Genomic DNA, 57,671 nt, shown 5'->3' on the forward strand with positions numbered 1-57,671 from the left:
TGAGCAACTCGGTTGTGGCGCTTACGTGGCTGAATTGCGACGTACCCAGGCTGGGCCTTTCACGCTTGCACAGACCGTCACTCTGGAAGAGCTTGAAGCGGTACATGCCGAAGGCGGCAACGAAGCGGTCGACCGCTTCCTGATGCCATCGGACAGCGGCCTGCTGGATTGGCCACTGTTGCATTTCTCGGAGCACAGCGCGTTCTACTGGCTTAACGGCCAACCGGTACGCGCCCCGGATGCGCCGAAATTCGGCATGGTACGGGTACAGGATCACAACGGTCGCTTCATCGGTATCGGTGAAGTGAGCGAAGACGGGCGCATCGCGCCACGTCGACTGATTCGGTCAGAATGACCGAAACCAGCCTGTGTAACAGCAGGCCGGCGAGTGTGGCTGTTAACAGGCACGGTCACTACTCATTTATAGATACAGGGATTTGTCCCTGGCCTGTTGAAGCTGTTTCTTTGAAACAGTTTCCTGATAAAAGGATTGCCTCATGGCTCTCGACGTTCAAGAAAAAGCTCAAATCGTAGCTGACTACCAGCAAGCTGTTGGTGACACTGGTTCGCCAGAAGTGCAAGTTGCACTGCTGACCCACAACATCAACAAACTGCAAGGTCACTTCAAGGCCAACGGTAAAGATCACCACTCCCGTCGTGGTCTGATCCGTATGGTAAACCAGCGTCGTAAGCTGCTGGACTACCTGAAAGGCAAGGACGTGAGCCGTTACAGCGCTCTGATCGCTCGCCTGGGTCTGCGTCGCTAATAAGCGATTGCGCTAGAGGTTGGTTGTCTGTCGTGCGTCAGTGGGTTTCCCGCTGGCGCATGGCAGGCTCCCAGCCTCAAGTTTTATCTGGATATACGTTTTACCCTGGACAGGCGTTGGGCCGATTCCCGACATTGCCCAAGAATTTCGCAAGAAGACAAGTTCCCCAAGAGCCACAAAAGAAGGTAGGACACCGTGAACCCGGTAATCAAAAAATTCCAGTTCGGTCAGTCGACCGTTACCCTCGAGACTGGCCGTATCGCCCGTCAAGCCTCTGGCGCAGTATTGGTCACCGTTGACGACGACGTCAGCGTATTGGTGACCGTCGTTGGTGCCAAACAAGCCGATCCAGGCAAGGGCTTCTTCCCTCTGTCCGTTCACTACCAGGAAAAGACTTACGCTGCCGGTAAGATCCCTGGCGGTTTCTTCAAGCGTGAAGGCCGTCCTTCCGAGAAAGAAACCCTGACTTCCCGACTGATCGATCGTCCGATCCGTCCGCTGTTCCCAGAAGGCTTCATGAACGAAGTGCAGGTTGTCTGCACCGTCGTTTCCACCAGCAAGAAGACCGATCCGGACATCGCTGCGATGATCGGTACCTCGGCTGCCCTGGCCATCTCCGGCATTCCTTTCGATGGCCCGATCGGCGCTGCCCGCGTTGCGTTCCACGAAAGCACCGGCTACCTGCTGAACCCGACTTACGAACAACTGAAAGCTTCGAGCCTGGACATGGTCGTTGCCGGTACTTCGGAAGCCGTTCTGATGGTTGAATCGGAAGCCAAAGAGCTGACCGAAGACCAGATGCTGGGTGCGGTACTGTTTGCTCACGACGAGTTCCAGGTGGTGATCAACGCCGTTAAAGAACTGGCCGCCGAAGCTGCCAAGCCGACCTGGACCTGGGCTCCACAGCCAGAAGCCACTGCTCTGCTGGGCGCTATCCGTGCCGAGTTCGGCGATGCGATTTCCCAGGCTTACACCATCACCGTCAAAGCCGACCGTTATGCACGTCTGGGCGAGCTGAAAGACCAGGTGGTTGCCAACCTGTCCGGTGAAGAAGGTCAGCCGACTTCCGCTGAAGTCAAAGCGGCTTTCGGTGAAATCGAATACCGCACCGTTCGTGAAAACATCGTTAACGGCAAGCCACGTATCGACGGTCGCGACACCAAGACCGTACGTCCGCTGAACATCGAAGTCGGTGTTCTGCCCAAGACCCACGGTTCGGCACTGTTCACCCGTGGCGAAACCCAGGCCCTGGTAGTCGCGACTCTGGGTACTGCCCGTGACGCACAGCTGCTGGACACCCTGGAAGGCGAGAAAAAAGACCCGTTCATGCTGCACTACAACTTCCCTCCGTTCTCGGTAGGTGAGTGTGGTCGCATGGGTGGCGCTGGTCGTCGCGAAATCGGTCACGGCCGTCTGGCCCGTCGTTCGGTTCAGGCCATGCTGCCTGCTGCCGACGTGTTCCCGTACACCATTCGTGTGGTTTCGGAAATCACCGAGTCCAACGGTTCGAGCTCCATGGCTTCGGTCTGCGGCGCTTCCCTGGCGCTGATGGATGCCGGCGTTCCGATGAAGGCACCGGTTGCCGGTATCGCCATGGGTCTGGTTAAAGAAGGCGAGAAATTCGCCGTCCTGACCGACATCCTGGGTGACGAAGATCACCTCGGCGACATGGACTTCAAAGTAGCTGGTACCGCCAAAGGTGTTACCGCGCTGCAGATGGACATCAAGATCAAGGGCATCACCGAAGAAATCATGGAAATCGCTCTGGGCCAAGCCCTGGAAGCGCGCCTGAACATCCTCGGTCAGATGAACCAGATCATTGGCCAGTCGCGTACCGAGCTGTCGGAAAACGCTCCGACCATGATCGCGATGAAAATCGACACCGACAAAATCCGTGATGTCATCGGTAAAGGCGGCGCGACCATTCGTGCGATCTGTGAAGAAACCAAGGCTTCGATCGACATCGAAGACGACGGTTCGATCAAGATCTTCGGCGAAACCAAGGAAGCGGCTGAAGCGGCACGTCAGCGCGTTCTGGGCATCACCGCAGAAGCCGAGATCGGCAAGATCTACGTTGGTAAGGTTGAGCGCATCGTCGACTTCGGCGCATTCGTCAACATCCTGCCGGGCAAGGACGGTCTGGTTCACATCTCGATGCTGAGCGATGCTCGCGTTGAGAAAGTGACCGACATCCTGAAAGAAGGCCAGGAAGTGGAAGTACTGGTACTGGACGTGGACAACCGCGGCCGTATCAAGCTGTCCATCAAAGACGTAGCAGCTGCCAAGGCTTCGGGCGTTTAATCACTCCCGCGCCTGACCGCTTCAACGTTATAAAAAATGCCCCGCCGTGAAAACGGCGGGGCATTTTTTTGTGTGCAGTAAAGATCAAAAGATCGCAGCCTTCGGCAGCTCCTACACGGGGCTCATGTAGGAGCTGCCGAAGGCTGCGATCTTTTGATTTTGCGGTGCGCCAAGTTGCCGGACCCCGAAGCCAGTGCTAGGTTTAGCCCACCGCCCGTGTAGCTCAGCCGGTAGAGCAGCGCACTCGTAACGCGCAGGTCGCAGGTTCGATTCCTGTCTCGGGCACCACTTTCCTCGCTTATTTCACCTTCCTGCTCAGATCCTCGACGGTGCGCTTGAGTTGATCCATCGCGCGATCCTGATCGCTGATCTCTCGTTTGAGACTGGAGATTTCGCTGTTGCTCGAGTTTGAGCTGGAGCCGCTGTTGCGCTTTAGCTCTTCCACTTGCTTGCCAAGGTTGTTCAGATCGCGTTCCTGTTCATTGATCGTGCGCTTGAGATCGTCAATCTCCTTGTTGCTGGAGTTTGAGCTGGAACCACTGCTGCGCTTGAGTTCTTCGATCTGACGGGCCTGCTCGCCGAGGGTGCGCTTCTGGCTTTCCAGTTCGGTGGCATTGGCTTTCACGGTTTTTTGCAGGCTTTCCAGATCATCGATGCTGACGCTGGTTCTGACGAGTGTGTCCTTACCGAATGAATTGTGGAGGGCGGAGATTTTGTCGGAGTACAACGCAGGGTCAGAGGTGACTTCGACAGCCGCTTGAGCAGCGCTGGCCAATGTCAGGCTGCCGAGCAGCAGGGTAGCGGTCGTAAGCTGGGTAGACAAAAGCTTCGAAAAACTGCGCATCACTGGGGTTCCTTGTGAAGTGCCGATATGGCACATCGCTATGAGTTGGGATTTCGACTTATGTTCCCAAGGCCTCCTGCACCTTATGCACTCGGCTTTTTATGGGATAGATGTAAAGACCCGTGTAAAACATCGACAAAACGTCCTATATTCGTTGTCTGCATGAGCATCGCCCAGCAGTTTTCAGATGATCCCGAATGGTTCTGAAGGCCAGACAAACCGGGCTTCAAACGGTTTTTTGCGTCAGAGAGATCCTTGATGATCCAGATCCATCTTCCATTCCCCAGATCAGCGAGAACGCCATGACCGTTAAAGAATTGACCCAAGAAGCCAGACACGAAGAAGCCCTGAAAAAGTACGCGCTAGACGCGCACGAGTTGATGGAAGAGATCAAGGACTTGCCCGCCGACGATCAGAAAGACCAGATCCAGTGGGCGTTCGAGGATGAGGCGGAAGCTCAGGGCTTGCAGCCGTGGGAGCTGACGCTCAAATACACCACAACCCCGGAAGAGTTCGAGGCCGCGCGCCTGGCGCTGCACAAGGAGGCGGCGGAGGTATTGGGTGTCGAGTGGGAAGAGTACTGCGAGATGAATAATCTGGTGGTCTAAAAAAAATGCCAGCCTTCATCAGGCTGGCATTTTTTATTATCAAAGCCGTGATCAGAGACTCAGTCGCATCGACAGGTCCACAGCCTTCACATCCTTGGTCATCGCACCAATCGAAATATAATCCACCCCGGTTTCGGCGATTGGCAGCAACGTGCTTTCGTTGATACCGCCGCTGGCCTCCAGTTTTGCCTTGCCGGCGTTCAAGCGCACGGCTTCGCGCATGTCATCCAGGCTCAGTTCATCGAGCATGATGATGTCGGCACCCGCCGCCAGTGCTTCCTTCAGCTCCGCCAGGCTTTCCACTTCGATCTCCACCGGTTTGCCCGGGGCGATCTTGTGCGCGGCGTTGATTGCTTCAGGAATGCCACCGCAGGCGGCGATATGGTTTTCCTTGATCAGGAAGGCGTCATACAGGCCGATGCGGTGGTTATGGCAGCCGCCGCAGGTCACGGCGTATTTCTGGGCCAGGCGCAGCCCCGGCAAGGTTTTGCGGGTGTCGAGCAACTTCACCTGGGTCTCGGCGACGAAATCGGCCAGGTACTGCGCGCGAGTGGCCACGCCAGACAGCAATTGCAGGAAATTAAGAGCACTGCGCTCACCCGTCAGCAGCGAGCGCGCCGGGCCTTCGAGATGGAATAGCACCTGATTGGGTTTCACCCGTTCGCCGTCGGCTACCTGCCAGTGCACCGCAACCCGCGGATCCAGCTGCCGAAACACGGCATCCACCCACGCGGTGCCAGCAATGACAGCCGCATCGCGGGTGATGATGGTGGCTTTGGCCAGGCGTTCGGCCGGGATCAGTTGCGCGGTGATGTCGCCGCTGCCGATGTCCTCGAGCAACGCACGGCGCACGTTGGCTTCGATTTCGGCGGTCAAATCGGCGAGACGTAGATTCGGCATAACGGGCTCCACAAACAAAGTGGTCCGATTATAGGGCCATGGTGCGAGGCAACCCAAGGCATCAACGGCCATTCCATCGTTCGCGAACCTGCATGTGGTCGATTCACTCGAGCAATCGGTGTTAAGCAAGGGTCTCTCTCATAACGTCTATTTCTTGGGGAAGGGCAGAGTCTGCTGGCACAAAGAAGGTCTTTTGCAGATAATCCGCCTTGCATTTGACGTCATAGCTTTGACGTAACTTTGGATTCCCGATTATTGAATGACAACGGGTGGTGACGGTCCCCGTTGAGCGTCGGCTATGTGGCCTGCGTACTCGATCTTTCTTACCGAACCGAAGAATCACCATTTCAGGAGGCTTGGATGCACAACGACGGGAATGTAGTGCCTTTGCACAAGGCCGCTACCGACCAGGCGGCTCACTCGCCGCTCGCCCGCCTGCCCGTGATTCTGCTTCAGGTTCGCGACAAGGCCGCTCAACAGCTCAAGCAGGGTTTGCAGGAGCTGTTCGATAACGCCGACGACACCCTGTTCGAAATGGCCGATCGCGCCCGAAACGACGTCGAACAAAACATCTTCTTCGAAGCCATGCGCGATTTGCGCCTCAAGCGCAAAAGCATCGAACGCGGTTTTCTCGAGCAATTGTTCGAGGCTTTCGTCAGCCTCACGCAGCAGGACACTTCTCAGGCTGCCTTGCCCCGGGCCTTGGCTTTCGATACCTCGGTGCCGCTATCCCATGACGACATGGAGCGTAATGTGGCGGTGGAGGTCATGGTCGGCAAAGTGCTGAACCGCGACGGTTTCGCCCTCGACCAACTCACGGCCCGACTCAGCACGCTGTTGGGCAAGACGCTGGTCGAACAGCACAATCCCATGGGGCCGACACTGCTCTGCGAGTATTTCTTGCAGGCCGGGCGCAACCTGGGCATGGAGATCAAGGTCAAGCTGATCATCCTCAAGTTGTTTGAACGCTATGTGCTCAGCAACGCTGATCAGCTCTACGCCGAAGCCAATCAACTGCTGATCGCCACCGGCGTGTTGCCGGACCTCAAACCCGCACCGACACGGCGTGCCACCGATCGGGCGGTGGCGAGTGTTCATTGCGACTCCGCGCAGGCTGGGGGGCGGTTTGGCAATCCTCAGGTTGACGATGGAGTGCAGGAAGTCTTCGCCGCTTTGCAGGAGTTGCTGTCCCACGTGCGTGGCAGCGTTGCGCCGACCCTTGAAGCCAGTGCCCAGACCCAGCCCATTTCCACCCGCGACCTGCTGCGCCTGCTCTCGCACTTGCAGCAATACGTACCGGCACTGGCGGTTCAGGACGACTTCGATCTGCGTAACCAGCTCGAACTACTGCTGACCCGGGTCAGCGTCAAGAGTGGTAAGTCGCGTGTAGTCGCAGTGGCCGACGAAGACGTGATCAATCTGATCGCCATGCTCTTCGAATGCATCCTCGATGACCGCAACCTGCCGGACTCTCTCAAGGCGCTGATCGGCCGTTTGCAGATCCCGATGCTGAAAGTCGCGGTGCTCGACAAGAGCTTTTTCAGCCGCAGCAGCCATCCCGCCCGGCGCTTGCTCAACGAAATCGCCGCTGCGGCCATGGGCTGGGGCGAGTGCGATGACCATGAGCGCGACAGTCTGTACCTGCGCATCGAGCAGGTGGTGCAGCGCTTGTTGAACGACTTTGTCGATGACCCGGCGATCTTTTCCGAGCTGCTGGCGGATTTTCTCGCTTTCACCAGTGACGAGCGCCGCCGCAGCGAATTACTCGAGCAGCGCACCCGAGACGCCGAAGAAGGTCGTGCCAGGACCGAACTGGCGCGTCAGCGCGTCGAGCAGGTGCTGAACCAGGCGTTGGTGGGCAAGGTGCTCCCGCACAGCGTGGTGGCGTTTGTCCGAGAGGCCTGGAGCAAAGTGCTGTTGCTGACCTGCCTCAAGCACGGTGATCAGTCCGCCGAATGGCACGCCGACGTGCAGACCATGACGCAATTGATCTGGAGCGTGCAGCGCCATGACGAGCCCGACGCGAGCCTGCGCTTGTTGTCGCTGGTGCCGGGGTTGCTCAAGTCGTTGCGCGATGGCTTGAACAGCTCGGCATTCGACCCGTTCGCCACCAGTGAGTTTTTCAGCGAGCTGGAAGCCGTGCACGTTCAACTGTTCGAACGTCCGGGTCAGAAAAGTACGCCTGGCGGGCCGATGATGGTTCAAGTGCAGCAGGAAATCGTGCTTCGCACCGCTGATGAAGGCCCGGTCGAGACAGCCTCGGTGCGTTTGCCGGAGGACGATGTCGCCTTGCTTCAGGTCGATCAGCTGCACCCGGGTTGCTGGGTCGAGTTTCAGGAAGACGAGGAAAACACCCTGCGCTGTAAGCTGGCGGCGATCATTGAAGTTACCGGCAAGTACATCTTCGTCGACCGTACCGGGATGAAAGTGCTGGAACACAGCCGTACCGGTCTCACCCTGGAATTCCGACGTGGCGCGGTGCGAACGCTGGACGGCACCTTGCTGTTCGACCGGGCGCTGGAATCGGTGCTCGGCAACCTGCGGCGTCTCAATCGCGGCAAGTGATCGCGCGCCGAGGGTCTATCGCGGCATACTGGGCGCCAACACAGTCGTCGTTGAAGGAGCCTGTATGCAGTTGGACCCCGCGAGCGGTTGGTGTCAGGGCGTGCGCATATGCCCCTCGCCCAACTTCAATGCGCGCCCCGAGGGCGAAATTTCCCTGTTGGTGATCCACAACATCAGTCTGCCGCCAGCGCAGTTTCTGACTGGCAAGGTGCAGGAATTTTTTCAGAATCGTCTGGATGTCACGGAACATCCCTACTTTGCAGGAATCGTCGACCTGCGGGTGTCTGCGCACTTTCTGATTGAACGTGACGGCGCCGTCACTCAGTTTGTCTCTTGTCTTGAGCGCGCCTGGCATGCCGGCGTCTCGTGTTTCGAAGGACGGGAAACCTGTAACGATTTTTCCGTGGGCATCGAGCTTGAAGGCACGGATGATCTACCGTTCACCGACGCCCAGTATCAAGCGTTGACGGCCCTGACCCGACAGCTGCAAAACGCTTTCACGGGCATCACCGCGCAGCGTATCTGCGGGCATAGCGACATTGCACCCGGGCGCAAGACTGATCCGGGACCGGCGTTCGACTGGGCACGCTATCACGCGGCTCTGGCAAAAGCCGCTCTGGAAAAGAAGGAGTAACAATGAGTTTTCTGGTGCTGCTGTTGGCGGTGTGGATCGAGAAGTTCTCGGCCTTGCGCCATCGGGTTCAACGTGATGGCGGTTGGGTGCGCGAGCTGAACAAGCTTGAAGCCAGCCCACGCATGACCCACCGTCCGTGGCTGATTCTGGTGGTGCTGGTGTTGTTGCCGGTGGCGTTGCTGGGTTTGCTGTTGGTGGTGCTGGACCCGGTGGCCTACGGCTTGATGGCGTTGCCGGTGCACCTGCTGGTGGTGATTTACAGTCTGGGTCGTGGTGATCTGCTGGCCGGCCTGGGGTCGTTTCGCGATGCCTGGCGCCGGGAAGACCTGCAAGCCGCCGCCCATGTGGCCAAACGCGACCTGAATATTTGCGCCGACAGCGGCGAGCAACTGCTGGAGCGCGTCGAAGGGCATCTGCTGTGGCAGGCGTATCAGAGCTTTTTCGCGGTGATCTTCTGGTACTTCCTGCTGGGCCCGGTTGCAGCCTTGAGCTATCGATTGCTGGCGCTGGCTGAAGAGCACGGGCAGACCCTGTCCGTGGTCGAGCGCGCCGCACAGCTGCGTCACGCGTTTGATTGGGTGCCGGTGCGGTTGCTGGCTGCGAGCTTTGCACTGGTCGGCAACTTTGTCGCGGTCAGCCGGGTGATGCTGCATGAACTGCTGAACTGGAACATCAGCGCCGCCCAGTTGATCGAGAAGGTCGGACTGGTGGCCGGCGAAATTCCGGCGCCGGTGGTCGGGCCGGATGGCATCAACAGCCTGGACCGGATCTGGGAACTGCTGCTGCGCGCGGCAGTGCTTTGGTATGCCGGGTTTGCGTTGTGGACTGTTTTGTCGTAACCACGATACATCTGAAGTGAACGTCATTGTGGCGAGGGGGCTTGCCCCCGTTGGGTCGCGAAGCGGCCCCCCAGCGTCCGCTCAGACAGATCGATTTGCCTGGATTTACGACTGCTTCGCAGCCGAACGGGGGCAAGCCCCCTCGCCACAGGGATATCACTTGCCTGAAGCATCTTCTGCCTGAAGAAAAGGCACCCCGTCGTTAACCTTAAGTTACAAAACCCTCTGCCGATTTAGGCTATACAGAGATAGCGCCGATAGTGGCTATCTGCTGTCTCTGCGCGCCTGCCATAAAAATAAGAATTCAAAGGGAGACTTCACAGTGAAGAGCTTGCTCTATCCCGCCGTCGCGCTGATGAACCGCCTGAGCTTCGGCATGAAGTTCAGCCTGATCAGCGTGCTGTTCCTGGTGCCGATGCTGGTGACCAACTTCTATCTGGTGCGCGACTCCTATCGCGAGTTCCAGGGCACCCAGGTAGAACTGCAGAGCCTTGACCTGCTGGGCAGCGGCCTGAGCCTGCGCCGAGACCTGGAAACCCTGAACAACCTGGTGCAGATCAACGTCACCCTTGGCCAGTCCGGTAAGGCCGGTCATGTCGAATCGAATATCAGTGCTCTGGAGCAACGCGTTCTGACCCGTTTGCAAGGGCTGGCGGCGATGACCACTGACCCGGAACAAATCACCTTTTTCGATGGCAAGCGCGATGAAATGATCGCCGCGTTCAAGGCTCAGCAAGCGGAAACCTCCCTGCAAAGCAAAAGTGCGCTGATCGGCAAGTTGCTCGGCAACGCGCAGATTTTCAGCCAGATCATTGCCAGTCAGGCCGGCCTGAGCCGCGACAGCCAGAGCGACATGCGGCAGCTGAGCGAGCTCATTACCAACGTCACGCCGGCCGTCACCCAGACGCTCGGCGAAGGCCGGGCGATGGGTTCTTACTCGTTGGGGCAGGGCTTTCTCAATTCGGCGTCGAGCACCCGTTTCGATGAGTTGCTGGCGCAGATCGAAAAGCTTCAGGCCGAATACGGTCTGAAATTGCAGGATGCTCTGGGCTCCAGTAAAGCGGCGCACGAAACCCTGACCGCTCAGGCTGAAAGCAGCAAGGCCTCTCTGAAAAAGGCCAGTGAGCTGTTCGAAGAACAGGTGGTGATGGCTGACACCCTCGATGCACCGTGGCAGGCCTTTTACGATCAGGTCACGGGCCTGATCGACCAGACTTACCAACTCAACGAAGCCACCCTGAAGTTTCTCGGTACCCAGTTGCAGCAGCGGCTGGAGCAGCACCGCACCCACATGATCTTGCAGGTGGTGGCATTGGCGGTGGTGTTTGTGTTGATTTTTTACCTCTATGGCGGTTTCTACGCTTCGACCCGCACCACCCTCAAGCGTCTTGGCGCGGTGATGGATAAGGTGGCGGCCGGTGACATGACTGTCACCTTCAGCGCCAACAGCCGCGATGAACTGGGCGAGTTGGGCGAGGTGTTCACCGCCACCGTGAAGAAAATCCATGACCTGATCGAGCGGGTGGGCCAGACCGTCAGTGAGGTCGAGCGCCAGGCCAGCCAGGTCGAAAACGTGTCTGCCCAGAGCAACCAGGCGGTGGCGGGGCAGCGCACGCAGATCGAGCAGGTCGCCACGGCGATGAACCAGATGTCAGCCACGTCCCTGGAGGTGGCGCGCAGCGCCGCCGCGGCCGTCAGCAGCGCCCACAGCGTCAACGACGAGACCATCAGCGGTCGCGGACTGGTGGAGTCCCAGCAGGGCAGCATCGCTGCACTGGCCAGTGAGATCGATCAGTCGGTGCGGGTGATCAATCAATTGGCCAGTGACAGCCAATCCATCAGTGGTGTGCTGGAAGTGATCAAAAGCATTGCTGAACAGACCAACCTGCTGGCCCTCAACGCCGCCATCGAAGCCGCGCGCGCGGGCGAGCAGGGCCGTGGTTTTGCGGTGGTGGCGGACGAGGTCCGGACCCTGGCCAAACGCACGCAGCAATCGACCGAAGAAATCGAGCAGATGATCGCCAAACTGCACAGTGGTGTCGGTGCGGCGGTCAAGGCGATGGGCTCCAGCCATCAGATGGCCAACGGCACGGTCGGGCAGTCGGAAAAGGTCCAGCAGGCGCTGGAAAATATCCTCGGCGCCGTCGGCATGATCGTCGACCAGAATCAGCAGATCGCCGCCGCGGTAGAACAACAGACCGCCGTGGCCCACGACATCGACCAGAACATCGTCGAGATCAACCGCGCCGGCGAGCGCACCGCCGAAGGCGCGCACCAAACCGAAAATGCCAGCCGAGCGTTGTCGGCGCAGGTGGTGGAGCTCAAGCAATTGATCAGCGCGTTCCGGGTTTGATGTGGCGAGGGGGCTTGCCCCCGTTGGGTCGCGAAGCGGCCCCCCGGCGCCCAGTTTACGACTGCTTCGCAGCCGAACGGGGGCAAGCCCCCTCGCCACAGGCAAGCCCCCTCACCACACAAGCCCGCTCCCACAGGGGATGTGTGCGGCGACTGATTACCAGTTGAACAGCTCACAGGCATTGGCGGTGCTGGCGGCAGCCAGTTGTTCGGGGCTGATCGCCATGATGGCGGCCAGTGCCTCGCAGATCGCCGGCAAATGGGCCGGGCTGTTGCGTCGGCCGGGGAACATGGCGGGGGCCATGTCTGGTGAGTCGGTTTCCAGTACCACCGATTCAAGGGGCAAACCGGCGAGCACACGGTGCATGCGCAGGGCTTGCGGCCAGGTCGCGGCGCCGCCGAGGCCGAGCTTGAAACCGAGCTTGATGTATTCGCGAGCCTCTTCCTGGCTACCGGCGAAGGCATGAATGATTCCCGCGCGTTTCAAGCGAAACCGTTTGAGCGTGGCAATCACCGCCGCGTGGCTGCGTCGCACGTGAATCAACGCCGGCAGATTGAAGTCCGCCGCCAGTTGCAGTTGGGCGTCGAACAGCGCTTGCTGGCGTTCACGGTCGAGGGTTTCGATGAAGTAATCCAGACCGATCTCGCCCACCGCGCATAGCTGTCGATGGCCCGCCAGGCGCGTTAGCCAGTCACCGAGTTCGGTCAAATCCTCAGGGCGATGGTCATCCAGATACACTGGGTGCAAACCCAACGCCGCGTGCAAATCAGGATCGCTTTGCACCAGGTCCCAGACCCGCTGCCAATTGGCCTGATAAACCCCCAACACCACCATCCGCCGCACGCCCAGGGCGCGGCTCTCGGCCAGCAGCGCCTGACGATCCCCGTCGAAGTCCGGAAAGTCCAGATGAGTGTGGGTGTCGATCAGCTCCACGGTTCAGTCCTGACGAATACGCTGCTTGAAGGTCCGCGCGATGGCCTGCACGCCGGGTTGGTAATCGGCCTGTTCGATGGCTGCCAATGCCAGTTCCAGGGCCTTGTCGGCGATCAGCTGATGCTGCTGGGACATGGCGTTGACCGGCAGCGGCAGGAAGTCCAGCAACTGGGTGTCACCAAAGGTGCCCAGGCGCAGCGGGCGGGATTTGAGCGGGAAGTCGTGCAAGGCATCGAACACGCCCTGAAGCAGCACGTAGGAGGTGGTCACCAGAGCATCCGGTAAATGCCCCAGACGTTGAAGCAATTCTTCCATCAATTGTTTGCCGCACTCGCGGCTGAACGACTCGCCGTGTTCGATCAGCACCTCGCCTTTGAAGCCGTTCAGCGCTTCCTTGAAACCCGCCGCCCGCTCCTGGCTGATGCTCAGCTCGGGGCGTGCTCCGATCAACGCGATCTGCTTGGGCAGCGGGTCCAGCAAGCTGCGGGTCAAGTGCTGGCTGGCTTCGCGGTCGTCGCTGATCACCGAGCAGAAGTGCTCAGGTTCCATCACCCGGTCGATGGCGATGATCGGAATACCTTTGGCCTGCAACTGGCGATAGCTGTCGTCGCCGGCGGGCAGGCAACTGGCGACAATCAACGCATCGCAGCGGCGGGCGCGGAACAGTTGCAGCAATTGCCGTTCGCTGTCCGGCGCATCGTCGGAGCTGGCGATCAGCAGTTGATAGCCGCGAGCCCGGGCGCCTTGTTCCAGCAGTTTGGCGATTCGTGCGTAACTGGGGTTTTCCAGGTCCGGCAGAATGAACCCCAAAGTGCGGGTGTGCCGACTGCGCAGTCCGGCGGCCTGGGGATTGGGCGTGAAGCCATGCTGTTCGACCACCGCCCGCACGCGCTCGACGGTGGCGCTGCTGATGCGTTGCTGTTCGGCCTTGCCGTTTATGACATAACTGGCGGTGGTCACGGAGACACCGGCCAATTGTGCAATATCACTGAGTTTCAACCCGGGTTTTCCTTTTTTGTTCGAGTTTGCCCGACATTTTCGCCAATCCTACCCGATTCGGGCAGGCGACCATTGTCGCAGCACATCCGACAATTGGACTTCAAGGATGAGACATTATCGAGTAACGTGCCTAACATTCTAGATTAAACGTTTCAGCAGGCGTATTTTCTACGTTATAGGTCGCTTTGGTCGGTTCTGCCGCGAAACCGCCAAAACTGCCCCTGAAAAGGTGTTCTCAAGCGCCTAAGCTGAATCAATCAAAACAATACCTGGCGTCAAACGGCGCCAAAAAGGAGAAAGCATGCTCGAGCTCACCATAGAGCAGATATCCATGGGCCAATCGGCTGTGGATAAAGCCACCGCCTTGCAATTGCTCGCTGACCGACTCGTGACCGATGGCCTGGTGGCCGACGGCTACCTCGCGGGCTTGCAAGCCCGGGAAGCCCAGGGCTCGACCTTTCTCGGTCAAGGTATTGCCATCCCCCACGGCACCCCGGAAACACGCGATCTGGTGTTTTCCACCGGCGTGCGGCTGATGCAGTTTCCTGACGGTGTGGACTGGGGCGATGGCCAGATCGTTTATCTGGCGATCGGTATCGCCGCCAAATCCGATGAACACTTGCGCCTGCTGCAACTGCTGACCCGCGCTCTTGGCGAGACCGATCTGGGCCAGGCCCTGCGCCGTGCCAGTTCCGCCGAAGCCTTGCTGAAACTGCTGCAAGGTGCGCCGCAAGAGTTGGCGCTGGACGCACAGATGATCGGGCTCGGAGTCTCTGCCGATGACTTCGAAGAACTGGTCTGGCGCGGTGCCCGTTTGCTGCGTCAGGCCGATTGCGTGAGCAACGGTTTTGCCGGCGTCTTGCAGCAGGTCGACGCGCTGCCGCTGGGCGATGGCCTGTGGTGGCTGCACAGCGAACAAACAGTGAAGCGTCCGGGCCTGGCCTTCGTCACCCCGGACAAGCCCATGCGCTACCTCGGTCAGCCGTTGAGCGGGCTGTTTTGTCTGGCCAGCCTCGGTGAAGCCCATCAGGCGCTGCTCGAACGCCTTTGCGCGCTGCTGATCGAAGGCCGTGGTCATGAATTGGGCCGTGCCACCAGCAGCCGCGCGGTGCTGGAAGTCCTCGGCGGGGAAGTGCCGGCGGATTGGCCGAGCGCACGCATTGCCCTGGCCAACGCCCACGGTCTGCATGCGCGCCCGGCGAAGATCCTCGCGCAACTGGCGAAAAGTTTTGAAGGCGAAATCCGCGTGCGCATCGTCGACGGTCACGACAGCGCGGTTTCGGTGAAAAGTTTGAGCAAACTGCTCAGCCTCGGTGCCCGTCGCGGTCAGGTGCTGGAATTCATTGCCGAACCAAGCATCTCCGCCGACGCCTTGCCTGCCTTGCTGGCGGCCATCGAAGAAGGCCTCGGTGAAGAAGTCGAGCCACTGCCCGTGGTGAGCCAACAGCGCGAAGTGATCGCCGATATCGCCGAAGTGCTGCTCGCGCCAAAGTCCGGCAGCCTGGTTCAGGCGATTGCCGCCGCTCCGGGGATCGCCATCGGCCCGGCGCATATTCAAGTGCTGCAAGTCATCGATTACCCGCTGCGCGGTGAGTCTGCTGCCATCGAGCGCGAACGTCTCAAGCAAGCGCTGGCGGATGTGCGTCGCGACATCGAAGGCCTGATCGAGCGCAGCAAGGCCAAAGCGATTCGCGAGATTTTCATCACCCATCAGGAAATGCTCGACGACCCGGAACTGACCGACGAAGTCGACACCCGCCTCAAGCAAGGCGAAAGCGCCGAAGCAGCGTGGATGGCGGTGATCGAAGCCGCCGCCAAACAACAGGAATCGCTGCAAGACGCCTTGCTCGCCGAACGTGCCGCTGACCTACGTGACATTGGCCGTCGGGTGCTGGCGCAATTGAGTGGCGTCGAAACACCGGCCGAACCTGCGCAGCCGTACATTCTGGTGATGGACGAAGTCGGCCCGTCGGATGTGGCACGTCTTGATCCGACGCGCGTCGCTGGCATCCTCACCGCTCGCGGTGGTGCCACGGCCCACAGCGCGATCGTCGCCCGGGCCTTGGGTATTCCGGCGCTGGTGGGCGCAGGCGCCGCCGTGTTGCTGCTGAAACCGGGCACGCCGCTGTTGATCGATGGCCAACGTGGTCGCCTGCACGTGGACGCCGATGCCGCGACCTTGCAGCGCGCCACCGAAGAGCGTGATACCCGCGAACTACGCCTGAAAGCCGCCGCCGAGCAACGCCATCAACCGGCGCTGACCACCGACGGCCACCCCGTGGAAGTGTTCGCCAACATCGGTGAGAGCGCCGGCGTCACCAGCGCGGTGGAGCAAGGCGCCGAAGGCATTGGCCTGCTGCGCACCGAACTGATTTTCATGGCCCACTCGCAAGCGCCGGACGAGGCGACTCAGGAAGTCGAATATCGTCGCGTCCTCGATGGCCTGGCCGGCCGGCCGCTGGTGGTGCGCACCCTCGACGTCGGTGGTGACAAACCGCTGCCGTACTGGCCGATCGCGAAAGAAGAAAACCCGTTCCTCGGGGTGCGTGGCATTCGCCTGACTCTGCAACGTCCGCAGGTCATGGAAGCGCAGTTGCGCGCCTTGCTGCGTGCGGCCGACAACCGCCCCTTGCGGATCATGTTCCCGATGGTCGGTAGCGTCGATGAGTGGCGTCAGGCGCGGGACATGACCGAACGCCTGCGCCTGGAAATTCCGGTGGCCGATTTGCAGCTGGGGATCATGATCGAAGTGCCGTCGGCCGCTTTGCTGGCGCCGGTGCTGGCCAAAGAGGTGGACTTCTTCAGCGTCGGCACTAACGACCTGACGCAATACACCCTGGCCATCGACCGTGGTCATCCGACTTTGTCGGCCCAGGCTGACGGCTTGCATCCGGCGGTGCTGCAACTGATCGACATCACCGTGCGTGCGGCTCATGCTCATGGCAAGTGGGTTGGCGTGTGCGGTGAACTGGCGGCCGATCCGCTGGCGGTACCGGTGCTGGTGGGCCTGGGTGTGGATGAGTTGAGCGTGTCGGGCCGCAGCATTGCCGAGGTCAAGGCGCGCATTCGTGAACTCAGCCTGACCCAGACTCAAACCCTTGCCCAACAGGCCCTGGCCGTGGGCAGCGCGAACGAAGTCCGCGCATTAGTGGAGGCCCTGTAATGGCCAAGATCTTAACCCTGACCCTTAACCCGGCGCTGGACCTCACCGTTCAGTTGCCGATTCTTGTGCCCGGTCAGGTCAATCGCAGCGACGAAATGCACACCCACGCCGCCGGCAAAGGGGTGAACGTGGCGCAGGTGCTGGCCGACCTCGGGCATCAGCTGACCGTCAGCGGTTTTCTCGGGGAAGACAACCTTCAGGCGTTCGAAACCCTGTTTGCCAAACGCGGTTTTACCGACGCGTTTGTCCGCGTTCCCGGCGAGACCCGCAGCAACATCAAACTGGCGGAAAGCGACGGGCGCATCACCGACGTCAACGGTCCGGGGCCGAGGGTCAGTGAAGCGGCGCAGCAAGCCTTGCTCGATCGTCTTGACCAGATTGCTCCCGGGCATGACGCGGTCGTCGTGGCCGGCAGTTTGCCCCGTGGCGTGAACCCTCAGTGGTTGCGGGAGCTGATCCATCGCTTGAAAAACCGCGGCTTGAAGGTTGCGCTCGACACCAGCGGTGAAGCCTTGCGCGCAGGTCTGGCGGCCGGCCCGTGGCTGATCAAACCCAACACCGAAGAACTGGCCGAAGCGCTGGATTGCGAGGTGGTTTCCGTGGGCGCCCAAGCCGAGGCGGCGAGCCGTTTGCATGCTCATGGCATCGAGCACGTGGTGATTTCCCACGGTGCCGACGGGGTGAACTGGTTCAGTGTCGGCTCGGCCATGCACGCCACGCCGCCCAAGGTCAGCGTGGTCAGCACCGTCGGTGCGGGGGATTCGTTGCTGGCGGGCATGCTCCACGGTTTGCTCAGCGCTGATACGCCCGAACAAACCTTGCGCACCGCCACCGCGATTGCCGCCATGGCCGTCACCCAGATCGGTTTTGGTATTGGCGACGCCGCGCAACTGGCGCAGCTCGAACAGGGCGTGCGCCTGCGCCCCCTGACAGAACAATAAGAGGGTTTGCAATGAAATTAGCCATTGTTACGGCCTGCCCGAACGGCATGGTCACCAGTGTGCTGTGTGCTCGTCTGCTCGATGCAGCCGCCCAGCGTCAGGGCTGGAGCACCAGTGTCGAAGTCGTTGACGCAGCCCATCCGGAACGCCAACTGTCGGCCGCGATCATCGAAGCCGCCGAGTGGGTGTTGCTGGTCACCAGCGCGCCTGTGGATATGTCGCGGTTCGTCGGCAAACGGGTATTCCAGAGCACTCCGGCCCAGGCCCTGCAAGATGTCGAAGCGGTGCTGCGGCGTGGGGTGGAGGAAGCCGAGGTTTATGTCGCGCCCGAAGCCGCGGCCGAGCCTGCTGCGGTCGCTAAAAGTGCGCCGCGCCTGGTGGCCGTCACTGCGTGCCCGACCGGCGTCGCCCACACCTTCATGGCCGCCGAAGCCTTGCAACAAACAGCCAAGCGTCTGGGCTACGACCTGCAAGTGGAAACCCAGGGCTCGGTCGGCGCACGCAACCCACTCAGCGCAGCGGCGATTGCCGATGCCGACGTGGTGCTGCTGGCAGCAGACATCGAAGTCGCCACCGAGCGGTTCGCCGGCAAGAAAATCTACCGCTGTGGTACCGGTATTGCCCTGAAACAGGCCGAAGCAACGCTGAACAAAGCCCTGGCCGAAGGCAAGCAGGAAAGCGCTTCGACCGGCGCCAAAGGCTCGGCCAAACAAGAGAAGACCGGCATCTACAAACACCTGCTGACCGGTGTGTCGTACATGTTGCCGATGGTGGTGGCGGGCGGTCTGATGATCGCCTTGTCCTTCGTGTTCGGCATCACCGCGTTCAAGGAGGAAGGCACGCTCGCGGCTGCGCTGATGCAGATCGGCGGCGAGACCGCGTTCAAACTGATGGTGCCGCTGCTGGCGGGGTACATCGCCTACTCGATCGCCGACCGCCCGGGCCTGGCGCCGGGGATGATCGGTGGTTTGCTGGCGAGCACCCTGGGCGCCGGTTTCATCGGCGGGATCATTGCCGGTTTCATCGCCGGCTATGCGGCCCAGGCGATCAATCGTTATGCGCGTTTACCGCAGAGCCTTGAGGCGCTGAAACCGATCCTGATCATCCCGTTGCTGGCGAGCCTGTTCACCGGTCTGGTGATGATCTACGTGGTCGGCAAACCGGTGGCCGGGATGCTCGCGGGGCTCACGCACTTCCTCGACAGCATGGGCACCACCAACGCCATCCTGCTGGGTGTGCTGCTGGGTGGCATGATGTGCGTCGACCTCGGCGGGCCGATCAACAAGGCGGCTTACGCATTTTCGGTAGGGCTGCTGGCGTCACAAAGTTATGCACCGATGGCCGCGACCATGGCTGCCGGCATGGTGCCGCCGATTGGCCTGGGCATCGCCACGTTCATTGCCCGACGCAAGTTCGCCCAGACTGAACGCGAGGCCGGTAAAGCGGCGCTGGTGCTCGGGTTGTGCTTTATCTCCGAAGGGGCGATTCCGTTTGCCGCCAAAGACCCGCTGCGGGTGATTCCGGCGAGCATCGCCGGCGGCGCGCTGACCGGCGCGTTGTCGATGTACTTCGGCTGCAAACTCATGGCGCCACACGGCGGCTTGTTCGTGATGCTGATTCCGAATGCGATCAACCATACGCTGTTGTATCTGCTGGCGATCGTGGCCGGGAGTCTGCTGACGGCGGTGACGTATTCGGTGCTCAAACGGCCTGAAACGGTGGAGTTGGCGCTGGAGCCGGCCAAGGCTTAAAAGCAAAAATCGCAGCCTTTGGCAGCTCCTGCCCGGGATGGTGTTCAACCGTGATATTGCGGTGTACATCGAATCTGTAGGAACTGCCGAAAGGCTGCGATCTTTTTTCCTGTCACCTCGATATCGAGCCAGGTCGGCGGCTTTCCTCTTGGGCATGACTTCAGTTTTTGGGTTCAGTCTCTAAATCCCGGCAGGCCCTGAGCTACACGCCATTTCTTCACTGTTTGTGCGATCCCTTCAGCTGATTCATCAGAACCTTTTTCGGGGTAGAAAATTAGATCCGACCCAGCGGGATGTTCACTCATATCTTCAAAATGGAATACCAGCCTGTCTATTTCCTTCTCCGTTCCATCATGGCTGATGATGCTCTGCAACAAGGCCACGAACTCACTCTCTGTGTAGTCGCTGAATTTGCTTTTCATAGTTTCTGCTTATCTTCCTTGTGGATTTCAATGTGTCGTTTTGGCGTCATTACACAAAGGTTGTCTACATCAAAAACAGCGCCGCCATGCTGGATATGTTCAATGTGATGTAGTTCGTAGCGAGCATTTCCTCCATTGCGTTCAGTTTTCGGTGCAAATGGCGAGTTACCACTCAGTAAGAAGCTTTGGTTACTGGCTTTGAACTGGCTAAGTAGCTCGGGATCATGTCCTACGGTAGTCCAAAACGTTGCCCTGAAAGCGTCGAAGTCCCTAAACGTTTGTCCTCTTAACTGATCCGCAATCCGTGTTGGAATGGGGGCGCCTAACCCGGTGCCAGCCCCAGCAAGCCAGATTCCCGACACATCCTCGCCCACCCCCGTAACCCCACCGGGTTCAAACCGGGCATTGAGCACGATGTAGATCGGCTCAAGCCCCGCATCCGCAGGGAACCAGATGATCGCGTCCTGATACTCGGGTGGATGCTCCGGGTTCACCAGGGCCTTGTTGGCCTGCTCGGTGGGCGGATACACCCATATCGTCGGCAGGGGCGGGGCGCCTTCGAGGGCCGGGATGCGCGGTACGTCGTCGGGATTCGCTGCGGGCGTCCAGATCAGGCCGATGCCGTTGCCGAGGTCGGCGACGAATGTTTCGCCCTCCCGGGTGGTCTTGATGACCGGGACAAGTTCCCAGTCTTTTTTCCCGCCGGTGTAGAAGCCGTAAGCGTTGACGGAGCCGTCCGGCAAGGTCTTCACGTTGATGCGCACCCGGGTTCGACCGGTATCCAGCTCTGCGTATTGTTCTGTTTTGTAGAAGGCACTGTCGGGGGCAAGCTGGGTGTTTGGCATCAGGAGTGCCACGGTCCCGACTGCTGCACTGGTTGCAACAGCTGTTGAGCCTGTCAGCAGACCGAGGGCAAGCGAACCGCCGAGACGCTGGGCCAGGGCGTTGCCCGTGGCCGAGCCAGCCACCCATTTGAGCGGTATGCCTTCGGTGGTAATCGCCGCACCAGTGCCGAGTACGGCCCAGGCCCCGTAGTTGGCCAGTCTCTCGACCGGGACAAACCCGGCGGGGTTGTGGTGATTGATGACGCCGTCAGGGAGGTTGCAGCTCTTGGCGAACACGCAACCCTTAAGCTGCGAATCGGGCTGTGTGTTGAGTGCGTCCTGTTGTTTTTGATGCATCTCCCAGCGTGCGTTGGCGTCCAGTTCATTTTTTAGGTTGATGGCGGCTACCGCTGCACCGGCGTCCTGGAAGGCTTGTAGCTGCTCCTTGGTGGGTTGTTGCCTTGGGATGGGCAGAAAGTCCGGGGTGTCCGGGAAACCGAGCTTTTTCATCAGCGCTTCTTGTTCGTCTGGGTTCGCCTTGAACCTACTGAAAGGCTCAGGGGCTGGCGTTAGGACGTTTCCCAAAAGCGGTGCTGAAATTTCCTATTTCATGTTGTTGCAGGGGGAAGAAGGGCCATTGCTCGGGGTCAGCTGTGGCCCGGTAAATGGCGCCGGGAGCCGCGATCTTTTGCATCAAAATGGGGGTGTCCTGAGGGCTACACGATCTTGCGTCGTTGCCTACACCTGCGCCAGAATCCGCCGGCTTGTGCGCCTTGGACGCCCTCGGTAACTTGATTCCCGTCACTGATTCCCAGTGATCGGGTTTAGTAGCCCGGAAGGTTACGACGGTTGCATAAGTATCATCTTGTCAGGTGTTCGCCTGCACTTGATGGTGGCTGTGCGCATGGCGCCCTTGGGCGCGCCGGTTTCGTTTCCTTCCCGGTCTACTAACTTGCGCACAGCCGCCACCCCCTTCGTTTAGTAGCGAGACGGTTGCGGCTCTACTACTGAAGGAAACACATATGTTCAAGGCAACACCCAACCCGTCGGACACCGATCCGGCATCCTCATCTGAAAACATCGACCCAAAAAAACTGCACGAAGCTATCGAGCGTGCCCTCGTTCATTACCTCAAATCGCCCGTCCTCCAGGACACCCCACGCAAACCCAGTACCCTGTACGTCATTGCCCCCGAGATCGATAGCGAAACCCTGCTGGCCAACGCCTGTGAGTCACTGGCCTCGGCGAGCGTGATGCTCAGTGATTTCGCGGGGTTGATGGAGGGAACACATCGCAACACCCTGTTGGGGGATTCAACAAGTGGTCATGCTCGGTGAGCTGGCGGTGAATCGGGCGCTGGATAACCTCGATCCGCCCGGCTAGATCGCCAAACCCTGTGGGAGCGGGCTTGCTCGCGAAGGCGGTGTTTCAGGCAACGATGATGTCGACTGGCACGACCTCTTCGCGAGCAAGCCCGCTCCCACAGGGATCTGCTGCATCGGCAGATTTTTGTGTCATACCTGATTCACACGGCCATGCTTAAGTTTTCCTTTTTCAGGGAGAACACCATGAGCGAATTCGACCTCGGCCGCCGTCGTGTCATGCAAGCCGTTGGCGCCGGGCTGTTGCTGCCAGGCCTGGCCCCGGCGGTGATCGCTTCGGTCAAGGATCGGCCGCAACTCACCGATGGCGTGCAGTCCGGCGATCTATTGGGCGACCGGGCGATGATCTGGAGCCGTAGCGACCGTGCGGCGCGGATGGTGGTGGAGTGGGACACGCGCAGCCTGTTCAGCAACCCTCGTCGATTCGTCTCGCCATTGGCCGATGCCCGCACCGACTTCACCGCCCGGGTCGAACTCACTGGCCTGCCCGTCGATCAGGCGATTTTCTACCGCGTGACTTTCGAAGACGCCCAGAGCGGAGTCGCCAGTGAACCCTGGTTCGGTCATCTGCGCAGTGTGCCAACCGCTCGGCGGGATATTCGGTTCGTCTGGAGTGGCGACACGGTCGGCCAGGGCTTTGGCATCAACCCGGACATCGGTGGCATGCGCATCTACGAAGCCATGCGTATGCGCCTGCCGGACTTTTTTATCCACAGCGGCGACACCATCTACGCCGACGGCCCGGTGCCAGCGCAACTGACCACCGAAAGTGGTCGGGTATGGCGCAATCTCACCAGCGAAGCCAAGAGCAAAGTCGCCGAAACCATCGACGAGTATCGCGGCAATTACCGCTACAACCTGATGGACGAAAACCTCCGCCGCTTCAACGCCGAGGTCCCGCAAATCTGGCAGTGGGACGACCACGAAGTGGTGAACAACTGGTCGCCGGGCAAGCAACTGGATGAGCGCTACAAGAGCAAAGATGTCCACAGCCTGATGGGCCGCGCGCGGCAGGCCTGGCTGGAATACGCACCGATGCGCCTGCAGAGCGCCGACGGTGGTGGACGAATTTATCGCAAGCTGAGTTATGGGCCGCTGCTGGATGTGTTCGTGCTCGACATGCGCAGTTATCGCGGCGCCAATGATGACAACCTGGGTGCCGCCAAACCGTTTCTCGGCCGAGAACAATTGGACTGGCTCAAGCGTGAATTGAAAGGCTCCCAGGCCCAATGGAAAGTCATCGCCGCCGACATGCCCATCGGTCTCGGCGTGCCGGACGGTGAAGTCAGTCCCGGCGTGGCGCGTTGGGAAGCGGTGGCCAACGGTGATCCGGGCCCGGCTCAGGGCCGTGAAGTGGAAATTGCTGAATTGCTCGGTTTTCTGCGGGCGCAGCAGGTGCGCAATTTCGTCTGGCTGACGGCGGATGTGCATTACTGCGCGGCGCACCATTACCACCCGGACCGCGCGGCGTTTCAGGACTTCGAACCGTTCTGGGAGTTTGTTGCGGGGCCGCTGAATGCGGGGAGTTTCGGGCCTAATACGCTGGATAAAACCTTCGGTCCCGAAGTGGTGTTCGAGAAAGCACCACCGGCGCAGAACACCTCACCGTTTGCCGGGTTTCAGTTTTTTGGCGAGGTGAATATCGATGGGCAGAGCGGGGAGCTGAGTGTGGTGTTGCGGGATCTGGATGGGGTGGAGGTGTTTGAGCGCAAGTTGCAGCCGGTGTGAGGCTGGCAACTATCGTTTGAGCGGACACCGGACGAATAGATGTGGGAGCGACCTGTGGCGAGGGGGCTTGCCCCCGTTTGAGTGCGTAGCACTCACACGATCTTTGGTACATCAGAGATTTTGGGGCCGCTTCGCAGCCCAACGGGGGCAAGCCCCCTCGCCACAGGTCGCTCCCACAGGGATCAAGGGTGTCAGTAGACGTCGCGGCGGTAGCGGCCTTGTTCGATCAGGCGGTCGACTTCTTCAATGCCCAGCAATTCGTTGAGCACGTGATCCACCCCTGAAGCCATCCCCTGCAAGCTGCCGCAGATGTAAATCACGGCGCCATCGGCCAGCCATTTTTTCAGCTCACCGGCAGACTCGCGCAGGCGATCCTGCACATAGATCTTCTCGGCCTGATCCCGGGAAAATGCCAGGTCCAGTCGTTCCAGATCCCCGGCAGTCAACCATTCCTCAAGCTCTGCGCGACACAAGTAATCGTGCTCGCGATTACGCTCGCCGAACAGCAGCCAGTGACGCTGCTGCCCGTCGGCTATCCGCGCCTTGAGCAAACTGCGCAACCCGGCCAGCCCGGTGCCGTTGCCCAGCAGGATCATCGGCACCGGTTCGTTCGGTAGATGGAAACCACTGTTGCGTCGCACCCGCAAACGGATGCTGCTGCCCACGGGCGTGTATTCGGTCAACCAGCCGGAACCGACGCCCAAGCGGCCGTCGGCATGCAGTTCCTGGCGCACGATCAACTCCAGCACGCCGTCGGCGGCGATCGAGGCGATGGAGTATTCGCGCATGGCCAACGGCACCAGGGCGTCCGCCAGCGCTTGCGCGTGCAGGCCGACCAGATGGGTGCGGTTCTCGGGCAGTTGGCGGCTGGCGAGGGCTTGTTCCAGCGTTTGCGACAGGCCATCGAACTCAACCGTTGCCCGACCATCGATCCCCAGGCCGTCGAGGAAATGCTCGATGGCCCACGGACAATTGCGCGGCAGCACTTCCACCAGATCACCGGCCAGCCAGCTGCTGGTGGTGGGGGCGCTGAGGCCGAGCAAGTACACGGGTGAACCGCTGCTGTCCGGGTTCATCAATTCGCGGCGGGTCAGGGTCCAGTTGTCGTAGCTTGGCGCTTGCCAGGTGTCGACCGGCGCCTGGCCAGTCAACAGACCGAGTTGCTGTTGCCAGTGACGCAGGGCGTAAGGGTCGCCGCTGTCGACTTCCACCGGGGCAAACAAGGTCTTGCCGCCGTGCTCGCCCAGCCAGGTGTGTAAGCGGCGGGCGAAGCCGCAGAAGTGTTGATACTGGCGGTCACCGAGGCCGAGCACGGCATAGTTAAGGCTGTCGAAGCTCAACGCCCGGCCTAGCACTTTGCGTTCGAATCCTCGGGCGCTGTCGGGCGCTTCACCGTCGCCGAAGGTGCTGACCACAAACAACGCGTTGCTGGAATCCTGCAGGTCTTGTTTGCTGACATTGGCCAACGGTTGAACCTTCACCGGCAACCCGGCGGCCTGCAATTGTCCGGCGGTCTGCCAGGCGAGCTGTTCGGCGAATCCGCTCTGACTGGCGAAGCCGATCAGCCATGCCGGCGCGTCGCTGCCCGGTTGCGCGAGGCCTTTGCGGGCGTCCTTGATCTGACGTTTCTTGCGTCGACGATCCAGGTACAGCAACCAGCCAGTGATGAAAAACAGCGGCATGGTTAGTGCGGCGATTGTCAGGATAATCCGCCCGATCATCCCGAAATAACTGCCGACGTGCAGCGCATAGATGCTGGTCAGCAGTTGCGCCTTGAGGCTCTTGTCGCTGTAGCGGTCATGACGGCTGACGATGCCGGTCGCCGGATCGAGGGTGAGCTGGTTCCGTGCCTGGTCGTGAGGTGAGTTCTTCAGCAGGTAGAACACGGTTGCCGGTTGCCCGGCCACGGGCGGCATACGAACGTTATAGGACGAAAGACCAGGGCCGGCGGCGCTATAGATGCTGCTCCATATCGCAGCGTAATCGGCAGTGGGGGCCGGGCCGCTTGGCGCAGGACCGCGACCACTGCGCACTCGTTCGTTCTGCGGCGAGTCGGAAAGCAGCCGGGTCAGGCCTTTGTTGTACCACTCGTACGACCAGGACAACCCGGTCAGCGCCGCCAAAAGATAGAACACCAGGCACCAGGTACCGGCCACCGAGTGCAGATCCCAGTTGAAGCTGCGGCCCTTTTTATTCCAGTCCAGGGTCAGCCAGGCGCGCCAGTTTTTCCACTGGCGCGGCCAGCGCAGGTACAGGCCGGACAGACAGAAGAACACCAGAATCAGCGTACAGGCGCCGGTGATCTGCCGGCCGATGTCGCCTATGGCCAGGACCCGGTGCAGTTGCAGCATCAGGCCAAAGAAATCCTGGCCCGTGACGTCGCCCATGAACTCGCCGGTGTACGGGTCGAAGTACCGCATCGGCCCGCGACGTTCACCGGGTGGCGCGGTGAAGATCACCCGCGCGGCGTTGCCGCTGTCGGTCTCGACCCAGAGCATCGAGACTGTCTTGCCCGAAGCTCCTTCGATTTTCTCCACCAGTTCGGCAGGCGGCAGTACGCCGGCAATCTGCTTCTCGACGTGCAGCACAGAGGGGTTCAGCGCCCGCAGGATTTCATCCTGGAACGATACCGCAGCCCCGGTGATGCCCATCAGGGCCAGGACCAGTCCGGCGCTGATGCCGAAAAACCAGTGCAACTGGAACAGGGATTTCTTCAACACGTCGCTCGCCTTGTTCGTTCAAAAGTCATCATCACGGCGCGCATTATGCCGTGAGTTGTCGAGAAGCATTCTTTTTTACACACAAAAGCCCCGTTCACTTCGATGAACGGGGCTTTGGCCTAATGCCAGTCAGTTACGCCGCGGAACCTGTGGGAGCGGGCTTGCCCGCGAAGACGGCGGTACAGTCACCTTTGATGTCGCTCCATACACTGCTTTCGCGGGCAAGCCCGCTCCCACAGGGATTCTCGTTTAACTGACTGGCATTTGGGCTTTGGCCTTCACGCTTCTATTATCAGAAGTGGAAGTTGGCACTCAGCAGGGCGGTACGGCCCGCCGCCACGTGGGCGTAGTGGTTCTGGAGTATCTGATCGAAATAACGCTTGTCGGTCAGGTTCTGTACGTTGAGTTGCAGGTCGATGTTCTTGGTCAGGCGGTAGCTGGCCATCGCGTCGTAACGCCAGTAGGACGGGATCTCCACCGAGTTGGCGACGTTGCCGAACTGGGAATCGACGAAGGTCGCACCGGCACCGACGGTCAACTTGTCCGGCACCAGGTCGTAGGTCGACCAGAATGTGAAGTTGTTCCGTGGGGTGCTTGGCATGTGGTTGCCTTCATCGGCGGCGAGGGTGGTTTTGACCACTTCGCTTTCCATGTAGGTGTAGCCGCCGAAGATTCTCCAGTTACGGGTCAGCTTGCCGGTGTAGCCCAGTTCCAGGCCATTGACCTGCTGTTCGCCGTCCAGCACTTGAGTGGTGCCGCCGTCCGGATCGTTGATCCGCGCGTTGGTTTTCTCGGTACGGAACAGCGCGGCGGTCAGCGACAGATCGTCACCGAAGAAGTCCCACTTGGTGCCGATTTCGTAGTTGCGGTTCTTTTCCGGATCCAGACTGGCGTTGTTCGCTGCCAGTTCCAGGCCACCGTTGCCGCTGGTTTCGCCGGCCGGGTTGCTGGAGGTCGAGTAGGCCGCGTAGATGCTGCCGTTAGGCAACGGGTTGTAGACCACGCCGATCTGGTAGTTCACCAGGTCGCTGGTGTTCGCACGGGAGAAATCGTTCGCTGGCGCTGTGCTGCTGGCGTTGGCGTGGCCGCTGGATTCGACCTGGTAGTTGTCATAACGCAGGCCCAGGTTCAGGGACCATTGCTCGTTGAACTCCAAGGTATCGAACACGTAGGCCGCGGCGGTTTTGGTGTCGGTGTCAGTGAACGCGGTGCTGTCGGTGATCGTACCGTTCCAGCTATCCCCAGGCGTCGGGTTGTACAGGCTGGTGCAGTCGCCGGAGGTGAACAGGGCGCCGTTGCATCGGGTGCCGCTGGCGGTGGAGGTCAGGGTGTACGGGCGGTTGTGGGTGTCCTGATAGGAAAACTCCAGGCCGGTCACCAGGCTGTGCTCGATGGAGCCAGTGTTGAACTTGGCGCTCAGGTCGGTCTGGTTGATCCAGCCGCTGGACGTCGAGTTACGGCTCTTCGCGCCACGGTAAACGTTGCCATTGACCACGTTGCCCTTGCTGTCGTCCGGGTTGGTGACGATGTAGTCCAGGGTCGAATGGGACATGCGGAAGCTGTTCGATACGGTCAGGTCTTCATTCAGATCGTGTTCGATCTTGATGGTGCCGCTGTCATTGGTGGTCTGGCGAAAGTCGCGGCTGGTGAGGCCGTAGAAGTTGTCGCGGTCAACATTGGCCGGCTTGTCGACGTTGTACTTGCTGCGATTGGGACTCAAGGTCAACGGGATGCCGTAGTCGGGCATGTCGTCGGTCTCGACGTGGTAGTAGCCGACGGTCAAGCGGGTGTCGGTGCCCAGGCCGAAGGCGAAGGACGGTGCCACGCCCCAGCGACTGACGTCCACGGCATCACGGCCGGCGACGTTGGCTTCGTGCTTCATCAGATTCAGGCGGACGGCCGAGGTGTCGGTCATCTGCTGATTCAGATCGAGAGTGGTGCGCTTGGTCTGGTCCGAACCCCAGGTGAAGCCACCGTTATAGGCATTGCCCAGTTTGGCGGTCTTGCTCACCAGGTTCAGGCTGCCACCGGTGGAACCGGCGCCGGTGAAGGCTGAACCCGGACCTTTGCTGACTTCGACCGATTCAACGTTGAAAATCTCGCGGCTCTGGGACGCCGGGTCACGCATGCCGTCGATGAACACGTCGCTTTCGGCGTTGAAGCCGCGAATGATCGGACGATCGCCGGCCGGGTTGCCGCCTTCGCCGGCACCGAAGGTGATGCCCGGAGTGGTGCGCAGGGCGTCGACCAGGCTGGTGGCGCCGGTGTCGCGAATCACTTGTTGCGGGATCACGGTGACGCTTTTCGGCGTCTCGCGCAGTGGCGCGGTGTACTTCTTGGAGGCCGAGGTATCGGTCTTGTAGGAGGTGTCATCCTGCTCGCCCACAACGCTGGTCGCGTCCAGGGAAATCGCATTGTTGGGCGCTTTTTCGTCGGTCTTCTCGGCCGCGAAAACCATGTGGCCCGCAGAGCCGGCAGTGATCGCCACGCCGATTGCAGACGCGAGCAAACGCGGTGAACTGACCGTTAATTGTAGTTGTTGGCGTGACATGTGAATTCCCCTCCCCAAGGATTTGAGGTCGCGGAATATAGGGTAAACACGTATTTGTATCAATTGCGAAACGTTACTATTTGCGATGAATTTACATTCTTTACAATTTACCTTTACGGTTTTTGCAGTTTCATTCGTCGCTCGGGTTTTACACAGGCAATAAGAATCAATACCATTGGCGCCCCTTTGCCTTCAGGTGTCTTTACATGTTGCTGCACATTCCCGGCGTGTTCGCGAAAGAAGAAGTGCAGCGCATTCGTGAGGCCCTGGCGCAGACGGATTGGGCCGATGGCAAAATCACCGCCGGTTACCAGTCGGCGAAGGCCAAACACAATCTGCAGTTGCCTGAAGGGCATCCGTTGGCCAAGGAAATCGGTGCGGCGATGCTCGAACGGTTGTGGAAAAATCCGCAGTTCATGTCAGCGGCGTTACCGCACAAGGTTTTCCCTCCGTTACTGAACTGCTACACGGCCGGTGGCAGTTTCGACTTCCACATCGACAACGCCGTGCGTCAGCCCAAGGGCAGCATCGAGCGGGTGCGCACCGACCTGTCGGCGACGCTGTTCTTCAGTGAACCGGAGGACTACGACGGCGGCGAACTGGAAATCCAGGACACCTTCGGCACCCAGCGCGTGAAATTGCCGGCCGGCGACATGGTCCTGTATCCCGGCACTAGCCTGCACAAGGTCAACGCCGTTACGCGCGGCACCCGTTTCGCTTCGTTTTTCTGGACCCAAAGCCTGGTGCGTGAAGACAGTCAGCGCGCCTTGCTGTTTGAGATGGACGGGGCGATTCAGCAGTTGACCCAGGACATGCCCGACCATCCTTCACTGATCCGCCTCACCGGCACCTATCACAACCTGTTGCGTCGCTGGGTTGAGGTGTAAGTGTCGGACTTTCGTTTGCGCCGGGAGGAAATCCTCGACGGCGACCGCCTCAAAACCATGCTCGACGAAAGCCCGGCGCGCGCAGCCCAGGCGATTCTGATCGCCGCCCGTGAAGGCGTTCTCGATGCTCAGGCGTTTCTTGGGCAAATCTTGCTGGACGGGCGAGGGATTGAGTTGGATCAGCCGCTGGCTGTGCGTTGGTTCGACATCGCCGCCCAAGGTGGGCATTTGATGGCGCGCAACATGCTCGGCCGTTGTCATGAACATGGATGGGGTTGCATCGCCGACGCGACGATCGCCGCGGGGCATTATTGTGTTGCCGCTGAAGCCGGACTGGATTGGGCGATGTACAACTACGCCAATCTGCTGGCCACTGGACGCGGGGTGATAGAGGATCAGACGCAAGCACTGAATCTGTATCGGCAAGCAGCTGAATTGGGCCACGCGAAGTCGATGAACCTGGTGGGGCGTTATCTGGAAGAGGGGCGGGTTTACCCGGCAGATCCGCAAGCTGCCCGTGACTGGTATCGACGCTCGGCGGTCGGCGGGGATTTTCGTGGGCAATTCAGTTATGCCGCCGTTCTGGCGGATGAAGGGAACATCGACGAAGCGTTGGTCTGGCTGCGCAAGGCGCTGGCAGGTGGGAATCTGAACTTTTTGCGAGTGGCGAGCAAGGCACTGTTGAACGCGGTGAAGCCGCAAATTCGGGAAATGGCGACCCTCTATCATCAACGCTTCGTCCAGATGAGCGATGAACGGAGCGTATCTGGGGTTGTTGAGTTGGTTTAAATCACTATGATTGAAAACTAATCAAATCTCGTCAAATTGCTTCCTGGAGACGAAATCATGGCTGCAACCAAAGTCCTGACTGCCCATGTACCCATGGAGCTTGCTGATAAAGTCGATCAGATGGCTGCGAGGATGGAGCGTTCACGGGGCTGGATCGTGAAGCAGGCACTTGCCGACTGGGTAGATCTGGAAGAAGAACGAAGCCGACTTACCCGCGAGGCAATGGCTGACGTTGATGCTGGGCGGGTGATCGATCATCAGTCTGTCCAGGCTTGGGCAGACAGTTTGAGTACCGATAAGCCGTTGCCGGTACCTTACTGATGGAGTTGAAGTGGGCGAGTAAAGCGTTATCGGATCTCGCACGACTTTTTGAGTTTCTTGCGGTGGTCAATCGTCCTGCGGCAGCGCGTACTGTGCAATCTCTTACTCAGGCCCCCACATCCTTGCTCAGCAATCCGCGAATCGGGGAGCGAGTCGACGAGTTCGCGCCGCGAGATGTGCGACGACTTTTGGTTGGTCATTATGAGTTGCGGTATGAGATTCAAGGCTCCACGCTCTACGTACTTCGTCTATGGCATGTGCGGGAAGACCGATAGCAACTACCTCGACAGCTTGGAACGTCAGACACAAAAAAGCCCATGACACGTCATGGGCTTTTTGATTTCTGCGTGCAGCTTTTTACACGTAGAACGACTTCAGCGGCGGGAAGCCATTGAACTCAACAGCGCTGTAGCTGGTGGTATAAGCACCGGTCGACAGCCAGTACAAGCGATCACCGATCGCCAGGTTCAACGGCAAACCGTACTTGTAGTTTTCGTACATGATGTCGGCGCTGTCGCAGGTTGGGCCGGCGATGACCACTTCTTCCACTTCACCTTTCTTCTCGGTCCAGATCGGGAACTTGATGGCTTCGTCCATGGTTTCGATCAGGCCGGAGAATTTACCCACATCCGTGTACACCCATCGCTCAACGGCGGTACGGGATTTACGTGCCACCAGTACCACTTCACTGACCAGAATGCCGGCGTTGGCGATCAGCGAGCGGCCCGGCTCCAGGATGATTTCCGGCAAGTCGTCACCGAAGTCTTCCTTGAGGAAACGGATGATTTCTTCAGCGTAGGTTTCCAGGCTGTTGGTACGGGTGATGTAGTTGGCCGGGAAGCCACCACCCATGTTGATCAGCTTGAGGTGGATACCGTCTTCTTCTTTCAGACGCTCGAAGATCACTTTGACCTTGGCAATCGCTGCGTCCCAGACGCTGATGTCGCGTTGTTGCGAGCCAACGTGGAAAGAGATGCCGTAAGGCACCAGGCCCAGGTCGCGGGCGAGGATCAGCAGGTCCATAGCCATGTCGGTCTGGCAGCCGAATTTACGCGACAAAGGCCAGTCGGCCGTGGTCGAGCCTTCGGTGAGGATGCGCACATAGACTTTCGAGCCCGGAGCCGCCTTGGCGATGTTGCGCAGGTCGGCTTCGGAGTCGGTGGCGTACAGACGCACGCCCTTGTCGTAGAAGTAGCGAATGTCTTTGGATTTTTTGATGGTGTTGCCGTAGCTGATGCGATCCGCGCTGACGCCCTGGTTCATCACTTTGTCGAGCTCGTAGATCGACGCGATGTCGAAGTTCGAGCCTTTCTCTTTGAGCAGGTCGATGATTTCAACGGCCGGGTTGGCCTTGACCGCGTAGTAGACCTGGGCGAACTCGAAACCGGCACGCAGGTCGTCATAGGCCTGGCTGATCATCGCGGTGTCGATCACCACGAACGGGGTTTCTTGTTTGTCGGCGAAGGCCTTCATTTTCTGGAAGGTATCGCGCGCGAAATAGTCTTCGACGTTGATCGACATGCTGGGAACTCCTACTGGCAAACTGAAATTATCAATGGGTGCAAATGAACGTCCTCCGTATCCCCACTTTGGTTCGCCTACTTCCCAAGGCATGTCGCCGAAAGCAAAAAGGCCATGGGAGGCGGCGCTTCCCTTGGCCTTGCTGTCTCGTCGTCAGTACTTGAGCCGGATGGATCGTTTCCAGCATGGACGTTCGGCGCGAACTTTAGGGCGTGAGGAGCTCGAGATCAACAAAAAATGTCGCGTTTTTGCACGCTTCCGTCGTGCGGTCCCGGACAGCTACTGATGTAACCGACCTGCATGACAGTGTGATGTTCCCCGAATGAGGATTTTTGGAGGGATGTGCATGGCCTTTGTGGCGAGGGAGCTTGCTCCCGCTGGGCTGCGAAGCGGCCCCAAATTTGCGGCTGCTGCGCAACCGAGCGGGAGCAAGCTCCCTCGCCACAGGGTCGGTCAGACCAACGCAGCTTCCGCTGGCGAGACAATGCTGGTCTTGCCCCCACGGGACTTGCCGGAACTCAAATATTCGGCAATCGATTCCTGAGTCACCTCACCCAGGAACACCCGCTCGGCGTCCATCACTGGCAACCACGAGCGGTTGAACTCGTACATGCGCGACAGCAGGATGCGCAAATGCTCGTCGTATACCGCGGTGGCGTTGAACTCGCGCAGGTATTGCGTGCAGGTGCCGGTCTGGCGGTGCAGGTCGCGACGGCGCACGTAGCCCAAGGCCTTGTTCTCGGCACAGGTAACCACCACGTAACGACGGTCCAGTTCGTCCATCAACTCCAGCGCTTCGGCCACCGGGGTTTCCGGGCTCACCGACGGCGCGTTGTCCGCCGCGTCTTGCGCTTTGACCAGCAACAGACGCTTGAGGGTGCTGTCCTGGCCGACGAAGTTGCTGACAAAGTCATCCGCCGGGTGCGCCAGCAGCGTATCCGGGTGATCGATCTGTAGCAGTTTGCCGGCGCGGAAAATCGCGATCTTGTCGCCTAGCTTGATCGCTTCGTCGATGTCGTGGCTGACCATGATCACGGTCTTGTTCAGCGCCCGTTGCATCTCGAAGAATTCGTTCTGGATCATCTCGCGGTTGATCGGGTCGACCGCGCCGAACGGTTCGTCCATCAACAGCAGCGGCGCATCCGCTGCCAGCGCACGAATCACGCCGATCCGTTGCTGCTGGCCGCCGGACAATTCACGCGGATAGCGAGTCAGATACTGCTTGGGTTCGAGCTTGATCATGCTCATCAATTCGCGGGCGCGGTCGTGGCATTTCTGTTTGTCCCAGCCGAGCAGGCGCGGAACGATAGTGATGTTTTCCTCGATGGTCATGTTCGGGAACAGACCGATCTGTTGGATCACATAACCGATGTTACGGCGCAGGGTCACTTCGTCGAGGTCGGTGGTGTCTTCGCCGTTGATCAGGATCTTGCCCGAGGTCGGTTTGATCAACCGGTTGATCATCTTCAGCGTGGTGCTTTTGCCGCAGCCCGATGGCCCGAGGAACACACAGATCTCGCCTTCATTGACGGTCAGGCTTACCGAGTCCACGGCTTTCACATCTTTGCCGTTGCTTTGGAAGGTCTTGCTGAGGTTTTGAAGTTCGATCATTTCAGGAGTCCTTTTGGAGTCAGCGTGCGTTGCAGCCATTGCAGAAGCAGGTCGGCGAAGATGGCCAGGAGACTGACCAGCACGGCGCCGACGATCAGCATCGACATGTCGCTGCGGCTGATGGAAGCGAGAATGAGTACACCGAGGCCACCGGCGCCGATGGTCGCGGCGATGGTCATCACGCCGATATTCATGACCACGGCGGTGCGCACGCCGGCGAGGATCACCGGCACGGCGATGGGCAGTTCGACCATGCGCAAGCGCTGGCCGAAGGTCATGCCGATGCCGCGCGCGGCTTCGCGAATGCCAGGTTCCACGCCGGTCAAGGCGAGGTAGGTGTTACGCATGATCGGCAGCAGCGAATACAGAAACACTGCGGTGATCGCCGGCATCGGGCCCAGGCCCTGGCCGAATTTTGAGTAGAACGGCAGCAGCAGGCCGAACAGCGCAATCGACGGAACGGTCAGCAGCACCGTGGCGCTGGCTTGCAACGGGCCGGCGAGTGTCGGGAAGCGTGTCATCAGGACGCCCAGCGGCACGCCAACGAGAATCGCCAGGGTCACGGCAATACCGACAAGGGTGATGTGCTGCCCGGTCAGTTGCAAAACCTGCGGCCAGTCGAGATGGGAAAAGGCGTTCAGAAAATCCATGTCTTTTCCTCCTTAGTTCAGTGGATGCTGGCGCAGGAAATCGACGGCAACGGATGAAGGGCTTTCGTGATCGACATCAACCCGCGCGTTGAGCTGGCGCATGGTGGCGTCGTCGAACAGTTCGGCCAGTGGTTTGAGTTCTTCGGCAAGTTTCGGGTGGGCGTCGAGGTAGACCTGGCGCACCACCGGGGCGGCGGTGTAGTCGGGGAAGTAATGCTTGTCGTCTTCGAGCAACTTGAGCTTGAAGGCGTTCAAGCGACCGTCGGTGGTGTAGACCAGGCCGGCAAACACTTGGCCGTTGCGCAGGGCGGTGTAGACCAGCCCGGCATCCATCTGACGGATGTTGTTGCGGGTCAGGTTCATGCCGTAGAGGTCGACCATGCCGTCCAGACCGTCGGAACGGTTGGCGAACTCGGTATCCAGCGCCACCAGGTGATGGGTCTTCGCCTCAGCCTGCAGCACCGTGTTCAGCTCGCTGATGGTGTTGATTTGCGGGTAAGCCTTCGCGGTGCTTTCCGGCAGCGCCAGGGCGTAGGTGTTACTGAACTTCGACGGGGTCAGCCAGATCAGGCCTTTTTTCGCGTCGAGTTCTTTGACCTTGGCGTAGGACTGAGCGCTGTCGAGCTTGTCAGTGATGTGGTTGTAAGCCACCAACGATACGCCGGTGTATTCCCACATCAAATCCAGCTGACCACTTTCGTGGGCGCTGCGGGCCAGGTTGCTGCCCAGACCGCCGGTCACCTGAGTGTCGTAACCCTTGGTGCGCAGGTACTGGGAGGTGATTTCCGCCAGCAGGGTTTGTTCGGTGAACACCCGGGCGCCGATGCGGATCACGGGTTTTTCAGCGGCTTGGGCGATTCCTGCGAACAGCAGGGCGCAGCCTAAAAATAAGCATATTTTTTTCATAGATATTCCTTTGCCGAGGCTTAAGACGGGCGCAAGCCGCGTTCGAGCCAGAGGCGGCTGGCGAGTGTCACCAGACCGTCGAGCAGCAAGGCCAGCAGGGCGGTGCAGGCCGCGCCGAGCAGCAGTTGCGGCTGATTGTTCAAGGCGATGCCTGGGAAAATCAGGCTGCCCAGACTGTTGGCGCCGATCAGGAACGCCAGCGGTGCAGTCCCGACGTTGATCGCCAGGGCCACACGCACGCCACCGATGATGATCGGCACAGCGTTCGGCAGTTCGACGCGCCACAGCACCTGAGTCGGTGTCATGCCAATGCCGACGGCCGCTTCCTTGAGTGAACCCTGGACGTTTTTCAGCCCTTCATAGGTGTTGCGTACGATTGGCAACAGCGAGGCGAGGAACAGAGCGAAGATCGCCGGGCCGCTGCCGATGCCGAGGATCCCCAGGGCGATGGCCAATACGGCGAGTGGCGGCACGGTGTTGCCAATGTTGAAGATCTGCATGAAGCGTTCGGCGCGTCCAACCATGGTCGGGCGGCTGAGGAAGATGCCGGCGGGGATGCCCACAACGAGGGCGGCCAGCATGGAAACGAGGACAAGAATCAGATGAGCTTGCAGGTAAAACAACAAATCGTCGCGGTACTGTTCGATCGTGTTGATGCCAATCCAGTGGACCAGCAGGGCCAGAAGGGCGACGACAACCGCACCTCCTGTCAGCCCTTTGCCATAGCGAATAGCCACAGGCGGACTCCTTTTTTCTTTGTCGGCGGACGCAGTCCCGTGGGGCATGCCATTCCTGGCTGCCGGGATTATCAACGTTCGCGAGAAGCAGCTCTTCATGCTGATAAAACCGCATGAGATCAAGCCATAAGCGCAGCCTCGTCAGGCTAACTTGCTGATTTTTTCAGCCCCTGACGATGGGTCGTAACAGGGGAGTGGACGTCTCTACTGTTCAAAAGGTTCCCACGTAAGACTCTATTGGGCCACCCCGGTCGCCCCTCATCCCGTAGCAGCTGCCGAGCCTGCGAGGCTGCGTTCGGCGGCGCAGCCGTCGTAAAACCAGGCTCTGCGGTGTGTCAGATTGACCGCGGTTGGCGACTCTACGACGGCTTCGCCGCCGAACGCAGCCTCGCGGGCTCGGCAGCTGCTACAGGGCGAACGGTGGTCCGTAGATGTCGATTTGAGCTATACTCGCCGCCCTTTTTTGAATCACCTGCCAGGCGATTTCCCATGACCAAACAGGCCGCCGAAGTCGCGAAACGCCGCACTTTCGCCATTATTTCCCACCCCGATGCCGGTAAAACCACCATCACCGAGAAGCTCCTGCTGATGGGCAAGGCGATTGCGATTGCTGGTACGGTGAAGTCGCGTAAATCCGACCGCCATGCCACCTCCGACTGGATGGAAATGGAAAAACAACGGGGTATTTCCATTACCACGTCGGTCATGCAGTTCCCGTATCGCGATCACATGGTCAACCTGCTCGACACCCCGGGCCACGAAGACTTCTCCGAAGACACCTACCGCACCCTGACCGCGGTGGACTCGGCCTTGATGGTCCTCGACGGCGGTAAGGGTGTAGAGCCACGGACCATCGCGCTGATGGACGTCTGCCGTCTGCGTGACACGCCGATCGTCAGCTTCATCAACAAACTCGACCGTGACATCCGCGACCCGATCGAACTGCTCGACGAAATCGAAGCGGTCCTGAAAATCAAAGCGGCGCCGATCACCTGGCCGATCGGTTGCTACCGCGATTTCAAAGGCGTTTATCACCTCGCCGACGACTACATCATCGTCTACACCGCCGGCCACGGCCACGAGCGCACCGATGTGAAAATCATCGAGAAACTCGACTCCGACGAAGCCCGCGCGCACTTGGGCGACGAGTACGATCGCTTCGTCGATCAACTGGAACTGGTGCAGGGTGCCTGTCACGAATTCAATCAACAGGAATTCCTCGACGGCCAACTGACCCCGGTGTTCTTCGGTACCGCATTGGGCAACTTCGGTGTCGATCACGTGCTCGATGCCGTGGTCAACTGGGCGCCGAAACCGCTGGCCCGTGTCGCCAATGAGCGCACCGTGGAGCCGGTTGAAGAGAAGTTCGCAGGCTTCGTATTCAAGATCCAGGCGAACATGGACCCGAAACACCGCGACCGCATCGCCTTCATGCGTATCTGCTCCGGCAAATACGAAAAAGGCATGAAAATGCGCCACGTGCGCACCGGCAAGGACGTGCGGATCGGCGATGCGCTGACCTTCTTCTCCTCCGAGCGTGAGCAACTGGAAGAAGCGTTTGCCGGCGACATCATCGGTTTGCACAACCACGGCACCATCCAGATCGGTGACACCTTTACCGAAGGTGAAGTCCTGGGCTTCACCGGTATTCCGCACTTCGCTCCGGAACTGTTCCGTCGCGTGCGTCTGCGTGATCCGCTGAAATCCAAGCAACTGCGTCAGGGCTTGCAACAACTGGCTGAAGAAGGCGCCACTCAGGTGTTCTTCCCCGAGCGCAGCAACGACATCATCCTCGGCGCCGTCGGCGTGCTGCAGTTCGATGTGGTCGCCAGTCGCTTGAAAGAGGAATACAAGGTCGAGTGCTCGTATGAGCCGATCACTGTTTATTCCGCGCGCTGGATTGATTGCGATGATAAGAAGAAGCTCGAGGAGTTCCGGGTCAAGGCCGTGGAAAACCTCGCGGTCGACGGCGGCGGTCATCTGACCTACCTGGCCCCGACCCGGGTCAACCTGGCGCTGATGGAAGAGCGTTGGCCAGACGTGAAATTCCGTGCGACGCGTGAGCATCATTAAGCGTTGAGCGGTAACACCCAAAGCCCCGATGCGTAAGCCTCGGGGATTTTTTTTTGCCCTACTCGGTCAAAATGTGGGAGCGGCGGTGCGGCGATCCGACTTGCTCGCGAAAGCGGCCTTTCATTCAACATTGATGTCGACTGACCCGACGCTTTCGCGAGCAAGCCCGCTTCCACAGTAATATCGGTTCGGCATAACAGCTATTCCAAACCAATCTATCTTCCAATGGCATTTCCTGCTACCCGGTAGCGTCCTATCTGGAGAACCCGGCCAATCGGAACTAGATTTCACTCAGCGCCAGTCCGGCACCCATGCTTCACACAAGAAAGGATGGAATCGGCTATGAGCATTTTTCAACGCATTGTGTTGTTGCTTAAGGTTTTGGTGATGCTGTCCCTCGGCACGTCGGCGGCGGCATGGGCGGAGTGCCCGGACCATGATGAGCAGGCCTCGAACGGGCAAGGCGTGCACAGCGAGCTGATGATTGCCGCGTCCGAATCAGACGATGACGACCCAGACACCGATGAGGATGAGGATGAGGAAGACACGCAAACGTAAATGACGGACAAAAGAAAACCCCTCCTGCTGGACCGATGCGCAATCGGAATAAAAGGGGTTGGTGAACAGGTCAAGTGTCTCTGTGGGAGCGGGCTTGCTCGCGAAGGCGTCATGCCAGTCAATATCAATGTCGACTGACCGACCGCTTTCGCGAGCAAGCCCGCTCCCACATTTTATGCCGCGCCGTCGAGGAATTGCTCGGCGTAGTGGCAAGCCACCTGGCGGGTATCGAGCAGGCGCAGGGCTGGTTCTTCGATGCTGCAGCGCTCGGTCGCGTACGGGCAGCGCTTGTGGAAGGCGCAACCGGACGGTGGGTTCAGCGGGTTCGGCAGTTCGCCGACGATCTTGATTTTCGGCTTGTCCGGATCCGGGTGAATGGTCGGAGTGGCCGACAACAGTGCCTGGGTGTACGGGTGCAGCGGACGGGTGTAGATGTCCTCTTTCGGGCCCATTTCCACGGGGCGGCCGAGGTACATCACCATCACGTGATCGGCGACGTGGCGCACCACGGCCAGGTTGTGGGAGATGAACACGTAGGCCGTGTTGAACTCTTGCTGCAAATCCATGAACAGGTTGAGTACCTGCGCTTGAATCGACACGTCCAGCGCTGAAGTCGGTTCGTCCGCCACCAGCACTTTCGGTTGCAGCATCATCGCGCGAGCCAGGGCGATCCGCTGGCGCTGACCGCCGGAGAACATGTGCGGATAACGCTGGTAGTGCTCGGGACGCAAGCCCACCTGTTTCATCATTGCCTGGACTTTGTCGCGACGTTCCGAGGCGCTGAGGTTGGTGTTGATCAATAATGGCTCTGCAAGCTGATCACCGATTTTCTGCCGTGGGTTCAACGACGCGTACGGGCTCTGGAACACCATCTGCACGTCTTTGCGCAGTTGCTTGCGCTGGGCCTTGTCTGCACCAGCGACTTCCTGACCGGCGATTTTCAAGGAGCCGGAGGACGGCTCTTCGATCAGCGTCAGGGCACGGGCCAGGGTGGATTTGCCGCAGCCCGATTCGCCGACGACAGCGAGGGTCTTGCCGGCTTCCAGTTCGAACGACACACCGTTCAAGGCGCGAACGGTCGCATGGCCTTTGAACAGGCCACGGGACACTTCGTAGTGACGGGTCAGGTCGCGGGCGGTAAGTACGACGGCCATTACGCCACCTCCTGGTTCAACGGGTAGAAGCAGCGGGCGAGGCTGTTGCTTTTCTGGTCAAGGGCTGGACGCTGGGTGCGGCAGTTGTCCTGCACATACGGGCAGCGCGGCGACAGCAGGCAGCCTTGCGGGCGGTCGTAACGGCCGGGAACGATGCCCGGCAATGTCGACAGGCGCGCGGCGCCCATGCTGTGTTCCGGAATCGCCGCCAGCAGCGCTTCGCTGTACGGGTGCGCGGGAATGTCGAACAGTTGTGGTACCTGACCGACTTCAACCGCCTGGCCGGCATACATCACGCACACGCGCTGGGCGGTTTCGGCCACAACCGCGAGGTCGTGAGTGATCAGCACCAGGCCCATGTTCTGCTCTTTCTGCAACGCCAGCAGCAGGTCCATGATCTGGGCCTGAATCGTTACGTCGAGTGCGGTGGTGGGTTCGTCGGCGATCAGCAGTTTCGGTTCACCGGCAATCGCCATGGCAATTGCCACGCGCTGGCTCATACCGCCGGAGAGTTGATGCGGGTAGGCGTTCATACGGCTGGCGGCGCCCGGGATTTCCACTTTTTCCAGCAGTTCGATGGCGCGCTTGCGGGCTTGCTTGCTGGACATCTTCAGGTGCAGGCGCAGCACTTCTTCGATCTGGAAACCAACGGTGTAGCTAGGGTTCAGCGCGGTCATCGGGTCCTGGAAGACCATGGCCAGGTCTTTGCCGACGATTTGCCGACGCTGACGGTTACTGAGCTTGAGCATGTTTTTGCCGTCGAAATTCAGCGCGTCGGCGGTGACGATCCCCGGGTGCTCGATCAGGCCCATCAGCGCCATCATGGTCACGGACTTGCCGGAACCCGATTCGCCAACGATGGCCAGTACTTCGCCCTTGTCCACGGAAATGTCGAGACCGTCGACCACCGGAACGGCGTTGGCGTCGCCGAAGCGAACGTTGAGATTCTTGATTTCTAACAGTGACATGTGAATCTCCTCAGGCGGCGTTCTTGAGTTTCGGGTCCAGCGCATCGCGCAGGCCGTCGCCCATCAAGTTGATTGCCAGCACGCTGAGCAAAATGGTCAAACCAGGCAAGCTCACCACCCACCAGGCGCGTTCGATGTAGTCGCGAGCCGAAGCCAGCATGGTGCCCCACTCAGGGGTTGGCGGTTGCACGCCAAGGCCGAGGAAGCCCAGTGCCGCGGCATCGAGAATCGCCGAAGAGAAGCTCAAGGTGGCCTGGACGATCAGCGGTGCCATGCAGTTGGGCAGCACGGTGATGAACATCAGGCGTGTCAGACCGGCACCGGCCAGGCGCGCGGCGGTCACGTAATCGCGGTTCAACTCGCCCATCACCGCGGCGCGGGTCAGACGAACATAGGACGGCAGGGACACCACAGCGATGGCGATAATGGTGTTGATCAGGCCAGGGCCGAGGATGGCGACAATCGCCACAGCCAGCAGCAAGGACGGCAGGGCCAGCATGATATCCATCAGGCGCATGATGGTCGGGCCGAGCACGCGAGGGTAGAACCCGGCGAACAGCCCCAGCAGGATGCCCGGAATCAGCGACATGACCACCGACGACAAGCCGATCATCAAGGACAGGCGCGAGCCGTGAATCAAACGCGACAGCAGATCGCGACCGAGTTCATCGGTGCCCAGCAGGAACTGGATCTGCCCGCCTTCCAGCCAGGACGGCGGGGTCAGCAAGAAGTCGCGGTACTGCTCGCTGGGGTTATGCGGTGCGACCCACGGGGCGAAGATCGCGCAGAAAATCACCAGCAGCATGAACATCAGGCCGGCGACGGCACCTTTGTTCTTGGAGAATGCTTGCCAGAATTCTTTGTACGGAGACGGGTACAGCAGGCTTTGATCGACTGCTACCGGTGTAGTGAGAGTGGTCATGGTCTTGATCTCAGCGCTGGTGACGGATGCGTGGGTTGGCAAAACCGTAGAGGATGTCCACCACGAAGTTGACCAGAATCACCAGGCAGGCGATTAACAGGATGCCGTTTTGCACCACGGGATAGTCCCGTGCGCCAATGGCTTCGATCAGCCATTTGCCGATGCCGGGCCAGGAGAAAATGGTTTCGGTCAGGACCGCACCGGCCAGCAGCGTGCCGACTTGCAGGCCGACCACGGTCAGTACCGGAATCAGCGCATTACGCAGGCCGTGAACGAACACCACGCGCGACGGCGACAGGCCTTTGGCGCGGGCGGTACGGATGTAGTCTTCACGCAGTACTTCGAGCATCGACGAACGGGTCATCCGCGCGATCACCGCCAGCGGGATGGTGCCGAGCACGATGGCCGGCAGGATCAGGTGATGCAGGGCATCGAAGAACGCCCCGACGTCATCGGCCAGCAGCGTATCGATCAGCATGAAACCGGTGCGCGGCTCGATGTCGTAGAGCAGGTCGATCCGCCCGGACACCGGGGTCCAGCCCAGGCTCACCGAGAAGAACATGATCAGGATCAGGCCCCACCAGAAGATTGGCATCGAATATCCCGCCAGGGAGATGCCCATCACCCCATGGTCGAACAGGGATCCTCGCTTGAGTGCCGCAATCACCCCGGCCAGAAGGCCCAGGATGCCGGCGAACAACAGGGCGGCCATGGACAGTTCCAGGGTCGCGGGGAATAGAGAGCTGAACTCGGTCCAGACGCTTTCACGGGTACGCAGGGATTCGCCAAGGTCGCCGTGGGCCAACTTGCCAATGTAATCCAGGTATTGGGCATACAGCGGTTTGTTCAGACCTAGGCGTTCCATTGCCTGAGCATGCATTTCGGGGTCGACCCGACGTTCGCCCATCATTACTTCCACGGGGTCGCCAGGGATCATGCGAATCAACGCGAAAGTCAGCAAGGTGATGCCGAAGAACGTGGGGATCAACAACCCCAATCGGCGGGCAATAAAACTAAACATCGTGTGGTGTACCTCATCAGCCGGTTAGGCATGCCCGGCAGCGCTGGGGTCAGCGATGCCGGGCGTTTTTTATCTACTTCACCTGGGTGGTGGCGAAGTTATTAGTGGTGAGGGGGCTAATGTGATAACCCTCTACGTTGGTGCGCATTGCGGTGAACATGCGGGTGTGCGCCATGCTGATCCACGGCTGGTCCTGATTGAAAACAGCCTGGGCCTGTTCGTAGAGCGCTGTGCGTTCTTCCGGGTTCACTTTAGCCCGTGCTTCGTCGATCAGCGTCTGGAACTTTTCATTGCACCAGCGAGCGTAGTTTTCGCCGTTCTTGGCTGCTTCGCAACTGAGCATAGGCGTCAGGAAATTATCCGGATCGCCGTTATCGCCAGCCCAACCGGCGGACACCATGTCGTGCTCGCCGTTTTTCGCGCGCTTGAGCATTTCGCCCCATTCCATGACACGAATATCGACCTTGATCCCGACCTTGGCCAGGTCGGCCTGCATCATCTGCGCGCCGAGCATCGGGTTCGGGTTGGTCGGACCACCGCCGTTACGGGTGAACAGGGTAAACGTGGTGCCTTCCGGTACGCCGGCTTCCTTGAGCAGGGCGCGAGCCTTGTCCAGATCACGCGGCGGGTTGGTCAGTTTGTGGTTGTAGCCCAGCAGGGTGTCCGGGTACGGGTTGACCGCCACGGTCGCATTGCCTTTGCCGAACAGCGCGTTGACGTACGCAGCCTTGTCGAAGGCGATGTCGATGGCTTTACGCACGCGCACGTCGCTCATGTACTTGTGCGAGGTGTTCATCGCGATGTACGAAACGGTCATCGCATTGAGCTCATCAACCTTCAGGTTGGTGTCTTTCTTGATGCTCGGGATGTCATCCGGTTTCGGATACAGCGCGATCTGGCACTCGTTGGCCTTGAGCTTTTGCAGGCGCACGTTGTTGTCGGTGGCAATCGCCAGAATCAGCGAATCAGTCGGTGGTTTGCCGCGGAAGTAGTCCGGGTTGGCCTTGAAGCGAACCTGAGCGTCCTTGGCGTAACGCTGGAAGACGAACGGGCCGGTGCCGATTGGCTTGTTGTTCAGGTCACCGGCCTTGTTGGTCTTGAGCAACTGATCGGCGTACTCGGCGGAGTAGATCGAGGAGAAGGCCATGGCGATGTCGGCCAGGAACGGCGCTTCACGGCGGGTCAGGGTGAATTTGACCGTGTTGTCATCGACCTTTTCGACACTTTTGAGCAGCTCTTTGAAGCCCATGCTTTCAAAGTACGGGAAGCCCACGCTCGACTTGTTATGCCACGGGTGTTTCGGGTCCAGCTGACGCTGGAAGCTCCAGACCACGTCGTCGGCGTTCATGTCGCGGGTCGGCTTGAAGTAATCGGTGGTGTGAAACTTGACGCCTTTGCGCAGGTGGAACGTGTAGGTCAGACCGTCGTCGCTGATGTCCCACGACTCGGCCAGTGCCGGGATCACTTCAGTGGTGCCGGGCTTGAAGTCCGCCAGACGATTGAAGATGGTTTCGGCCACCGCATCGGCTGTGACTGCAGTCGTGTACTGGACCATATCGAAGCCTTCCGGACTGGCTTCGGTACAGACCACCAAGGGTTTGGCCGAGACGCCGACGGCGACACTCAGCAACGCGGCAGCGATGGCCGCTCGTAGGGGAAGCATTTTCATCTAGAGCCCTCTGCAATCGGTGAACAGAAAAACCAGACGGCCGACTCATCATGAGTCAGCCGCAGGCATGCGTTTTACAAAATGTTGAACGGGATGGTGGTCACGAGACGGAACTCGTTGAGGCTGCCATCCGCCTGATTTTCGCTGGCACGGTGCGCGGTATAGGTCGCGCGGATAGCGGTGGCCTTCAGTGGACCACTCTGCACGGCGTACGAAGCACCGATACCGTATTCATAGTGGTGTTCGCCATCCTGGTTCTGGATACCGTCGTAACCCTTGTCCGCCACGCCGCCGTTGCCGGTGTAGTGAGTGCCGTCGATGCCCCAGCCGCGAGCCTGGTAGATGTTGAACTTCAGGCCAGGCACGCCGTATTCGGCCATGTTCAGACCGTAGGCGATCTGGAAGGACTTCTCGTTCGGGCCGTTGAAGTCCGACAGCAAGGAGTTGGCCAGGTAGATGCCGTTGGTTTCGTGCAGGTAGTCGAAGTACTCGTTACCGTTCACTTCCTGGTACGAGAAGGTCAGGCTGTGAGCCTGGTGGGTCAGGCCGAACGACAGGGAGTAGGTGTCGTTGTCGATCTCGCCCAGTTTGGCTGAACCAGAATCAACGGTTTTGTAGTAGTTCAAGCCAGTGGTCAGGCTCAGGATCGAACTGTCGCCCAGTACATGGCTGGCGCCGAAGTAGTACTGATTCCAGAGGTCTTCGGCCTGGGTGCCCCAGACGCTGGTGGTCAGGCTGGCGAACGGCTGGTAGGTGATACCGGCGGTGTTGACGTGATCGGCTTCGGCATTGGTGGCGCCGTACTCGGAACGGAACTTACGCTGGCTCTGTTCGGTACGCGGCGAATTCCGATCGAACGTGCCGAGATCGAAGGACAGGTTCTCCAGCTCTTCGCTGTGCAGGGTCACACCCTGGAAGCTCGAAGGCAGGGCACGGTTACCGATAACATCTACCTGCGGGCTGCTGAAGTTCTGACGGCCGGCGGTCAGGGTGGTGTTGGAGACGCGGGCCTTGACGTTGGCCAGGCCCAGTTTGCTCCACTGGTCGACGGCGTCGCCGCCTTCTTCGGTCAAGGTACGGTTGTTACCCGCGCCAGGACGCGTGGTCGGCGCCCCGCCGTTGTTGGAGGCCAGGTCTTTGCGATCACGATCCAGGGCAATGGCATTGTAAGCCGCTACTTCGGTGCTGAACCCGACGGTGCCTTCAGTGAAACCCGAGTTGTACTTGATGATCGTGCCTTGCAGCCAGTTGATGCGACGGTCAGTCTGGCGAGTTTCACCATTCTGACGGTAATTGAGTTTGGCGCCCCGCTTGAATTGCTCGTTGGCATACCAGTTGCGCGTGCTCCCAGTGATCGATTGGCCTTCGACAAAGCCAGTGGCTTCGCTTTGTGCGCTTTTCTCTTTCACAGAAACCGGGGTGAAAGCCTGACTTTGGGATTCAGCGTAAGCCGTGGCGGTCACGCTGCTGATGGCCAAGGCCAATAATGCGGTGCTGCTCAGTTTCATGGGTGAAGCTCCTTTCTTTCTTTTTTTTAATGCCGGTCTTTTTCGGTGATCCGGCTATTTGGTTTGGAACTAATTCAGGTATCGCAAACGTTTGCTATAGGCCGAATTGACGAATTACGGCAACACGCTTGCGTGGGGGCGAAATTCGCCCCCGGCGTTTCTGGCTAAACGGTTATTGGTCCAGGCTGACACCCGAGAACACGTTGCGACCGAAGGGGCTGACCTTGAACCCCTCGACTTTGGCGCTCAACGGCTGGTTGACCGTCGAGTGGGCGACTGGTGTGATCGGTACCTGCTGCTTGAGGTACTGCTGCGCCTGTTTGTAGAGCACGGTGCGCTGGTCGCGATCGGTGACGACTTTGGCCTGCTTGATCAGCTTGTCGTAGGCCGGATCGCACCACATGGAGTAGTTGTTGCCGCCAATGGCATCGCAGCTGTAAAGCGTGCCGAGCCAGTTGTCCGGATCGCCGTTGTCACCGGTCCAGCCGATCAGGCTGATGTCGTGCTCGCCGTTCTTGGTGCGCTTGATGTACTCGCCCCATTCGTAGCTGACGATCTTGACCTTGAGCCCGATCTTCGCCCAATCGGCCTGGAGCATTTCGGCCATCAACTTGGCGTTGGGGTTGTATGGACGCTGGACCGGCATGGCCCAGAGGGTGATTTCGGTGCCTTCCTTCACGCCGGCGGCCTTGAGCAGTTCTTTGGCTTTTTCCGGGTTGTAGGCGGCGTCTTTAATCGTTTCGTCGTAGGACCATTGGGTCGGTGGCATGGCGTTGACCGCCAGTTGGCCGGCGCCTTGATAGACGGCGTTGAGAATGCCTTGCTTGTTCACCGCCATGTCCAGCGCCTGGCGCACTTCGAGCTGATCGAACGGTTTATGCCGCACGTTATAGGCGATGTAACCGAGGTTGAAGCCGGGCTTCTCGATGAGCTTGAGTGTCGGGTCGTTTTTCAGCGCAGTCACGTCGGCGGGGCGCGGGTGCAGGGTGATCTGGCATTCGTTGGCCTTGAGCTTCTGCACGCGTACCGAGGCGTCGGTGTTGATGGCGAAAATCAGGTTGTCGAGCTTGACCCGGCTCGGGTCCCAGTACTGCTTGTTGCCGCTGTAACGGATGTTGGAGTCTTTCTGGTAGCTCTTGAACACGAACGGGCCAGTGCCGATCGGTTTCTGGTTGATGTCGCTCGGCTTGCCGGACGCCAGCAACTGATCGGCGTACTCGGCGGACAGGATCGCTGCGAAGCTCATGGCGATGTTCTGGATGAACGCGGCGTCGACGTTGTTGAGCGTCATTACCACGGTCAGCGGCCCGGTCTTCTCGACCTTGGCGATGTTCTTGTTCAGGCTCATTCCGTTGAAATACGGGAACTCGGTCGGATAAGCCTTTCGGAAGGGTTGTTGTGGATCGAGCATGCGATTGAACGTGAACAGCACATCATCGGCGTTGAAGTCACGGGTGGGTGTGAAGTACTTGGTCGTGTGAAATTTCACCCCTTCGCGCAGGTGAAACGTGTACGTGAGGCCGTCCTCGGAAATTTCCCAGCTCGTTGCCAGGCCCGGTACGACGTTGGTGGCGCCTTTTTCAAACTCTGCCAATCGGTTGTACAGCGGCTCGGCGGCGTCGTTATCGGTCGCAGTGGTGTACTGCGCGGTGTCGAAACCGGCGGGGCTGCCTTCAGAGCAGAACACCAGGCTGTTATTGGCGGCCTGGCTGATGGAAGTAGCGGCCAACAGGCCGGTGCCCAGCAATGCGGATAAAACCAAGGTATGGCGCATGACGCTCCCTCTTTTAGTGTTGTGCAATGAGCCGTTGTCCCGTCCGGGGACGTGGGGCTTCATTGATCTCAAACCATTGCGTGCAGTGATTACCGAGAGCCCACACATGAACTGGTCAGAGCCCGACGGTATGAGCCGTGGGTCTGGCAGTAAATGTGTAGAGTCTGAAAGACTCGTAGGAAAAGGCGACGCGTCCTAAAACTGCTGCTGTGGTACGCAGGGTTTTGGATGTAGGCGTATTCCTACTTTCTCGGCAGATAAAGCAACGGCGACGCTGAAAACGTCGCCGCTGCCTTTTCTTATTTGCTGACGCTGACGCCGTAGAAGGAGTTCAAGCCGAATGGGCTGATCTTGAAGTCCTGCACGTTGGCGCGCATGGGTTGGAACACCGTCGAGTGAGCGATAGGTGTCATTGGAACAGCATCTTTGAGGACGTGTTGCGCCTGTTTGTACAGTTCGGTGCGCTTGGCCTGATCGGTGGTGCGTTTGGCTTCCTTGACGAGGCCGTCGAACTTCTTGTCGCACCATTTGGAGAAGTTGTTGCCGCTCAGCGAGTCGCAGCCGAACAACACGTTGAGCCAGTTGTCCGGGTCACCGTTGTCGCCGCTCCAGCCGATGATCATCGCCTGGTTCTCGCCGCCCTTGGAGCGCTTGATGTACTCGCCCCATTCGTAGCTGGTGATCTTCACTTTCAAGCCGATCTTGGCCCAGTCGGACTGCAGCATTTCAGCCATCAGCTTGGCGTTCGGGTTGTACGGACGCTGTACCGGCATCGCCCACAGAACGATTTCGGTGCCTTCCTTGACGCCGGCTTCCTTGAGCAACGCTTTGGCTTTCTCAGGATCGTACTTGGCGTCCTTGATGGTGGTGTCATAAGACCACTGGGTCGGTGGCATGGCGTTGACGGCCAGTTGGCCTGCGCCCTGATAAACCGAGTCGATGATCTGTGGCTTGTTGACCGCCATGTCCAGCGCCTGACGAACTCGCAGGTCGGCCAGCGGGTTCGGCTCGTTGCTGCCCTTGACCTTGTCCATCACGTTGTAGGCGATGTAACCGAGGTTGAAACCGGCCTGATCAGGCAGTTTCAGGGTTTTGTCTTCTTTGAGCGCCTTCAGGTCGGCCGGACGAGGGAACAGGGTGATCTGGCACTCGTTCTTCTTCAGCTTCTGGATACGTACCGACGGGTCGGTGGTGATGGCGAAGATCAGGTTGTCGATCTTGACGTCGTCAGGCAGCCAGTAGTCCTTGTTCCCGGTGTAGCGGATGTTGGAGTCTTTCTGGTAGCTCTTGAACACGAACGGGCCGGTGCCGACCGGTTTCTGGTTGATGTCGGCAGGCTTGCCTTCCTTGAGCAGCTGGGCAGCGTACTCGGCGGACTGGATGGAGGCGAAGCTCATGGCCATGTTCTGGATGAACGCGGCGTCTACATCTTTGAGGGTGAACTTGACGGTATGGTCGTCGACTTTATCGATCTTGGTGATGTTGGTGTCCATCCCCATGTCGGTGAAGTACGGGAATTCGGTCGGGTACGCCTTACGGAACGGGTCATCCTTGTTAATCATGCGATTGAAGGTGAACAGCACATCGTCGGCGTTGAACTCACGAGTTGGCTTGAAATACGGGGTGGTGTGGAACTTGACGCCTTCACGCAGGTGGAAGGTGTAAGTCAGGCCGTCATCGGAGATGTCCCACTTGGTCGCCAGACCAGGAATCACGGCGGTGCCGCCGCGCTCGAACTGGGTCAGGCGGTTGAACATGGTTTCTGCAGAGGCGTCGAAGTCGGTTCCGGTGGTGTACTGACCTGGGTCGAAACCGGCCGGGCTCCCTTCGGAGCAAAACACCAGGTTAGTCGCAGCAAAGGCGAAAGGTGCGCTAGCTAACAGGCTTGCGCCGACTAAAAACGGAATGACCGCGTGTTTAAGCATGGTGGCCTCATGATTTGTTGTCATTTTTGGAATTAGAGGACGACCTCGTGAGTCGACCCTGCGGATACTTATGCAGGGGCCATACCCAATGCAAGATCCTGAATGGCTACAAGCCTTAAAGAGTGGCACGAACGTACCTTAATGTCGCATATGTATAAGTAGTGGTGTATTTGACCGTTTGCGCAGGTTTTTTACGGTGCAAATCGTGCACCGACAAGGGGCAACCGGGGCGTCTGGCGCACCCGGTTGGAGCCTGGTGTTACTTATTTATACCCACGCCATAGAAGGGGGTAAGGCCGAACGGGCTGATCTTGAAGTCGGTGACTTCCTTGCGCAAAGGCTGGAACACCGTCGAGTTCGCAATGGGTGTGATAGGTACTTGTTGCTTAAGGATTTGCTGTGCCTGCTGGTACAGTTTGACCCGCTGCTGTTTGTCCGTGGACACCTTGGCTTGCTGCACCAGCTTGTCGTAGGCCGGATCGCACCATTTGGCGTAGTTGCTACCTTTCACCGCGGCGCAGCTGTAGAGCACGCCGAGCCAGTTGTCGGGGTCACCGTTGTCGCCGGTCCAGCCGTAGATCATTGCGTCGTGTTCGCCAGTCTTGGCGCGCTTGATGTACTCGCCCCATTCATAGCTGACGATGTTGGCCTTGATCCCGACTTTCTCCCAGTCCTGCTGGATCATCTGTGCCGACATCCGCGCGTTGGGGTTGGACGCGCGCTGCACCGTCATTGCCCAAAGATCGATAGTCGTACCAGGTGCAACGCCTGCTTCTTTCAGTAGCGCACGGGCTTTGGTCGGATCGTGGGGCGCGTCCTTGATGGTCGGGTCATACGACCATTGCGCCGGTGGCAAGGCGTTCTGCGCCAGTTGCCCGGCACTCTGGTAGACAGCCTTGATGATCGCCGGTTTGTCGATGGCCATGTCCAGCGCCTGACGTACCTTGAGCTGGTCCAGCGGCGGGTGGGTCACGTTGTAGGCGAGGAAACCGAGGTTGAAACCGGCTTGCTTGAGCACGGTCAGGTTTGGGTCTTTCTCCATCACTTCAATGTCCGCCGGGCGCGGGTAGCCGCTGACCTGGCATTCGCCGGCCTTGAGCTTCTGCAAGCGTACGGCGGCGTCCGGGGTGATCGAGAAAATCAGGTGGTCGAGTTTCACGTCTTCGGGTTTCCAGTACGCCTTGTTGCCGGCGAAGCGGATCTGCGAGTCCTTCTGATAGCGCTTGAACACGAACGGGCCGGTGCCGACCGGCTTCTGATTAATGTCCGCCGCTTTGCCTTCTTTTAACAACTGCGCGCCGTACTCGGCGGACTGCACCGAGGCGAAGCTCATGGCCAGATTCTGGATGAACGCGGCGTCGATGTTGTTCAGGCTGAAACGCACGGTATGGTCGTCGATTTTGTCGACGCTCTTGATCGTTTTGTTCAGGTCCATGTCGGTGAAGTAGGGCGACTCGGCGGGGTAGGCTTTGCGGAATGCGTTTTCCGGCTCGAGCAGGCGCTGGAAGGTGAACAGCACGTCGTCGGCGTTGAAGTCGCGGGTCGGGGTGAAGTAGTCGGTGGTGTGGAATTTCACGCCGTCGCGCAGGTGGAAGGTGTAGCTGAGGCCGTCCTTGCTCACATCCCAACTTGTCGCTAATCCGGGCTCGACCTCGGTGCCGCCGCGTTTGAACTGGGTGAGGCGGTTGAAGACGGTTTCGGCCGATGCGTCGAAATCGGTGCCGCTGGTGTATTGGCTGGGGTCGAAGCCTGCAGGGCTGGCTTCGGAGCAGTAGACCAGGGTCGTGGCGGCGTGGGCGGATTGTGCGAGTGGTACGGTTGTGGCGAGGGCAAGAGCAAGCAGAAGTGGTTTGACGGTGGTTCTTTCCATGGAGTCCCCGAGGGCTTGGCGGCGATGTTTTCCTGAGGGTAGCGTTGTTGGCGGGGAGGGTGGAAATATCGTTTTTTGAGGGGGACCCTTCTATCTCGGCATATTCAAGCTGGTTGTTGGCTTGGCGGCCTTATAGCCGACCAACCTTTCCTGGATGTACACAAATCAAACTGTGGGAGCTGGCTTGCCTGCGATGGCGGCCTGACAGCCGACCAGTCTCCCTCAGATTTACCCAGTCGAACTGTGGGAGCGAGCCTGCTCGCGAAGGCGGCGGATCAATCACCACAAAATCATCAGACATACCCACCCCGGCTTCTGCCAGGCAATAAAAAACGGCGATCACTTCGGTGATCGCCGTTTTTGTGTACGGGTTATCGAATCAACGAATCAACGCATCAACGCATCAACGCTTCGATCGCCCCGTCCACGGTTTGGTAACCCATCCGTCCCATGACGAGCCACTCTTGGCATGACAGTTATTGCGTCGATGATGTAATGAAATACCGGATGAACCAGAGAGTTATCCAGCCCGCCATTAGCCAATTCAAACTATTGATAGGAATTTGAACCCAATTTCTGAGATGTCTGGGCAGTCCGATGATGTCTTCGTTTGCTGGCGGGTCTTCGTGGTGGCAGCGCCTCGGTCGAGTGATCAATCCGCTTATCTGGGACAGTCTGTAGAGGCGTCCGATTGGATCATTACCTAAAAACCTTCGATTGATGCTCACTAGCCGGGAGCGCATAAATCTCTGCTCAATTTCTTCAAGTTTGAAAAAAGCGACGTAAAGCAGAATGCTCAGATTGAGCAAAATGAGCATTAAAAAGCTGCCGGAAACAATATTAAGGACAAGCTCCGGTCTGTTCATTGAGTTGTGAACTCATAAAGTGCTTCGCCAAGTATTTCTGCCTCATGACCTGCGCCATTGCCCACCAGACTCGCGGTGGATCCAGCCACTATGAGTGCGCAGACAACACCGCCGACTCCAAACGTTTCAACTTTTTCGTACAGCGAACGCTCTAAGGCGTCGAGGCTCATGGGGTGTTGGATGATGTGAAAGCCCGACTCCACCGGATTAGGCAGGGTGAAGTCGTGGTCTTCGACCAAATGCTGAGCCGGTGGTGGTTCGGGTTTGGTTTTGAAGCCGTTCCATGAAGCGCCGCCGTTATCGGGATCGACGCGCGGCTTCACCAATACCCAATCACCATTGCTCACGGCGTTGATGAGTTTTTGCTGGTTGCCTGACTGCATGTAATTGGAGCGGTTCGCACCGATGGCGTTCAGCAAGTCGTCGAAACCCTGCAGCTCATCGGGGTAGCTCAGGATCTGGCGCAGCTCGTCGGTGGCTTGGCGGCTGTCGAGTACATGGCCGCGCTGACTGGCGAGCAGGTCTTTGGGTATGAGTTTCTTCACGCTCGTGTCCCGTTCCTTGGAGACGGGCGACTTTGGCGAGATAGCTCAAGTAGAGATGCCGGCGGATTCGGTTTCGGGTGTAGGGGAAGTCCGAGTTTTTTGGCGCAGTCCATTTTGCGTAGGGCATGCCGCCCGGGACGCTCTACATTCCATTTTTTGTGTTGAACGATGTGTAAGAAGACCAGGGCTTTCCCACGCCTTTTTCAGGTTGCCGGGTAGGAAGCGGTCCTTCTAACCTTTGGCCGTCGCTGCGATTTCAGCGACCAGGCGTGGAAACCTGGAACTCTTAGTAGCCGCATAGCTGGACCATCGTAACCATTGCCGACGTCTTCTTTCGTCTGCAAACTGCGTCATGGCGGCTGTGCGTGGGCAGACTTCGGTCTGGCCGGGTGCCTACTTACCGGTTTTCCACCCTGCGTACAGCTGCCACCTTTTTGTCGTGTGGAAACGACAAATGGATGGCTCCCACTCGCAAGTAGGAGTTTTTATATGGATAAGTTAATCCCGGATCCACCCTTCAACACCACCACACCCAACGCCGAAGCTTTGCGTACCGAAGAGCTACTCAAAGACCGCGAAGCCATAAGGCGTGCACTCGACTACTACCTCGATCCGCCCAAACCTTACGCCGCAAAACCTCGTCGCCCCAGCACGATGTTCCTGGTTTCCCCAGGCAGCGACACTGAAAGTCTCCTGGCTCAAGCTTGCGAGTCATTGGCCTCGGCCAGTGTCCTGGCCAGCGATTTCGCAACAAACCTGATTGGCCCACAGCGCAACACTGTGTTGGCAATTCAACAGATCATCATGCTGGCGGAGTTGGCGGTGAATCGGGCGTTGGATAACGTCGATCCGCAAGCGTAGGCGGGTACCGTTCGTTCCTCTGTTCTGCGGCGCCAAAACCCGCTAAACCTTCGGGGGAGCCTCCCCCGAAGGTTAGGGCAGTGTGTGCATCACGCTCTTTCTGTATTGGGTTGCCAACAACTCGACCCACTGGTTCCTTTCATAATGCACACCGTCAATGCAGCTGACTTCAGTGATTTCCATTGCTGTGCCACATAAGAAGGCACCATCAAAATGGCCCAATTCTGAACTCGAAATGTCCCTCTGTATCACTTGCAGATCCAGCACCGGGCACAGCTCATCGATGATGACGCGGCGGGTGATGCCCGCCAGTGCCATTTCGGTCGTCGGTGTAATAAGTTTGCTGTCCTTCACAAAAAAGATATTGGAACCACTGGACTCGCAGACCGTATCGCTGGTCGAGAGAAATAGCACATCGTCAAACGCCTCATCTTTATCACGGAAGCTCAAAAAACTGATCGCATAGGTGGACGAGGTTTTGGCTTGATACGGATGACAATCGGTGGGGGCGCGTCTCCAACTGGCGGTCGTGAGCCTGTAAGGTGTGGTCGCTGCCTTCGGAGCAAATGGCAGGACGAATATCACCACTTTGCTGCGGCAACCGCGACCCATGAAACTGACGTCGGCTGCGTCATAAAACACAATGATTTTAATGTACGCGTCTTGCAGCTCGTTGCGCTTGAGCAGTTCATTGCACGCCTCAGTCAGCGTTGCGTTGGTGTAATACAGGTCATGTTTGAACAAACGGGCTGACTGTTGTAACCGTTGTAAATGCTCCTCGCACTTGAATACCTTACCGCCATAACTGCGCATGCCTTCGTAGACTGAGGAGGCATAGGATAGCGAGTGTGTGATGGGCGACAAGTTCATCTGGTCGTGCTGGAGGTATTCTCCGTCCAGCCAGGCGAGAGCCGTGGTCATAATCTATTCCCTGATTGATGTTCTTATGATGTTTTAGGGCGAAGTGGGACATTAATTTTTTATAATTTCTCGCGCGGTCAGTGCGTTGTAGAACTCGCCCTTGATCAAGCCTTCACCTTCATAGCTATTGGGGCGTCCACCTTGACGTTCGAGCTCCTTGATGATGGATTCGTAGTCGTCCATGGGGACAATCCTGAAGTCCATGCTGACTCGCGTCATGTTTTCCGTGTTCTCTGCGGTCCCGTGCAGAATCCGGGGGTCAAACATCAAGCATTGACCGTAACGAAGGTTGGTCGGCATAGCGTCAGTGCGCAGGTCGGCCATCAGTTGCGGACGTTGCTTTGCATAGTCAAAAAAAGCGACCCGACTTTCTTTGTATTCGTCGTAGGTATAACCCTGCTCTTGGGCGAAGGTTTTAAGGGTGTTGATGCTGGCAGTTCTGGAGCAAACGCTGAGCGCGCCGGTATTTTTCACGTCACAAAATGGCAGCCACATGTTGATCTGTTGAAAATAATCTCCCAGCAGCGTGTCCGAGTGATGGGTGAAAAGTTCGCCATCCGGCAACCTGTATCGATCATCCAGTTTGGTGGGGATGTGATAGCGGACCAATGGGTTGTGTTCGAATACGAAATCAAACCCCAGATGGTCGCTTAGCCAATGAACAAACTTGTAATACGCCTCGATCATCGGTGCCCCGAGTGTTTGCAGAGGGTCATGCCAATGGCCGGAGTCTTCCAGATGATTGCTGATTTCTTCCCGGCTCAGGCATTCATGTATTTTGTTCAGTGAAAAGTCGGTTTCGAGGTTGTAGCGATTGACCAAGGTTTGCTGAAGTGTCCCTGCCAGGTCAAAGGTCGACGTTGAGTAATCCAGGATAGAGACGCCGTTCTCTATCCTGTGAACACTGTAAAGTTGCTTGTTGATATCGAAAAAAGACATTAAAAACTCCTTGTTAGCTGTCTCTCGTACTTGAAAATTCATGCATCTGATACGGGTTGTTCGTTCGGATCGGAATCAGCCAGTTCTCCAGGTTCACTACCCGGTTGGCTCCCATTCGTCTCTTTATATCGATTGCTCCCCGCCCCAGGCAGTTGTTCTTGAAACCCAGTGATTCCGCCACTTTGTATAGTTGGTAGTAATCGCTAACGTACAGGTTCAGCCCCGCCGGAACCTGGCTTCGGTCTTGACCCTGAACCAGTTGCGAGAAAATCCCGCGTTGTTCATCAGCGTAACTGAGCGAGCCATAGATCGGTGCATGGGTCGTTTTTTCGTAATTCATTTTGATGTAGTACTTTGAACCTTCCGTCGACCGTGCCAATGCCTGTATTGCCTCCAGCGAATAGAGGTTTTTGACGTGCTGGTATTTATCCACATTGAAGGATTGAAGAAGTGAAAACGCCGCCAGCACCTCGCTGTTCTCGGACAATTCGCCAAGGCGGTATACCTGCGTATGACAGAGGTCTTCGGCCCGGCGTGTCAGGCGCATCATTTCTTTGTAGTGTTTTCTGCCCATGGACGTGAGCAAACACTCATCCAGGGTTCCCTCAACCTGCAGGTAGGCGACTTGCATGAAGGGCACCGGAATAATTTCTTGTTCATATTGCTGCCGTATCGACTCTGTCGACTTTTCCATGGACGGTACTAGCAGCCAGTCGGCGGAGTGTGCCTCTTGTGCAAGCGAGTTCAGGTAGTGCGGATCGGGGCGTTCGGAAACCGGTAGGTAAAAAAAGCCCGGGGCTACATAAGCCTGTTCCCCATGCAGGGCGCTATGCTGAACCATCGTTCCTTTGAGTGTTGCTTCCCAATGGGCTATTCCACACAGGGGTAGTTGTGGGCGAGAGACACCATAGCTGATACAAAACGCATCTCGTTGCGCGTGCAACTCCATGTTTACGATCCTTGTATAACCACTCGTGAGGATTTATTCGGGGGCTTTTTATGCCGTTTTTTCAACCAGCCGTTTTTCGTGATTGAAATTGAAGTTTCTGTTGCCGAGTGCGGAAAGCTCGGGGTTGTGAGTAATGATGAAAAACAGCGTATTTGGCAGCGCAGAAATGAGCTTGTGAATCAACTGAACTTCATCCGCGCTGTTAAGTTCTGAAGTCGCTTCATCAAGTATGACGATCGCCGGGGTGTTGAGGGTCAGGTCAAGCAATGCCAGTCGTTGCAGTTCTGACTTGCTCAGGTTTATTTCACCACTCCAGGGGATATGTTGATTAAAGCCATCCTGCAATTGCTCGACAATATCCGAGAGCCCGAGATAGGTCACGCGTTGATTGAGTTCTTCCAGTGACGGGTTGTTAAAGTGCTGCGCCAACGAACCTGGTTTAAACACGGGGTTGGAGGTCAGTAGCTGGACGTCTTCCGCATGCTGGCGCGTCAGATACCC

At 58.7% G+C, this 57,671-nt stretch carries 46 protein-coding genes, 1 tRNA gene and 2 pseudogenes (2 of these 49 cut by a window edge); 22 read left to right on the forward strand and 27 right to left on the reverse strand.

Annotated features, from left to right (window positions below; all coding sequences use genetic code 11):
- From truB to ACA044_RS04070, 4 genes are all read left to right on the forward strand, one after another.
- A protein-coding gene (gene truB, locus ACA044_RS04055; protein ID WP_497445255.1) for a tRNA pseudouridine(55) synthase TruB crosses the window boundary here: on the forward strand, window positions 1-355 show its end. The gene continues 563 nt to the left of window position 1, outside the view; the window shows 355 of its 918 coding nt (coding positions 564-918); its start codon lies off the left edge, out of view; the stop codon is at window positions 353-355.
- Window positions 356-497: 142 nt separating this feature from the next.
- Window positions 498-767 carry a 30S ribosomal protein S15 gene (gene rpsO, locus ACA044_RS04060; RefSeq protein ID WP_003197723.1) on the forward strand — a complete coding sequence of 90 codons (270 nt, stop codon included), beginning with the start codon at window positions 498-500 and terminating at the stop codon, window positions 765-767.
- A gap of 195 nt (window positions 768-962) precedes the next feature.
- Window positions 963-3,068, forward strand: a complete 2,106-nt coding sequence (gene pnp / locus ACA044_RS04065) for a polyribonucleotide nucleotidyltransferase (RefSeq protein ID WP_497445256.1) — start codon at window positions 963-965, stop codon at window positions 3,066-3,068.
- Between the two features lie 212 nt (window positions 3,069-3,280).
- Window positions 3,281-3,356: transfer RNA gene (locus tag ACA044_RS04070), tRNA-Thr, on the forward strand.
- A gap of 10 nt (window positions 3,357-3,366) precedes the next feature.
- Here the strand turns inward: ACA044_RS04070 and ACA044_RS04075 are convergent.
- Window positions 3,367-3,912: a hypothetical protein gene (locus ACA044_RS04075; RefSeq protein ID WP_497445257.1), complete on the reverse strand. Its 546-nt coding sequence runs from the start codon at window positions 3,910-3,912 to the stop codon at window positions 3,367-3,369.
- 302 nt (window positions 3,913-4,214) lie between these two features.
- Between ACA044_RS04075 and ACA044_RS04080 the strand changes: the two genes are divergently transcribed.
- The gene (locus tag ACA044_RS04080; protein ID WP_339527099.1) at window positions 4,215-4,520 is read left to right on the forward strand and encodes a DUF6388 family protein; all 306 of its coding nucleotides are present in this window, start codon (window positions 4,215-4,217) and stop codon (window positions 4,518-4,520) included.
- Between the two features lie 51 nt (window positions 4,521-4,571).
- On the opposite strand, the gene nadC is transcribed toward ACA044_RS04080, so the two are convergent.
- Window positions 4,572-5,420 (reverse strand): carboxylating nicotinate-nucleotide diphosphorylase, encoded by an 849-nt coding sequence (gene nadC / locus ACA044_RS04085; protein WP_497445258.1) that lies wholly within the window; start codon window positions 5,418-5,420, stop codon window positions 4,572-4,574.
- Window positions 5,421-5,780: 360 nt separating this feature from the next.
- Here nadC and ACA044_RS04090 point away from each other — a divergent pair, with 360 nt between their 5' ends.
- From ACA044_RS04090 to ACA044_RS04110, 5 genes and pseudogenes are all read left to right on the forward strand, one after another.
- Window positions 5,781-7,985 carry a DUF1631 domain-containing protein gene (locus ACA044_RS04090; protein ID WP_497445259.1) on the forward strand — a complete coding sequence of 735 codons (2,205 nt, stop codon included), beginning with the start codon at window positions 5,781-5,783 and terminating at the stop codon, window positions 7,983-7,985.
- Between the two features lie 64 nt (window positions 7,986-8,049).
- A complete protein-coding gene (gene ampD, locus ACA044_RS04095) occupies window positions 8,050-8,619 on the forward strand; it encodes a 1,6-anhydro-N-acetylmuramyl-L-alanine amidase AmpD (protein WP_497445260.1) in 570 nt (189 codons plus the stop codon).
- A 2-nt stretch (window positions 8,620-8,621) separates the two neighbouring features.
- Window positions 8,622-9,458: a regulatory signaling modulator protein AmpE gene (ampE, locus tag ACA044_RS04100; RefSeq protein ID WP_497445261.1), complete on the forward strand. Its 837-nt coding sequence runs from the start codon at window positions 8,622-8,624 to the stop codon at window positions 9,456-9,458.
- Window positions 9,459-10,749: 1,291 nt separating this feature from the next.
- A pseudogene (locus ACA044_RS04105) lies at window positions 10,750-10,953 on the forward strand (HAMP domain-containing protein); the annotation flags it as partial.
- Window positions 10,954-11,106: 153 nt separating this feature from the next.
- Window positions 11,107-11,811, forward strand: coding sequence for a methyl-accepting chemotaxis protein (locus tag ACA044_RS04110; protein ID WP_497447161.1), 705 nt, complete (start codon window positions 11,107-11,109; stop codon window positions 11,809-11,811).
- A gap of 156 nt (window positions 11,812-11,967) precedes the next feature.
- Here the strand turns inward: ACA044_RS04110 and ACA044_RS04115 are convergent, their stop codons facing one another.
- On the reverse strand, window positions 11,968-12,744 hold the full coding sequence (locus ACA044_RS04115; protein WP_497445262.1) for a TatD family hydrolase: 777 nt from the start codon (window positions 12,742-12,744) through the stop codon (window positions 11,968-11,970).
- Between the two features lie 3 nt (window positions 12,745-12,747).
- Window positions 12,748-13,743: a catabolite repressor/activator gene (cra, locus tag ACA044_RS04120; RefSeq protein WP_497445263.1), complete on the reverse strand. Its 996-nt coding sequence runs from the start codon at window positions 13,741-13,743 to the stop codon at window positions 12,748-12,750.
- A gap of 301 nt (window positions 13,744-14,044) precedes the next feature.
- On the opposite strand from cra, the gene ptsP reads away from it, so the two are divergent.
- From ptsP to ACA044_RS04135, 3 genes are read left to right on the forward strand one after another with little or no spacing between them, the layout of a single operon-like run.
- Window positions 14,045-16,906, forward strand: coding sequence for a phosphoenolpyruvate--protein phosphotransferase (gene ptsP, locus ACA044_RS04125; RefSeq protein WP_497445264.1), 2,862 nt, complete (start codon window positions 14,045-14,047; stop codon window positions 16,904-16,906).
- Window positions 16,906-17,847: a 1-phosphofructokinase gene (gene pfkB, locus ACA044_RS04130; protein WP_497445265.1), complete on the forward strand. Its 942-nt coding sequence runs from the start codon at window positions 16,906-16,908 to the stop codon at window positions 17,845-17,847. The genes ptsP and pfkB overlap by 1 nt, the downstream gene beginning before the upstream one ends.
- An 11-nt stretch (window positions 17,848-17,858) precedes the next feature.
- On the forward strand, window positions 17,859-19,598 hold the full coding sequence (locus ACA044_RS04135; protein WP_497445266.1) for a PTS fructose-like transporter subunit IIB: 1,740 nt from the start codon (window positions 17,859-17,861) through the stop codon (window positions 19,596-19,598).
- Window positions 19,599-19,771: 173 nt separating this feature from the next.
- On the opposite strand, the gene ACA044_RS04140 is transcribed toward ACA044_RS04135, so the two are convergent.
- Entirely contained in the window at window positions 19,772-20,020 is a 249-nt protein-coding gene (locus tag ACA044_RS04140; protein ID WP_497445267.1) for a bacteriocin immunity protein, read from the reverse strand.
- Complete coding sequence (locus ACA044_RS04145; protein WP_497445268.1) at window positions 20,017-21,354, reverse strand: pyocin-S2/colicin E7-DNase domain-containing protein; 1,338 nt, start codon at window positions 21,352-21,354, stop codon at window positions 20,017-20,019. The genes ACA044_RS04140 and ACA044_RS04145 overlap by 4 nt, the downstream gene beginning before the upstream one ends.
- Window positions 21,355-21,866: 512 nt before the next feature.
- Between ACA044_RS04145 and ACA044_RS04150 the strand changes: the two are divergent.
- Both ACA044_RS04150 and ACA044_RS04155 read left to right on the forward strand, forming a co-directional pair.
- A pseudogene (locus ACA044_RS04150) lies at window positions 21,867-22,227 on the forward strand (DUF6124 family protein).
- Window positions 22,228-22,412: 185 nt separating this feature from the next.
- Window positions 22,413-23,954 (forward strand): alkaline phosphatase D family protein, encoded by a 1,542-nt coding sequence (locus ACA044_RS04155; RefSeq protein ID WP_497445269.1) that lies wholly within the window; start codon window positions 22,413-22,415, stop codon window positions 23,952-23,954.
- Between the two features lie 191 nt (window positions 23,955-24,145).
- Here the strand turns inward: ACA044_RS04155 and ACA044_RS04160 are convergent, their stop codons facing one another.
- On the reverse strand, window positions 24,146-26,674 hold the full coding sequence (locus ACA044_RS04160) for a PepSY domain-containing protein (RefSeq protein WP_497445270.1): 2,529 nt from the start codon (window positions 26,672-26,674) through the stop codon (window positions 24,146-24,148).
- A 292-nt stretch (window positions 26,675-26,966) separates the two neighbouring features.
- Window positions 26,967-29,225 (reverse strand): TonB-dependent receptor, encoded by a 2,259-nt coding sequence (locus ACA044_RS04165; RefSeq protein WP_497445271.1) that lies wholly within the window; start codon window positions 29,223-29,225, stop codon window positions 26,967-26,969.
- 206 nt (window positions 29,226-29,431) lie between these two features.
- Between ACA044_RS04165 and ACA044_RS04170 the strand changes: the two genes are divergently transcribed.
- The 4 genes from ACA044_RS04170 to ACA044_RS04185 are packed head-to-tail and all read left to right on the forward strand — an operon-like array spanning window position 29,432 to window position 31,497.
- Window positions 29,432-30,112, forward strand: a complete 681-nt coding sequence (locus ACA044_RS04170; protein WP_497445272.1) for a Fe2+-dependent dioxygenase — start codon at window positions 29,432-29,434, stop codon at window positions 30,110-30,112.
- A gap of 57 nt (window positions 30,113-30,169) precedes the next feature.
- Window positions 30,170-30,901, forward strand: coding sequence for a tetratricopeptide repeat protein (locus ACA044_RS04175; protein ID WP_497447162.1), 732 nt, complete (start codon window positions 30,170-30,172; stop codon window positions 30,899-30,901).
- A 57-nt stretch (window positions 30,902-30,958) separates the two neighbouring features.
- Complete coding sequence (locus ACA044_RS04180) at window positions 30,959-31,222, forward strand: CopG family ribbon-helix-helix protein (RefSeq protein WP_095055156.1); 264 nt, start codon at window positions 30,959-30,961, stop codon at window positions 31,220-31,222.
- Window positions 31,222-31,497: a type II toxin-antitoxin system RelE/ParE family toxin gene (locus ACA044_RS04185; protein ID WP_497445273.1), complete on the forward strand. Its 276-nt coding sequence runs from the start codon at window positions 31,222-31,224 to the stop codon at window positions 31,495-31,497. The genes ACA044_RS04180 and ACA044_RS04185 overlap by 1 nt, the downstream gene beginning before the upstream one ends.
- Before the next feature lie 82 nt (window positions 31,498-31,579).
- On the opposite strand, the gene ACA044_RS04190 is transcribed toward ACA044_RS04185, so the two are convergent.
- The 5 genes from ACA044_RS04190 to ACA044_RS04210 form a co-directional block, all read right to left on the reverse strand.
- Window positions 31,580-32,743: a type III PLP-dependent enzyme gene (locus ACA044_RS04190; RefSeq protein ID WP_497445274.1), complete on the reverse strand. Its 1,164-nt coding sequence runs from the start codon at window positions 32,741-32,743 to the stop codon at window positions 31,580-31,582.
- Window positions 32,744-33,196: 453 nt separating this feature from the next.
- Entirely contained in the window at window positions 33,197-34,354 is a 1,158-nt protein-coding gene (locus ACA044_RS04195) for an osmoprotectant ABC transporter ATP-binding protein OsmV (RefSeq protein ID WP_497445275.1), read from the reverse strand.
- Window positions 34,351-35,004: an ABC transporter permease gene (locus ACA044_RS04200; protein WP_497445276.1), complete on the reverse strand. Its 654-nt coding sequence runs from the start codon at window positions 35,002-35,004 to the stop codon at window positions 34,351-34,353. Before ACA044_RS04200 ends, ACA044_RS04195 begins: the two co-directional genes overlap by 4 nt.
- A 12-nt stretch (window positions 35,005-35,016) precedes the next feature.
- Window positions 35,017-35,910 carry a glycine betaine ABC transporter substrate-binding protein gene (locus tag ACA044_RS04205; protein ID WP_497445277.1) on the reverse strand — a complete coding sequence of 298 codons (894 nt, stop codon included), beginning with the start codon at window positions 35,908-35,910 and terminating at the stop codon, window positions 35,017-35,019.
- Window positions 35,911-35,930: 20 nt separating this feature from the next.
- Window positions 35,931-36,647: an ABC transporter permease gene (locus tag ACA044_RS04210; protein WP_192417399.1), complete on the reverse strand. Its 717-nt coding sequence runs from the start codon at window positions 36,645-36,647 to the stop codon at window positions 35,931-35,933.
- 489 nt (window positions 36,648-37,136) lie between these two features.
- Here ACA044_RS04210 and ACA044_RS04215 point away from each other — a divergent pair, with 489 nt between their 5' ends.
- Complete coding sequence (locus tag ACA044_RS04215) at window positions 37,137-38,720, forward strand: peptide chain release factor 3 (protein WP_497445278.1); 1,584 nt, start codon at window positions 37,137-37,139, stop codon at window positions 38,718-38,720.
- A 342-nt stretch (window positions 38,721-39,062) separates the two neighbouring features.
- Window positions 39,063-39,278 carry a hypothetical protein gene (locus tag ACA044_RS04220; protein WP_497445279.1) on the forward strand — a complete coding sequence of 72 codons (216 nt, stop codon included), beginning with the start codon at window positions 39,063-39,065 and terminating at the stop codon, window positions 39,276-39,278.
- Window positions 39,279-39,451: 173 nt separating this feature from the next.
- Here ACA044_RS04220 and ACA044_RS04225 read toward each other — a convergent pair whose 3' ends face one another.
- The 10 genes from ACA044_RS04225 to ACA044_RS04270 form a co-directional block, all read right to left on the reverse strand.
- Window positions 39,452-40,432, reverse strand: a complete 981-nt coding sequence (locus tag ACA044_RS04225) for a peptide ABC transporter ATP-binding protein (protein ID WP_497445280.1) — start codon at window positions 40,430-40,432, stop codon at window positions 39,452-39,454.
- Window positions 40,432-41,400, reverse strand: a complete 969-nt coding sequence (locus ACA044_RS04230) for an ABC transporter ATP-binding protein (protein ID WP_497445281.1) — start codon at window positions 41,398-41,400, stop codon at window positions 40,432-40,434. The genes ACA044_RS04225 and ACA044_RS04230 overlap by 1 nt, the downstream gene beginning before the upstream one ends.
- 10 nt (window positions 41,401-41,410) lie before the next feature.
- Window positions 41,411-42,322, reverse strand: coding sequence for an ABC transporter permease subunit (locus ACA044_RS04235; protein ID WP_497445282.1), 912 nt, complete (start codon window positions 42,320-42,322; stop codon window positions 41,411-41,413).
- A 10-nt stretch (window positions 42,323-42,332) separates the two neighbouring features.
- Complete coding sequence (locus tag ACA044_RS04240; protein ID WP_007900379.1) at window positions 42,333-43,343, reverse strand: ABC transporter permease subunit; 1,011 nt, start codon at window positions 43,341-43,343, stop codon at window positions 42,333-42,335.
- Window positions 43,344-43,416: 73 nt separating this feature from the next.
- The gene (locus ACA044_RS04245; RefSeq protein WP_497445283.1) at window positions 43,417-45,012 is read right to left on the reverse strand and encodes an ABC transporter substrate-binding protein; all 1,596 of its coding nucleotides are present in this window, start codon (window positions 45,010-45,012) and stop codon (window positions 43,417-43,419) included.
- 74 nt (window positions 45,013-45,086) lie between these two features.
- Complete coding sequence (locus tag ACA044_RS04250; RefSeq protein WP_497445284.1) at window positions 45,087-46,520, reverse strand: OprD family porin; 1,434 nt, start codon at window positions 46,518-46,520, stop codon at window positions 45,087-45,089.
- 172 nt (window positions 46,521-46,692) lie between these two features.
- A complete protein-coding gene (locus ACA044_RS04255; RefSeq protein WP_497445285.1) occupies window positions 46,693-48,294 on the reverse strand; it encodes an ABC transporter substrate-binding protein in 1,602 nt (533 codons plus the stop codon).
- A gap of 299 nt (window positions 48,295-48,593) precedes the next feature.
- Window positions 48,594-50,219 carry an ABC transporter substrate-binding protein gene (locus ACA044_RS04260; RefSeq protein ID WP_497445286.1) on the reverse strand — a complete coding sequence of 542 codons (1,626 nt, stop codon included), beginning with the start codon at window positions 50,217-50,219 and terminating at the stop codon, window positions 48,594-48,596.
- A gap of 259 nt (window positions 50,220-50,478) precedes the next feature.
- Window positions 50,479-52,089: an ABC transporter substrate-binding protein gene (locus ACA044_RS04265; RefSeq protein ID WP_497445287.1), complete on the reverse strand. Its 1,611-nt coding sequence runs from the start codon at window positions 52,087-52,089 to the stop codon at window positions 50,479-50,481.
- An 862-nt stretch (window positions 52,090-52,951) separates the two neighbouring features.
- Window positions 52,952-53,500 (reverse strand): hypothetical protein, encoded by a 549-nt coding sequence (locus tag ACA044_RS04270; protein WP_497445288.1) that lies wholly within the window; start codon window positions 53,498-53,500, stop codon window positions 52,952-52,954.
- A 489-nt stretch (window positions 53,501-53,989) separates the two neighbouring features.
- Between ACA044_RS04270 and ACA044_RS04275 the strand changes: the two genes are divergently transcribed.
- A complete protein-coding gene (locus tag ACA044_RS04275; RefSeq protein ID WP_497445289.1) occupies window positions 53,990-54,361 on the forward strand; it encodes a DUF6124 family protein in 372 nt (123 codons plus the stop codon).
- A 72-nt stretch (window positions 54,362-54,433) separates the two neighbouring features.
- Here ACA044_RS04275 and ACA044_RS04280 read toward each other — a convergent pair whose 3' ends face one another.
- The 4 genes in view from ACA044_RS04280 to ACA044_RS04295 are tightly spaced (at most 51 nt apart) and all read right to left on the reverse strand, a layout consistent with a single transcriptional unit that may run on beyond the window.
- Window positions 54,434-55,282 carry an aminotransferase class IV gene (locus ACA044_RS04280; protein WP_497445290.1) on the reverse strand — a complete coding sequence of 283 codons (849 nt, stop codon included), beginning with the start codon at window positions 55,280-55,282 and terminating at the stop codon, window positions 54,434-54,436.
- 51 nt (window positions 55,283-55,333) lie between these two features.
- The gene (locus ACA044_RS04285; protein ID WP_497445291.1) at window positions 55,334-56,221 is read right to left on the reverse strand and encodes a phytanoyl-CoA dioxygenase family protein; all 888 of its coding nucleotides are present in this window, start codon (window positions 56,219-56,221) and stop codon (window positions 55,334-55,336) included.
- 13 nt (window positions 56,222-56,234) lie between these two features.
- Window positions 56,235-57,170, reverse strand: coding sequence for a hypothetical protein (locus ACA044_RS04290; RefSeq protein ID WP_497445292.1), 936 nt, complete (start codon window positions 57,168-57,170; stop codon window positions 56,235-56,237).
- A gap of 48 nt (window positions 57,171-57,218) precedes the next feature.
- A protein-coding gene (locus tag ACA044_RS04295; RefSeq protein ID WP_497445293.1) for an ATP-binding cassette domain-containing protein crosses the window boundary here: on the reverse strand, window positions 57,219-57,671 show its final stretch. 2,928 nt of this gene lie beyond the right edge of the window; the window shows 453 of its 3,381 coding nt (coding positions 2,929-3,381); its start codon lies off the right edge, out of view — the gene reads right to left on this strand; it ends in the stop codon at window positions 57,219-57,221.

Source organism: Pseudomonas sp. LBUM1673 (assembly GCF_059695645.1).

What these genes read in the sequence shown, in the direction of transcription:
- ACA044_RS04180 (WP_095055156.1), top strand. Translation starts at nt 30,959, where the DNA reads ATGGCTGCAACCAAAGTCCTGACTGCCCATGTACCCATGGAGCTTGCT.
- ACA044_RS04220 (WP_497445279.1), top strand. Translation starts at nt 39,063, where the DNA reads ATGAGCATTTTTCAACGCATTGTGTTGTTGCTTAAGGTTTTGGTGATG.
- ACA044_RS04235 (WP_497445282.1), bottom strand. Translation starts at nt 42,322, where the DNA reads ATGACCACTCTCACTACACCGGTAGCAGTCGATCAAAGCCTGCTGTAC.
- ACA044_RS04250 (WP_497445284.1), bottom strand. Translation starts at nt 46,520, where the DNA reads ATGAAACTGAGCAGCACCGCATTATTGGCCTTGGCCATCAGCAGCGTG.
- pfkB (WP_497445265.1), top strand. Translation starts at nt 16,906, where the DNA reads ATGGCCAAGATCTTAACCCTGACCCTTAACCCGGCGCTGGACCTCACC.
- ptsP (WP_497445264.1), top strand. Translation starts at nt 14,045, where the DNA reads ATGCTCGAGCTCACCATAGAGCAGATATCCATGGGCCAATCGGCTGTG.
- rpsO (WP_003197723.1), top strand. Translation starts at nt 498, where the DNA reads ATGGCTCTCGACGTTCAAGAAAAAGCTCAAATCGTAGCTGACTACCAG.
- ACA044_RS04165 (WP_497445271.1), bottom strand. Translation starts at nt 29,225, where the DNA reads ATGTCACGCCAACAACTACAATTAACGGTCAGTTCACCGCGTTTGCTC.
- ACA044_RS04185 (WP_497445273.1), top strand. Translation starts at nt 31,222, where the DNA reads ATGGAGTTGAAGTGGGCGAGTAAAGCGTTATCGGATCTCGCACGACTT.
- ACA044_RS04280 (WP_497445290.1), bottom strand. Translation starts at nt 55,282, where the DNA reads ATGACCACGGCTCTCGCCTGGCTGGACGGAGAATACCTCCAGCACGAC.
- ACA044_RS04230 (WP_497445281.1), bottom strand. Translation starts at nt 41,400, where the DNA reads ATGTCACTGTTAGAAATCAAGAATCTCAACGTTCGCTTCGGCGACGCC.
- ACA044_RS04145 (WP_497445268.1), bottom strand. Translation starts at nt 21,354, where the DNA reads ATGAAAAAGCTCGGTTTCCCGGACACCCCGGACTTTCTGCCCATCCCA.
- ACA044_RS04090 (WP_497445259.1), top strand. Translation starts at nt 5,781, where the DNA reads ATGCACAACGACGGGAATGTAGTGCCTTTGCACAAGGCCGCTACCGAC.
- ACA044_RS04265 (WP_497445287.1), bottom strand. Translation starts at nt 52,089, where the DNA reads ATGGAAAGAACCACCGTCAAACCACTTCTGCTTGCTCTTGCCCTCGCC.
- ACA044_RS04205 (WP_497445277.1), bottom strand. Translation starts at nt 35,910, where the DNA reads ATGAAAAAAATATGCTTATTTTTAGGCTGCGCCCTGCTGTTCGCAGGA.
- ACA044_RS04240 (WP_007900379.1), bottom strand. Translation starts at nt 43,343, where the DNA reads ATGTTTAGTTTTATTGCCCGCCGATTGGGGTTGTTGATCCCCACGTTC.
- ACA044_RS04135 (WP_497445266.1), top strand. Translation starts at nt 17,859, where the DNA reads ATGAAATTAGCCATTGTTACGGCCTGCCCGAACGGCATGGTCACCAGT.
- ACA044_RS04260 (WP_497445286.1), bottom strand. Translation starts at nt 50,219, where the DNA reads ATGCTTAAACACGCGGTCATTCCGTTTTTAGTCGGCGCAAGCCTGTTA.
- ACA044_RS04285 (WP_497445291.1), bottom strand. Translation starts at nt 56,221, where the DNA reads ATGTCTTTTTTCGATATCAACAAGCAACTTTACAGTGTTCACAGGATA.
- ACA044_RS04075 (WP_497445257.1), bottom strand. Translation starts at nt 3,912, where the DNA reads ATGCGCAGTTTTTCGAAGCTTTTGTCTACCCAGCTTACGACCGCTACC.
- ACA044_RS04080 (WP_339527099.1), top strand. Translation starts at nt 4,215, where the DNA reads ATGACCGTTAAAGAATTGACCCAAGAAGCCAGACACGAAGAAGCCCTG.
- ACA044_RS04155 (WP_497445269.1), top strand. Translation starts at nt 22,413, where the DNA reads ATGAGCGAATTCGACCTCGGCCGCCGTCGTGTCATGCAAGCCGTTGGC.
- ACA044_RS04215 (WP_497445278.1), top strand. Translation starts at nt 37,137, where the DNA reads ATGACCAAACAGGCCGCCGAAGTCGCGAAACGCCGCACTTTCGCCATT.
- ACA044_RS04200 (WP_497445276.1), bottom strand. Translation starts at nt 35,004, where the DNA reads ATGGATTTTCTGAACGCCTTTTCCCATCTCGACTGGCCGCAGGTTTTG.
- ACA044_RS04225 (WP_497445280.1), bottom strand. Translation starts at nt 40,432, where the DNA reads ATGGCCGTCGTACTTACCGCCCGCGACCTGACCCGTCACTACGAAGTG.
- ampD (WP_497445260.1), top strand. Translation starts at nt 8,050, where the DNA reads ATGCAGTTGGACCCCGCGAGCGGTTGGTGTCAGGGCGTGCGCATATGC.
- ACA044_RS04190 (WP_497445274.1), bottom strand. Translation starts at nt 32,743, where the DNA reads ATGTCGATCAACGTCGAAGACTATTTCGCGCGCGATACCTTCCAGAAA.
- ampE (WP_497445261.1), top strand. Translation starts at nt 8,622, where the DNA reads ATGAGTTTTCTGGTGCTGCTGTTGGCGGTGTGGATCGAGAAGTTCTCG.
- ACA044_RS04140 (WP_497445267.1), bottom strand. Translation starts at nt 20,020, where the DNA reads ATGAAAAGCAAATTCAGCGACTACACAGAGAGTGAGTTCGTGGCCTTG.
- ACA044_RS04110 (WP_497447161.1), top strand. Translation starts at nt 11,107, where the DNA reads ATGTCAGCCACGTCCCTGGAGGTGGCGCGCAGCGCCGCCGCGGCCGTC.
- ACA044_RS04170 (WP_497445272.1), top strand. Translation starts at nt 29,432, where the DNA reads ATGTTGCTGCACATTCCCGGCGTGTTCGCGAAAGAAGAAGTGCAGCGC.
- ACA044_RS04275 (WP_497445289.1), top strand. Translation starts at nt 53,990, where the DNA reads ATGGATAAGTTAATCCCGGATCCACCCTTCAACACCACCACACCCAAC.
- nadC (WP_497445258.1), bottom strand. Translation starts at nt 5,420, where the DNA reads ATGCCGAATCTACGTCTCGCCGATTTGACCGCCGAAATCGAAGCCAAC.
- ACA044_RS04195 (WP_497445275.1), bottom strand. Translation starts at nt 34,354, where the DNA reads ATGATCGAACTTCAAAACCTCAGCAAGACCTTCCAAAGCAACGGCAAA.
- ACA044_RS04255 (WP_497445285.1), bottom strand. Translation starts at nt 48,294, where the DNA reads ATGCGCCATACCTTGGTTTTATCCGCATTGCTGGGCACCGGCCTGTTG.
- ACA044_RS04290 (WP_497445292.1), bottom strand. Translation starts at nt 57,170, where the DNA reads ATGGAGTTGCACGCGCAACGAGATGCGTTTTGTATCAGCTATGGTGTC.
- ACA044_RS04175 (WP_497447162.1), top strand. Translation starts at nt 30,170, where the DNA reads ATGCTCGACGAAAGCCCGGCGCGCGCAGCCCAGGCGATTCTGATCGCC.
- ACA044_RS04245 (WP_497445283.1), bottom strand. Translation starts at nt 45,012, where the DNA reads ATGAAAATGCTTCCCCTACGAGCGGCCATCGCTGCCGCGTTGCTGAGT.